Source organism: Streptomyces sparsogenes (assembly GCF_001704635.1).
Taxonomy (GTDB): Bacteria; Actinomycetota; Actinomycetes; order Streptomycetales; family Streptomycetaceae; genus Streptomyces; species Streptomyces sparsogenes.
This window is the reverse complement of the sequence record NZ_MAXF01000129.1, coordinates 1-56,115: the sequence shown is the minus strand read 5'-3', so window position 1 is coordinate 56,115 and position 56,115 is coordinate 1. Positions and strand designations below refer to the sequence as shown.

At 72.1% G+C, this 56,115-nt stretch carries 55 protein-coding genes, 4 tRNA genes and 1 pseudogene (1 of these 60 only partly in view); 12 read left to right on the top strand and 48 right to left on the bottom strand.

Annotated features, from left to right (window positions below; translation table 11 throughout):
- The 10 genes from aroB to rpsD form a co-directional block, all read right to left on the bottom strand.
- On the bottom strand, positions 1-485 hold the 5' end (the start) of the coding sequence (gene aroB / locus BBH68_RS26815; RefSeq protein WP_065966173.1) for a 3-dehydroquinate synthase. The gene continues 607 nt to the left of window position 1, outside the view; 485 of the gene's 1,092 nt are visible here — the first part of the coding sequence; its start codon is at positions 483-485; its stop codon lies off the left edge, out of view.
- Entirely contained in the window at positions 482-1,012 is a 531-nt protein-coding gene (locus tag BBH68_RS26810; protein WP_076970613.1) for a shikimate kinase, read from the bottom strand. The genes aroB and BBH68_RS26810 overlap by 4 nt, the downstream gene beginning before the upstream one ends.
- Positions 1,009-2,193 (bottom strand): chorismate synthase, encoded by a 1,185-nt coding sequence (gene aroC, locus BBH68_RS26805; protein WP_065966166.1) that lies wholly within the window; start codon positions 2,191-2,193, stop codon positions 1,009-1,011. Before aroC ends, BBH68_RS26810 begins: the two co-directional genes overlap by 4 nt.
- Before the next feature lie 137 nt (positions 2,194-2,330).
- A complete protein-coding gene (locus BBH68_RS26800; protein WP_065966164.1) occupies positions 2,331-3,179 on the bottom strand; it encodes a shikimate dehydrogenase in 849 nt (282 codons plus the stop codon).
- Between the two features lie 6 nt (positions 3,180-3,185).
- Positions 3,186-5,066, bottom strand: a complete 1,881-nt coding sequence (gene mltG / locus BBH68_RS26795) for an endolytic transglycosylase MltG (RefSeq protein WP_065966162.1) — start codon at positions 5,064-5,066, stop codon at positions 3,186-3,188.
- A gap of 96 nt (positions 5,067-5,162) precedes the next feature.
- Positions 5,163-5,636 (bottom strand): Holliday junction resolvase RuvX, encoded by a 474-nt coding sequence (ruvX, locus tag BBH68_RS26790; protein ID WP_076970615.1) that lies wholly within the window; start codon positions 5,634-5,636, stop codon positions 5,163-5,165.
- Positions 5,633-8,302, bottom strand: a complete 2,670-nt coding sequence (alaS, locus tag BBH68_RS26785) for an alanine--tRNA ligase (protein ID WP_065966154.1) — start codon at positions 8,300-8,302, stop codon at positions 5,633-5,635. Before alaS ends, ruvX begins: the two co-directional genes overlap by 4 nt.
- Positions 8,302-8,631 carry a DUF6167 family protein gene (locus BBH68_RS26780; RefSeq protein ID WP_065966152.1) on the bottom strand — a complete coding sequence of 110 codons (330 nt, stop codon included), beginning with the start codon at positions 8,629-8,631 and terminating at the stop codon, positions 8,302-8,304. The genes alaS and BBH68_RS26780 overlap by 1 nt, the downstream gene beginning before the upstream one ends.
- Before the next feature lie 9 nt (positions 8,632-8,640).
- Positions 8,641-9,072, bottom strand: coding sequence for a DUF948 domain-containing protein (locus tag BBH68_RS26775; protein WP_065966150.1), 432 nt, complete (start codon positions 9,070-9,072; stop codon positions 8,641-8,643).
- Positions 9,073-9,299: 227 nt separating this feature from the next.
- A complete protein-coding gene (gene rpsD / locus BBH68_RS26770; protein WP_065966148.1) occupies positions 9,300-9,911 on the bottom strand; it encodes a 30S ribosomal protein S4 in 612 nt (203 codons plus the stop codon).
- Positions 9,912-9,967: 56 nt separating this feature from the next.
- On the opposite strand from rpsD, the gene BBH68_RS26765 reads away from it, so the two are divergent.
- Complete coding sequence (locus BBH68_RS26765; RefSeq protein ID WP_065966146.1) at positions 9,968-10,840, top strand: DUF2470 domain-containing protein; 873 nt, start codon at positions 9,968-9,970, stop codon at positions 10,838-10,840.
- A gap of 18 nt (positions 10,841-10,858) precedes the next feature.
- On the opposite strand, the gene BBH68_RS26760 is transcribed toward BBH68_RS26765, so the two are convergent.
- The 4 genes from BBH68_RS26760 to BBH68_RS26745 form a co-directional block, all read right to left on the bottom strand.
- Positions 10,859-12,328, bottom strand: coding sequence for a replication-associated recombination protein A (locus BBH68_RS26760; RefSeq protein WP_245738327.1), 1,470 nt, complete (start codon positions 12,326-12,328; stop codon positions 10,859-10,861).
- 83 nt (positions 12,329-12,411) lie between these two features.
- Positions 12,412-13,071, bottom strand: coding sequence for a vitamin K epoxide reductase family protein (locus BBH68_RS26755; protein WP_065966144.1), 660 nt, complete (start codon positions 13,069-13,071; stop codon positions 12,412-12,414).
- A 333-nt stretch (positions 13,072-13,404) separates the two neighbouring features.
- Positions 13,405-14,667 carry a histidine--tRNA ligase gene (hisS, locus tag BBH68_RS26750; protein WP_065966143.1) on the bottom strand — a complete coding sequence of 421 codons (1,263 nt, stop codon included), beginning with the start codon at positions 14,665-14,667 and terminating at the stop codon, positions 13,405-13,407.
- A gap of 13 nt (positions 14,668-14,680) precedes the next feature.
- Positions 14,681-15,397 carry an MBL fold metallo-hydrolase gene (locus BBH68_RS26745; RefSeq protein ID WP_065966141.1) on the bottom strand — a complete coding sequence of 239 codons (717 nt, stop codon included), beginning with the start codon at positions 15,395-15,397 and terminating at the stop codon, positions 14,681-14,683.
- Between the two features lie 146 nt (positions 15,398-15,543).
- Here BBH68_RS26745 and BBH68_RS26740 point away from each other — a divergent pair, with 146 nt between their 5' ends.
- Together BBH68_RS26740 and BBH68_RS26735 are read left to right on the top strand one after the other, a co-directional pair.
- Positions 15,544-16,419 (top strand): peptidylprolyl isomerase, encoded by an 876-nt coding sequence (locus BBH68_RS26740; RefSeq protein WP_065966139.1) that lies wholly within the window; start codon positions 15,544-15,546, stop codon positions 16,417-16,419.
- Positions 16,420-16,630: 211 nt separating this feature from the next.
- Positions 16,631-17,860: a DUF349 domain-containing protein gene (locus BBH68_RS26735; RefSeq protein WP_065966135.1), complete on the top strand. Its 1,230-nt coding sequence runs from the start codon at positions 16,631-16,633 to the stop codon at positions 17,858-17,860.
- 158 nt (positions 17,861-18,018) lie between these two features.
- Here the strand turns inward: BBH68_RS26735 and BBH68_RS26730 are convergent, their stop codons facing one another.
- The 15 genes from BBH68_RS26730 to pgsA all read right to left on the bottom strand — a co-directional run bounded on the left by BBH68_RS26730 (position 18,019) and on the right by pgsA (position 33,468).
- Positions 18,019-20,523: a RelA/SpoT family protein gene (locus tag BBH68_RS26730; RefSeq protein WP_065966134.1), complete on the bottom strand. Its 2,505-nt coding sequence runs from the start codon at positions 20,521-20,523 to the stop codon at positions 18,019-18,021.
- Positions 20,524-20,723: 200 nt separating this feature from the next.
- A complete protein-coding gene (locus BBH68_RS26725) occupies positions 20,724-21,305 on the bottom strand; it encodes an adenine phosphoribosyltransferase (protein WP_065966133.1) in 582 nt (193 codons plus the stop codon).
- A complete protein-coding gene (secF, locus tag BBH68_RS26720; RefSeq protein ID WP_065966132.1) occupies positions 21,302-22,435 on the bottom strand; it encodes a protein translocase subunit SecF in 1,134 nt (377 codons plus the stop codon). Before secF ends, BBH68_RS26725 begins: the two co-directional genes overlap by 4 nt.
- A gap of 1 nt (position 22,436) precedes the next feature.
- Complete coding sequence (gene secD / locus BBH68_RS26715) at positions 22,437-24,257, bottom strand: protein translocase subunit SecD (protein WP_065966130.1); 1,821 nt, start codon at positions 24,255-24,257, stop codon at positions 22,437-22,439.
- Positions 24,258-24,405: 148 nt separating this feature from the next.
- A complete protein-coding gene (yajC, locus tag BBH68_RS26710; protein ID WP_065966128.1) occupies positions 24,406-24,861 on the bottom strand; it encodes a preprotein translocase subunit YajC in 456 nt (151 codons plus the stop codon).
- 197 nt (positions 24,862-25,058) lie between these two features.
- On the bottom strand, positions 25,059-26,138 hold the full coding sequence (ruvB, locus tag BBH68_RS26705) for a Holliday junction branch migration DNA helicase RuvB (RefSeq protein WP_065966126.1): 1,080 nt from the start codon (positions 26,136-26,138) through the stop codon (positions 25,059-25,061).
- 82 nt (positions 26,139-26,220) lie between these two features.
- Entirely contained in the window at positions 26,221-26,832 is a 612-nt protein-coding gene (gene ruvA, locus BBH68_RS26700; protein WP_065966124.1) for a Holliday junction branch migration protein RuvA, read from the bottom strand.
- Entirely contained in the window at positions 26,829-27,362 is a 534-nt protein-coding gene (gene ruvC, locus BBH68_RS26695) for a crossover junction endodeoxyribonuclease RuvC (RefSeq protein ID WP_065966123.1), read from the bottom strand. Before ruvC ends, ruvA begins: the two co-directional genes overlap by 4 nt.
- Positions 27,363-27,479: 117 nt before the next feature.
- Complete coding sequence (locus tag BBH68_RS26690; protein ID WP_065966121.1) at positions 27,480-28,232, bottom strand: YebC/PmpR family DNA-binding transcriptional regulator; 753 nt, start codon at positions 28,230-28,232, stop codon at positions 27,480-27,482.
- A 62-nt stretch (positions 28,233-28,294) separates the two neighbouring features.
- Positions 28,295-28,876: a pyridoxal 5'-phosphate synthase glutaminase subunit PdxT gene (gene pdxT, locus BBH68_RS26685; protein WP_065966119.1), complete on the bottom strand. Its 582-nt coding sequence runs from the start codon at positions 28,874-28,876 to the stop codon at positions 28,295-28,297.
- Positions 28,877-28,973: 97 nt separating this feature from the next.
- Positions 28,974-29,888: a pyridoxal 5'-phosphate synthase lyase subunit PdxS gene (gene pdxS / locus BBH68_RS26680; RefSeq protein ID WP_065966117.1), complete on the bottom strand. Its 915-nt coding sequence runs from the start codon at positions 29,886-29,888 to the stop codon at positions 28,974-28,976.
- A 125-nt stretch (positions 29,889-30,013) separates the two neighbouring features.
- Positions 30,014-30,553, bottom strand: coding sequence for a hypothetical protein (locus tag BBH68_RS26675; protein WP_065966115.1), 540 nt, complete (start codon positions 30,551-30,553; stop codon positions 30,014-30,016).
- Between the two features lie 142 nt (positions 30,554-30,695).
- On the bottom strand, positions 30,696-31,868 hold the full coding sequence (locus BBH68_RS26670; RefSeq protein WP_065966114.1) for a glycosyltransferase family 4 protein: 1,173 nt from the start codon (positions 31,866-31,868) through the stop codon (positions 30,696-30,698).
- Positions 31,865-32,803 (bottom strand): phosphatidylinositol mannoside acyltransferase, encoded by a 939-nt coding sequence (locus BBH68_RS26665; protein ID WP_065966112.1) that lies wholly within the window; start codon positions 32,801-32,803, stop codon positions 31,865-31,867. Before BBH68_RS26665 ends, BBH68_RS26670 begins: the two co-directional genes overlap by 4 nt.
- On the bottom strand, positions 32,800-33,468 hold the full coding sequence (pgsA, locus tag BBH68_RS26660) for a phosphatidylinositol phosphate synthase (RefSeq protein WP_065966110.1): 669 nt from the start codon (positions 33,466-33,468) through the stop codon (positions 32,800-32,802). The genes BBH68_RS26665 and pgsA overlap by 4 nt, the downstream gene beginning before the upstream one ends.
- A gap of 191 nt (positions 33,469-33,659) precedes the next feature.
- On the opposite strand from pgsA, the gene BBH68_RS26655 reads away from it, so the two are divergent.
- Both BBH68_RS26655 and BBH68_RS26650 read left to right on the top strand, forming a co-directional pair.
- The gene (locus BBH68_RS26655; protein WP_065966108.1) at positions 33,660-35,861 is read left to right on the top strand and encodes an elongation factor G-like protein EF-G2; all 2,202 of its coding nucleotides are present in this window, start codon (positions 33,660-33,662) and stop codon (positions 35,859-35,861) included.
- A 171-nt stretch (positions 35,862-36,032) separates the two neighbouring features.
- Positions 36,033-37,688 (top strand): hypothetical protein, encoded by a 1,656-nt coding sequence (locus tag BBH68_RS26650; protein WP_065966190.1) that lies wholly within the window; start codon positions 36,033-36,035, stop codon positions 37,686-37,688.
- Positions 37,689-37,761: 73 nt separating this feature from the next.
- On the opposite strand, the gene BBH68_RS26645 is transcribed toward BBH68_RS26650, so the two are convergent.
- From BBH68_RS26645 to BBH68_RS26630, 4 genes are all read right to left on the bottom strand, one after another.
- Complete coding sequence (locus BBH68_RS26645; protein WP_065966106.1) at positions 37,762-38,322, bottom strand: HIT family protein; 561 nt, start codon at positions 38,320-38,322, stop codon at positions 37,762-37,764.
- A gap of 145 nt (positions 38,323-38,467) precedes the next feature.
- Positions 38,468-40,447: a threonine--tRNA ligase gene (thrS, locus tag BBH68_RS26640; RefSeq protein ID WP_065966100.1), complete on the bottom strand. Its 1,980-nt coding sequence runs from the start codon at positions 40,445-40,447 to the stop codon at positions 38,468-38,470.
- Positions 40,448-40,638: 191 nt separating this feature from the next.
- A complete protein-coding gene (locus BBH68_RS26635; RefSeq protein WP_065966098.1) occupies positions 40,639-41,865 on the bottom strand; it encodes a hypothetical protein in 1,227 nt (408 codons plus the stop codon).
- Positions 41,865-42,443, bottom strand: a complete 579-nt coding sequence (locus tag BBH68_RS26630) for a DUF4365 domain-containing protein (protein WP_065966097.1) — start codon at positions 42,441-42,443, stop codon at positions 41,865-41,867. The genes BBH68_RS26635 and BBH68_RS26630 overlap by 1 nt, the downstream gene beginning before the upstream one ends.
- Before the next feature lie 161 nt (positions 42,444-42,604).
- On the opposite strand from BBH68_RS26630, the gene BBH68_RS26625 reads away from it, so the two are divergent.
- Both BBH68_RS26625 and BBH68_RS42130 read left to right on the top strand, forming a co-directional pair.
- Positions 42,605-43,330: a 3'-5' exonuclease gene (locus BBH68_RS26625; protein ID WP_065966093.1), complete on the top strand. Its 726-nt coding sequence runs from the start codon at positions 42,605-42,607 to the stop codon at positions 43,328-43,330.
- 130 nt (positions 43,331-43,460) lie between these two features.
- A complete protein-coding gene (locus BBH68_RS42130; protein WP_158080284.1) occupies positions 43,461-43,637 on the top strand; it encodes a hypothetical protein in 177 nt (58 codons plus the stop codon).
- A 36-nt stretch (positions 43,638-43,673) separates the two neighbouring features.
- Here the strand turns inward: BBH68_RS42130 and BBH68_RS26620 are convergent, their stop codons facing one another.
- From BBH68_RS26620 to BBH68_RS26575, 10 genes and pseudogenes are all read right to left on the bottom strand, one after another.
- Positions 43,674-44,051, bottom strand: coding sequence for a VOC family protein (locus tag BBH68_RS26620; RefSeq protein WP_065966091.1), 378 nt, complete (start codon positions 44,049-44,051; stop codon positions 43,674-43,676).
- Between the two features lie 157 nt (positions 44,052-44,208).
- Positions 44,209-44,275 (bottom strand) — tRNA-OTHER (locus BBH68_RS26615).
- 65 nt (positions 44,276-44,340) lie between these two features.
- Complete coding sequence (locus BBH68_RS26610; RefSeq protein WP_065966089.1) at positions 44,341-44,808, bottom strand: SRPBCC family protein; 468 nt, start codon at positions 44,806-44,808, stop codon at positions 44,341-44,343.
- Between the two features lie 157 nt (positions 44,809-44,965).
- Positions 44,966-45,304 (bottom strand): annotated as a pseudogene (locus BBH68_RS26605) (exo-rhamnogalacturonan lyase family protein); the annotation flags it as partial.
- A 104-nt stretch (positions 45,305-45,408) separates the two neighbouring features.
- A complete protein-coding gene (locus tag BBH68_RS26600) occupies positions 45,409-46,065 on the bottom strand; it encodes a hypothetical protein (RefSeq protein WP_065966085.1) in 657 nt (218 codons plus the stop codon).
- Between the two features lie 11 nt (positions 46,066-46,076).
- Positions 46,077-46,901, bottom strand: a complete 825-nt coding sequence (locus BBH68_RS26595) for a carbohydrate ABC transporter permease (RefSeq protein ID WP_425428852.1) — start codon at positions 46,899-46,901, stop codon at positions 46,077-46,079.
- A gap of 29 nt (positions 46,902-46,930) precedes the next feature.
- Positions 46,931-47,935, bottom strand: a complete 1,005-nt coding sequence (locus tag BBH68_RS26590) for a carbohydrate ABC transporter permease (protein ID WP_065966081.1) — start codon at positions 47,933-47,935, stop codon at positions 46,931-46,933.
- Positions 47,936-47,945: 10 nt separating this feature from the next.
- Positions 47,946-49,226 carry an ABC transporter substrate-binding protein gene (locus BBH68_RS26585; protein WP_065966079.1) on the bottom strand — a complete coding sequence of 427 codons (1,281 nt, stop codon included), beginning with the start codon at positions 49,224-49,226 and terminating at the stop codon, positions 47,946-47,948.
- 220 nt (positions 49,227-49,446) lie between these two features.
- A tRNA-Val gene (locus BBH68_RS26580) sits at positions 49,447-49,518 on the bottom strand.
- A gap of 77 nt (positions 49,519-49,595) precedes the next feature.
- Positions 49,596-50,051 (bottom strand): TIGR02611 family protein, encoded by a 456-nt coding sequence (locus BBH68_RS26575; RefSeq protein WP_065966078.1) that lies wholly within the window; start codon positions 50,049-50,051, stop codon positions 49,596-49,598.
- 191 nt (positions 50,052-50,242) lie between these two features.
- On the opposite strand from BBH68_RS26575, the gene BBH68_RS26570 reads away from it, so the two are divergent.
- Together BBH68_RS26570 and BBH68_RS26565 are read left to right on the top strand one after the other, a co-directional pair.
- Positions 50,243-50,656, top strand: coding sequence for an SsgA family sporulation/cell division regulator (locus tag BBH68_RS26570; protein ID WP_003959770.1), 414 nt, complete (start codon positions 50,243-50,245; stop codon positions 50,654-50,656).
- A gap of 283 nt (positions 50,657-50,939) precedes the next feature.
- Positions 50,940-51,497, top strand: a complete 558-nt coding sequence (locus BBH68_RS26565) for a CGNR zinc finger domain-containing protein (RefSeq protein ID WP_065966077.1) — start codon at positions 50,940-50,942, stop codon at positions 51,495-51,497.
- Positions 51,498-51,515: 18 nt separating this feature from the next.
- Here the strand turns inward: BBH68_RS26565 and BBH68_RS42125 are convergent, their stop codons facing one another.
- Both BBH68_RS42125 and BBH68_RS26555 read right to left on the bottom strand, forming a co-directional pair.
- On the bottom strand, positions 51,516-51,686 hold the full coding sequence (locus BBH68_RS42125; RefSeq protein ID WP_170066600.1) for a hypothetical protein: 171 nt from the start codon (positions 51,684-51,686) through the stop codon (positions 51,516-51,518).
- A gap of 68 nt (positions 51,687-51,754) precedes the next feature.
- The gene (locus BBH68_RS26555; RefSeq protein ID WP_065966188.1) at positions 51,755-52,189 is read right to left on the bottom strand and encodes a hypothetical protein; all 435 of its coding nucleotides are present in this window, start codon (positions 52,187-52,189) and stop codon (positions 51,755-51,757) included.
- Positions 52,190-52,404: 215 nt separating this feature from the next.
- Here BBH68_RS26555 and BBH68_RS26550 point away from each other — a divergent pair, with 215 nt between their 5' ends.
- A complete protein-coding gene (locus BBH68_RS26550) occupies positions 52,405-52,956 on the top strand; it encodes a DsbA family protein (RefSeq protein WP_065966075.1) in 552 nt (183 codons plus the stop codon).
- A 49-nt stretch (positions 52,957-53,005) separates the two neighbouring features.
- On the opposite strand, the gene BBH68_RS26545 is transcribed toward BBH68_RS26550, so the two are convergent.
- Genes BBH68_RS26545 through BBH68_RS26535 form a run of 3 tightly spaced genes read right to left on the bottom strand, consistent with a single transcriptional unit; the run spans position 53,006 to position 55,756 of the window.
- Entirely contained in the window at positions 53,006-53,836 is an 831-nt protein-coding gene (locus tag BBH68_RS26545; RefSeq protein ID WP_065966073.1) for a GNAT family N-acetyltransferase, read from the bottom strand.
- Positions 53,837-53,879: 43 nt separating this feature from the next.
- Positions 53,880-54,707 carry an aminotransferase class IV gene (locus BBH68_RS26540; protein ID WP_065966072.1) on the bottom strand — a complete coding sequence of 276 codons (828 nt, stop codon included), beginning with the start codon at positions 54,705-54,707 and terminating at the stop codon, positions 53,880-53,882.
- Positions 54,704-55,756 (bottom strand): chorismate-binding protein, encoded by a 1,053-nt coding sequence (locus BBH68_RS26535; RefSeq protein ID WP_065966069.1) that lies wholly within the window; start codon positions 55,754-55,756, stop codon positions 54,704-54,706. The genes BBH68_RS26540 and BBH68_RS26535 overlap by 4 nt, the downstream gene beginning before the upstream one ends.
- A gap of 182 nt (positions 55,757-55,938) precedes the next feature.
- Between BBH68_RS26535 and BBH68_RS26530 the strand changes: the two genes are divergently transcribed.
- Both BBH68_RS26530 and BBH68_RS26525 read left to right on the top strand, forming a co-directional pair.
- Positions 55,939-56,011: transfer RNA gene (locus BBH68_RS26530), tRNA-Gly, on the top strand.
- A 26-nt stretch (positions 56,012-56,037) separates the two neighbouring features.
- A tRNA-Cys gene (locus tag BBH68_RS26525) sits at positions 56,038-56,108 on the top strand.
- Positions 56,109-56,115 lie beyond the last annotated feature (7 nt).

Genomic DNA, 56,115 nt, shown 5'->3' with positions numbered 1-56,115 from the left:
TGGAAGGCGCCGACCAGGTTCTTGCCCTCGGCGGTGTTGATGCCGGTCTTGCCGCCGACCGCCGCGTCCACCATGCCCAGCACGGTGGTCGGGACGGCGATCCAGCGCACCCCGCGCAGCCAGGTCGCGGCCACGAAGCCGGCGAGGTCGGTGGAGGCGCCGCCGCCCACACCCACGATCACATCGCTGCGGGTGAAGCCGGTCTGGCCGAGCGCCTTCCAGCAGTACGCGGCGACCTCGGCGGTCTTGGCCTCCTCCGCGTTGGGCAGCTGGATCGCGATGGCCTCGTAGCCCTGGTCCAGGAGGTCCCGGCGCACGGCCTCCCCGGTCTCGGCCAGCGCCTCGGGGTGCAGCACGGCCACGCGCTTGGCCGGGCCGATGAGGCCGGGCAGCTCGCCCAGGAGCTGCCGGCCGACCAGGACCTCGTACGGCTCGCTGCCCGCGGTGCCGCCGACCTGGATACGGGTGGGGGTGTCCGTGCTCATGCGTCCTTCAGCTCCAGTGCGTCGAGGACCGCGTCGGCGACGTCCTCGGGGGTACGGCCCTCGGTCGACACGACCGCGCGGGCCACCTCGGTGTACAGCGGACGGCGCTGTTCCATCAGCTCCCGCCAGCGCTGCCGCGGGTTGACGGCGAGCAGCGGGCGCGGCGCGTCGAGACCGGTGCGCTTGACCGCCTCGGCGACGCCCATCTCCAGGAAGACGACCGGCAGGTCGGCCAGCAGGGCGCGGGTGCCCTCGTCCAGGATCGCGCCGCCGCCCAGGGCCAGCACGCCGCGGTGCTCGGCGACCGCGGCGCGCACGGCCCGCCGCTCCAGCTCGCGGAAGTGCGGCTCGCCCTCGTCGATGAAGATCTCGGAGATCGGCTTGCCCGCCGTCTCGACGATGTCGGTGTCGGTGTCCCGGAAGCCGGTGCCGAGCCGCTCGGCGAGCACCCGCCCGACGGTGGTCTTCCCCACGCCCATGGGTCCGACCAGCACGATCGCCGGCCCCCCGGCTGCTGGGCCGCTCACTTGACGGCCAGGTTGTCGAGGAAGCCCCGCACATTGCGGCGGGTCTCGGCGACCGAGTCGCCGCCGAACTTCTCCGCGACCGCGTCGGCGAGGACGAGCGCCACCATCGCCTCGGCGACGATGCCCGCGGCCGGGACCGCGCACACGTCCGAGCGCTGGTGGTGGGCCTGGGTCGGCTCGCCGGTCGTGACGTCGACCGTGGCCAGCGCCCGCGGCACGGTCGCGATCGGCTTCATCGCGGCCCGCACACGCAGCAGCTCGCCGGTGGTCAGCCCGCCCTCGGTGCCGCCGGAGCGGCCGGAGGTCCGCCTGATGCCGTCCTCGGTCGGCACGATCTCGTCGTGCGCCTTGGAGCCGGGCACCCGGGCCAGCTCGAAACCGTCGCCGACCTCGACGCCCTTGATGGCCTGGATGCCCATCAGGGCGGCCGCGAGCCGGGCGTCGAGCCGCCGGTCCCAGTGGACGTGCGAGCCGAGGCCCACCGGCACGCCGTACGCCAGCACCTCGACGACGCCGCCGAGCGTGTCGCCGTCCTTGTGGGCCTGGTCGATCTCGGCGACCATCGCCTTGCTGGTGTCGGCGTCCAGGCAGCGCACCGGGTCGGCGTCCAGCCGCTCCACGTCCGCGGGGGTCGGGTAGACGCCGTAGGGGGCCTTGGCCGCGGCCAGCTCCACGACATGGGAGACGATCTCGATGCCGGCCGTCTCCTTGAGGTACGAGCGGGCGACCGTGCCGAGCGCGACGCGCGCGGCGGTCTCACGGGCGCTGGCCCGCTCCAGGATCGGCCGGGCCTCGTCGAACCCGTACTTCTGCATGCCCGCCAGGTCCGCGTGGCCGGGGCGGGGCCGGGTCAGCGGCGCGTTACGGGCCAGCCCGGCCAGCTCCTCCGGGTCCACCGGGTCGGCCGCCATGACCTGCTCCCACTTGGGCCACTCGGTGTTCCCGACCATGATCGCCACGGGGGAGCCGAGGGTCAGCCCGTGCCGGACGCCGCCGAGGAAGGTGACCTCGTCGCGCTCGAACTTCATCCGGGCGCCGCGTCCGTAACCGAGCCGCCGGCGCGCGAGGGCGTCCGCCACCATGTCGGTGGTGATCGGCACACCGGCGGGCAGTCCCTCCAGCGTCGCCACGAGTGCGGGGCCGTGCGACTCCCCCGCGGTCAGCCAGCGCAACCTGCTCAACGGTGCTCCTCATGCTCGCGCCTCGACGTACGGCGGCGTGGCCCGGGAGAGCGCGGCCCCGGCCCGCCACCTCCGATCCTCCCACGTCCGCGGGCAGCCCCGAGTCCTGGTCCAGCTGGCGGACCGGTCTTTGAGACTCAGCCCGCCCGGGCTGCGAGGGCGGCTTCGCCCGCCTCGCGCATGGTGGCCAGGGGGGCGGGGGCGCGGCCGGTCATCAGCTCCACCTGGAGCACCGCCTGGTGCACCAGCAGGTCGAGGCCGCCGACGACCGCGCCGCCGCGCGCCGCCCAGGCGGCCGCGAGCCGGGTCGGCCACGGGTCGTACAGCACGTCGAAGAGCGCCCCGGGGCGGTCGGGCACCGCCGCGGCCAGCTCGTCCGTGGTGCCCGCGGGGGTGGTGGCGATCACCAGGGGGGCGCGGAACGCCTCCGCCGCGTCGGCCCAGTCCGCCGTGCGGACCGCCACCCCGAGCCGCTCGCCCCACTGCCGCATCTCCGCCGCCCGCGCCTCGCTGCGGACGTACGCGGTGACCTCGCCCTCGCAGACGCGGGACAGCGCGGCCAGGGCCGAGGAGGCCGTGGCCCCCGCGCCCAGCACGGCGGCGCCCGCCACCCGCTCGACGCCGCGCTCGCGCAGCGCCGCCACCATGCCCGGGATGTCGGTGTTGTCGCCGGTCCGGCGGCCGTCGTCGGTGAAGACGACGGTGTTGACCGCCTCCACGGACGCGGCCGTGTCGCTGATCTCGTCGAGCAGCGGAATGACGGCGCGCTTGAGCGGCATGGTCAGCGAGAGCCCCGCCCACGGGCGGTCACCGGCCGTGGCGCCCAGCCGCTCGAAGAAGCCGGGCAGCCCGGCCTCGTCGACCTCGTGGCGGTCGTAGGCCCATCCGGCCAGGCCCAGCTTCTCGTAGGCGGCCCGGTGGAGCACCGGGGACAGGGAGTGGGCGATCGGCGAGCCGAGCACCGCGGCCCTGCGGTTGTGCGACATCTTTCCTCAGCCGTTCTTGCGCTGCCGGTTGAACTTGTCGACCCACTTCTGGTGTTCCGCGTAGGTCTTGGAGAAGTACGTCTTTCCGTCGATGGCGACGAAGTAGTACCAGCCGCCGTCCGTGGGGTTCACGGAGGCCTTGAGCGCGTCCTCCCCCGGGTTGCCGATCGGGCCGGGCGGCAGCCCCTCGTAGAAGTACGTGTTGTAGGGGTTGTCGTAGTTCTTGATCTCCGCGATGGAGATGTCGAGCTTGCTCTGGTTCTTGATGTAGTTGTACGTCGAGTCGAATTCCAGCTTGCCGTTGGTCTCGGTGTTGCCGGGCTTGAGCCGGTTGTAGACCACCTCGGCCATCTTGCGGAAGTCGTCGTGGGTGAGGCCCTCCGCCTGGACCAGGCTGGCGACGGTGACGAGTTGGAGCGGCGACTTGAGGCCCAGTTCCTTGGCCTTGCCGTCGAGGTCGTAGCGGGCGTAGTTCTTCTTCGCCTGGGCGACCATCTGCCGCAGGACGTCCTCGGGCTTCGCGTCCTTGCCGACGCTGTAGCGGGACGGGTAGAGGAACCCTTCCAGCGGGTCCTTGATCTTGGGGTTGTCGTCGGCCCAGTCCGGCAGCCCGAGGTTCTTGGCCTCCTTGGCGGCGACGTTCTTGGTCGTGCCCGCCTTGAGGCCGATCTTCTTGTCGATCTCGGCGTAGATCCGCGCGTTGCGCCAGCCCTCGGCGATGATCAGGCCGTTGCTGCTCGCCGGGTCGATCATCAGCTTCACGGCCGCGGCGGCGGACATGTGCTTGCGCAGCGTGTAGGTGCCGGGCTGGACGAACTTGCCGCTGTCCTTGACGGCCTCGACGAAGGCGCCGCTGCTTTTGACGACGCCCTTGTCGACGAGGATGCTGCCCATCTCGGCGGTGCCGGTGCCCTCCGGGATCACGACCTGGGCCTGGCCGCTGCCCTCGCCCGAGTAGTCCGGCGCCGGGCCGAAGCGGCTCTGCCAGAACTGGTAGGCGAAGTAGCCGCCCCCGCCGACGACCCCGACCAGCACCACGGTCACGAAGAGGCAGGCGACACCGCTGCGGCGCTTGGGGGGCTTGTTCCGGCGCTCCCGGCCGCCGCGCGGCTCGTCGTCGTCCTCGTCGTCCTCTTCGTACTCGTCGTCGTCACGGCGGCCGCGGCGGGCGACGCCGGCGCCGTCGCCGTCACGGAAGAACGGGTGGTCGTCGTCCTGCTCTTCCTGCTCGGCGACGGGCTCCTGGGGCGCCTCGTGGCCGTCGTACGGGTCGGCGCCGTACGGCTGCTGCTGTTGCTGCTGATGCTGATGAGGCTGCTGCTGCTGCGGGTAGCCGCCGGTGTCGTGGCCGTCCCAGTGGGGCTGCTGTGACTGCTGCGGCTGTTGCTGGTGGTGGTGCTGCTGCGGCTGCTGGGGGTCCTGCGGGTAGCCCTGGGGGTACTGCTGGTGGGCGTACGGGTCCTGGGCGTAGTCCTGCCCGTAGCCCTCGTGCCCCTGCCCGTACCCCTCGTGGCCGTAGCCGCCCTGCGGGTACTGCTCCGGGTGGTGGCCGCCCTGCTCATGACCCCCCTGCCCGTGGCCCTCCTGCCCGTATGGGTCCTGCGCGTACGGGTCCTGACCGTTCGGGTGCTGCGCGTAGAGGTCCTGACCGTTCGGGTCCTGCGCGTAGGGGTCCTGACCGTAGGAGGGGTCCTGACCGTAGCCGCCCTGGCCGTAGGAGCCGTGCTGCGCGTACTGCTCCTGAGCGTAGGGATCCTGGGCGTAGGGCTCCTGCGCGTACGGATCGTGACCGGCCACCGTCTGGTGTCCGCCCCACCCCTGGTCCCCGTACAGCGGGTCCTCGGGATGCCACGGTTGGGAGCCGGTACCCCGGCCGTAGTCAGTCATCAATCCCCTAGCGACGCAAGACGGCAGCCGAGGGTGTGCGCGCCGGCGTCACAGGCGACGGCTGCCAGGGTCGCGCGGAACGTTACCGTATCGCGATCAGATGACCACTTCGACGGCCTCGCCCGGCGCCCGCCCGGAGGTCCGCTCGGTCTCCAGTGCGCTTTGCAGGATGACGACGGCTGCGGCCTGGTCAACGACCGAGCGGCCCTTCTTGGACGTCACCCCGGAGGCCCGCAGGCCCTGGGTCGCTGTGACGGTGGTCATACGCTCGTCGACCAGCCGGACCGGGAGCGGCGCGATGCGCCGCGCCAGCTCCCGCGCGAAGGCGCGGGCCTTGGCCGCGGCCGGCCCCTCCCGCCCGCTGAGCGAGCGGGGGAGGCCGACCACCACCTCGATCGGTTCGTACTCCTCGACGAGGGCCACCAGCCGCTTGTGGGCGGCCGGGACGTCCCGCCCCGGCACGGTCTCCACCGGGGTGGCGAGGATCCCGTCGGGGTCGCACGAAGCGACCCCGACGCGGGCGTCCCCGACGTCGATCGCGAGGCGCCTGCCGCGTCGCACGGCGCTCAGGCCGCTTCCGCGACGAGCCGCTCGACGGCGGCCGCGGCGTCCTCGACGGCCTCCGGGTTCTGGCCGCCGCCCTGGGCGACGTCCGGCTTGCCGCCGCCCCCGCCGCCGAGGGTCTTGGCGGCGGCGCGGACCAGGTCGCCGGCCTTGATGCCGCGCTCGCGGGCGGCCTCGTTGGTGGCGATGACGGTCAGCGGGCGGCCGTTCGCCACGGCGAACAGGGCGACGACGGCGGCGCGGTCGCCCTGGATGCGGCCGCGCACGTCCAGCACGAGCTTGCGCAGGTCGTCGGCGGAGGTGCCGTCCGGCACCCGGCCGGTGACCAGGGCGACGCCCCGCACGTCCTTGGCGCCCGCGGCCAGCCCGGCGGCGGCCTGCAGCACCTTCTCGGCGCGGAACCGCTCGATCTCCTTCTCGGCCTCCTTGAGCTTGGCCAGCATCCCGGAGATCTTCTCCGGCAGCTCCTCCGGCCGGCCCTTGACCAGGTCGGTGAGCTGGGAGACGACGGTGTGCTCACGGGCGAGGAAGTTGTACGCGTCCACGCCGACCAGGGCCTCGACGCGGCGCACGCCGGAACCGATCGAGGACTCGCCGAGCAGCTTCACCAGGCCCAGCTGGGCGGTGTTGTGCACATGCGTACCACCGCACAGCTCCTTGGAGAAGTCGCCGATGGTCACCACGCGCACCCGGTCGCCGTACTTCTCGCCGAACTCGGCGATGGCGCCCTGCTTCTTGGCCTCCTCCATGCTCATCACCTCGGCGGTGACGTCGAGCTCGCGGGAGAGGACCTCGTTGATCTTCTGCTCGACGTCGGTGAGCACCGCGCCGGGCACGGCGGCCGGCGAGCCGAAGTCGAAGCGGAAGCGGCCGGGCGAGTTCTCCGAACCGGCCTGGGCGGCGGTCGGGCCCAGGGCGTCGCGCAGCGCCTGGTGGGTGAGGTGGGTGGCGCTGTGGGCGCGGGCGATGGCGCGCCGGCGCTTCACGTCGATCTGGGCGTACGCGCCGGCGCCGAGGGTCACCTCGCCGACCTGGACGGTGCCCTTGTGCACGCTGACGCCGGGCACGGGCTGCTGGACGTCCCGCACCTCGACCACGGCGCCCGAGTCCAGCCGGATCCGGCCGGTGTCGGCGAGCTGGCCGCCGCCCTCGGCGTAGAACGGGGTGCGGTCGAGGACGACCTCGACGTCGTCGCCCTCGGTCGCGGCGGGCGAGGGCAGGCCGTCGACCAGCAGGCCGACGACGGTGGACTCGCCCTCGGTGTGGGTGTAGCCGGTGAAGACGGTGGAGCCGGCGGTGTCGGCGACCTCGCGGTAGGCGGACAGGTCGGCGTGGCCGGTCTTCTTAGCCTTGGCGTCGGCCTTGGCCCGCTCCCGCTGCTCCCGCATCAGGCGGCGGAAGCCCTCCTCGTCCACGCTCAGGCCCTGCTCGGCGGCCATCTCGAGGGTGAGGTCGATCGGGAAGCCCCAGGTGTCGTGGAGCAGGAACGCCTTGTCGCCGGCGAGCACCGTGCCACCGGCGGCCTTGGTGTCGGTGACGGCGGTGTCCAGGATGTTGGTGCCGGCCTTCAGCGTCTTGAGGAAGGCGGCCTCCTCGGCGAGGGCGACGGTCTCGATGCGCTTGCGGTCGGTCAGCAGCTCCGGGTACTGCTGGCCCATCGTCTTCAGGACGACGTCCACGAGTTCGCCGACGACCGGCTCGGTGGCGCCCAGGATGCGCATGTTGCGGATGGCGCGGCGCATGATGCGGCGCAGCACATAGCCGCGGCCCTCGTTGCCGGGGGTGACGCCGTCGCCGATGAGCATGGCGGAGGTGCGCATGTGGTCGGCGACCACGCGCAGCGAGACGTCGCTGTCGTGGTGGGCGCCGTAGGCGACGCCGGTGAGCTCGGTGGCCTTGTCGATGACGACACGCAGGGTGTCCGTCTCGTACATGTTCTGCACGCCCTGCAGGATCATCGCGAGGCGCTCTAGGCCGAGGCCGGTGTCGATGTTCTTGTTGGGCAGCTCGCCGAGGATCGGGAAGTCCTCCTTGCCCTCGCCCGGGCCCCGCTCGTACTGCATGAAGACCAGGTTCCAGATCTCCACGTACCGCTCGTCGTTGACGGCGGGACCGCCCTCGACGCCGAACTCGGGGCCGCGGTCGTAGTTGATCTCGGAGCAGGGGCCGCAGGGGCCGGGGACGCCCATGGACCAGAAGTTCGGGCCCATGCCCAGGCGCTGGATGCGCTCGGCGGGGACGCCGACGACGTCGCGCCAGATGCGCTCGGCCTCGTCGTCCTCCTTGTAGACGGTGATCCAGAGCTTCTCGGGCTCCAGCCCGTAGCCGCCCTCCTCGACGGAGGTGGTCAGCAGCTCCCAGGCGAACTTGATGGCGCCTTCTTTGAAGTACTCGCCGAAGGAGAAGTTGCCGCACATCTGGAAGAAGGTGCCGTGGCGGGTGGTCTTGCCCACCTCTTCGATGTCGGGCGTGCGCACGCACTTCTGCACGCTCACGGCGCGCTTGTAGGGCGGCTGGACCTCGCCGAGGAAGTAGGGCTTGAAGGGCACCATGCCGGCGTTGACCAGCAGCAGGGTCGGGTCGTCCGCGATGAGCGACGCCGAAGGCACGACGGTGTGCCCGCGCTCTTCGAAGAAGCGCAGCCAGCGGCGGCGGATTTCAGCCGACTCCATTAGTGGTCCTCATTTCCGGCGTTCGGGTGGTTGTACGAGTAATTCTGCGGGAGCTGGCCGCGGGAGCGCTGGGCGGGCAGCTGCCTCCGGTCGTCCGCGGGCGGCGCGCTCAGACCGAGGGCGTCCTTGAGCGCCGCCTCCCGGTCGGCCATGCCGTCGCGCACATCGAGCGCGAAGACCTTGATCCGCCGCCCGGCGAGCACCGCCCGGTCGGCGGCCTGCGCCGCCAGGCTCTCCGGGGTCAGCTTGTTCAGCTTGCGGTTGACCTTGGTGGTGGCCCACACACCGGCTGCGACACCGGTGGTGAACCAGAACGTGCGGCGGAACATTCCGGTCTCTCAGCCCTTCGATCCACGGTTGCGGCGGCCGCCCCGGCGGGCGGACGGCAGGGTCTTGCCGACGACGACGGTGCGCGCGGACCCGTCCTCCGGGTGCGGCTGCCCCTTGCGGCCGATCGCGCGCCGCACGCCGTAGCCGAAGGCGGCGACCTTCACCAGCGGCCCGCCGAAGGCCGAGGAGACGGTCGAGGAGAGCGCGGAGGCGTTCGAGGTGACCTCCTGCACATCCGCCGCGATCGAGTCGACGCGGGCGAGCTGGGTGTTGGCGGAGCGCACCGTCGCGGACGCCTCGCTGAGCAGCGGCACGGCCTGCTCGGTGACCTCGGCCACCAGCTTGGTGGCCGCCTTCAGCGTCTGCGCGAGCCTCACCAGGGCGAGGGCGAGGAAGGACACCAGGATCGCCCAGAAGACGGCCACGAGGATCCCGGCCACCTCTCCACCGGACACGTTGCACGCTCCCTGCTGCTGCTCGTGGTGGGTGTCAGTCGTCCGTCGGCCGCCGTCTCGGGCGGGTGGGTCATCCGGGACGGGCGGCAGGTATCGACCTTATCGCGCCGGACAGCCCCGCCCGAACCGTGTTTCGGTCGGCCGGAAAACGCATCGCGGGCCCCCCGTCGACCCATGTCGAGGGGAACCCGCGCGATGCGTGGACAACGGCCTCAGCGGGCGTAGTACTCCACGACCAGCTGCTCGTCGCAGATCACCGGGATCTCCTTGCGGTTCGGGTCCCGGTCCAGGCGGAAGGCCAGGGCCTGAAGGTTGACCTGGAGGTAGCGCGGGGTCTCGCCGTCGAGGGCGTAGCCGCCCTCGCGCGCGACCTGGAAGGGGTGCTTGTCGCGGCTGCGCTCGCGGACCATCACCACGTCGTCCGGGCGGACCCGGAAGGACGGCTTGTCGACCTTCCGGCCGTTGACCTCGATGTGGCCGTGGCTCACCATCTGGCGGGCCTGGTAGATGGTGCGGGCCAGACCGGACCGCAGGACGAGCGCGTCCAGACGGCGCTCGAGCTCGACGACCAGGGCCTCACCGGTCTTGCCCTCGGCCTTGCGCGCCCGGTCGTAGGCGCGGGCCATCTGGCGCTCGCTGATGTCGTACTGCGCCCGCAGGCGCTGCTTCTCCAGCAGTCGGACCTTGTAGTCACTGTTCTGCTTGCGGCCACGGCCGTGCTCGCCCGGCGGGTAGGGGCGGGCCTCGAAGTACTTGACAGCCTTCGGGGTCAGGGCGATGCCGAGCGCTCGCGACTTCTTGACCTTAGGACGCGACTGGTTCACGGGGAACGAACCTCCGATATAAGTTAGGTGAGCCTTACCTTAGCCGAGGAGGACGCATGTTTCGACCTGGGATCCCCCTGCCCAGCGCTGCTCAGAGCACCGAGGAGGGTCAGCCGCGTCCCGGGGAAGACGCTCCACGGCCATCGGCGGCGGAGCGGGTACGTACTCTCGTCGAGTCCAAGGCTACGGCGTCGCTCTCCATTCCCGGAATCGAGGCCGCGGCCGCCACCGACGAGCCCGCCGCCGACCTCCCCGCCGCGCGCGCCGTCACCCCCGACGGCGATCTGCTCCTGCTCCTCCCCGGCGCCGGGGCCGCCGCCCGCGCCGCGACGTACGCCCAGGACGACGAGCTGACCTGCGTGATGGAGATCACAGACGTCGCTCCGGTGGCCGTCCCCCACCGGATCCGCGGGCGCGCCTGGGTCGGCGGGTGGCTCACGCCCGTACGCGACCGGGACCGCGCGGCGAGCGCTGCGCTGCTGGCCCGGCGGCACCCGGTCGGGAAGCTGCTCGGCCTGCGCGAGGCGCTGGCCGGGGACGGCGGCGGATGGGCGCTGCTGCGGCTGGAGGTCGGCGAGGCGTGGGTGGACGACCTGTGGGGCGCGGAGCCGGTCGAGCCCGAGGACTTCGCGACCGCCGCGCCCGACCCGCTCGCCCCGCACGAGGCCGAGCTCCTCCAGCATCTGCACGCCGCCCACGACGACCGGATGCGCGGCCTGTGCGCCCTGCTCGGCGACCACCCGGACCGCGCGTGCGGTGCGCGCGGACGCGCGGTCCCGGTCGCCCTGGACCGCTTCGGCCTCCGCGTCCGCTTCCCCGACGCGCCCGGCGCGCCCTTCGACGCGCGCTTCGACTTCCCCGAGCCGGTACGGAACATTTCCGAGCTCCGCCGGGCGATGCACGCGCTCTTCGAGGCGGCGACGGAGTAGGGCCCTGCCCAGCGGCCCCTAGGACTCCGCGGCGGCCGGGCCGTCGGAGGGCGGCGCCTCGGACGAGGGGCCCGACTCACCCGACTCACCCGAGGCGCCCGGACCGGCGGGCTGGGGCGGGCGCGGGGGCTGGGGCGGGGCTTCGCCGCGGAGGCGGGCCCGGACGCGCTCGACGACGTCCGCGTAGCGGGCCTCCGCGCCGTAGCGCGTCGGCTCGTAGTACCGCTTGCCGTGGATCTTGTCCGGCGCGTACTGCTGCGCCGCGATCCCGCCCGGCAGGTCGTGCGGGTAGAGATAGCCCTGCGCGTGCCCCAGTTTCTCGGCGCCCTTGTAGTGGCCGTCGCGCAGGTGCGGCGGGACCGGGCCGGCGAGCCCCGCGCGGACGTCGGCGAGGGCGTCGCCGATCGCGCGGGTGACCGCGTTGGACTTGGGGGCCAGCGCCAGCGCCACCGTGGCGTGGCCGAGGGTCAGTGCCGCCTCGGGGAAGCCGATCAGCGCGACCGCCTGGGCGGCGGCCACGGCCGTCTGCAGAGCGGTCGGGTCGGCGAGCCCGATGTCCTCGCTCGCGGAGATCATCAGCCGCCGCGCGATGAACCGCGGGTCCTCCCCCGCCTCGATCATCCGGGCCAGGTAGTGCAGCGCCGCGTCCACATCCGAGCCGCGGATGGACTTGATCAGGGCGCTGGCCACGTCGTAGTGCTGGTCGCCGGCGCGGTCGTACTTCACCGCGGCGCGGTCGACCGCCTCCTCCAGCGTCGTGAGGGTGATCGTCGGCTCGCCCTTGGCCAGCGCCGCCCCGGCGCCCGCCTCCAGCGCGGTCAGCGCGCGCCGCGCGTCGCCGCCCGCGATCCGCAGCAGATGGCCCTCGGCGTCCTCGGGGAGCGTGACCGCGCCGCCGAGGCCGCGCTCGTCGGTCAGGGCGCGGCGCAGCAGCCCGCGCAGGTCGTCGTCGGTCAGCGGCTCCAGGGTGAGCAGCAGCGAGCGCGACAGCAGCGGGGAGATGACGGAGAAGTAGGGATTCTCCGTGGTGGCCGCGATGAGCGTGACCCAGCGGTTCTCGACGGCGGGCAGCAGTGAGTCCTGCTGGGCCTTGCTGAAGCGGTGGATCTCGTCGAGGAAGAGCACGGTGTCCCGCCCGTACGCCCCGGAGGAGCGGCGCGCGCCGTCGATGACGGCCCGCACCTCCTTCACGCCCGCCGTGATCGCCGACAGCTCGACGAAGCGCTTCTGGGTGGCCTGGCTGACGACGTACGCCAGGGTCGTCTTGCCGATGCCGGGCGGGCCCCACAGGATGACCGAGGACGGCCCGGCGGGGCCGCCGCCGCCCTCGCCGACGAGCCGCCGCAGCGGGGAACCGGGCCGCAGCAGATGCTGCTGGCCCACGACCTCGTCGAGCGTGCGCGGGCGCATGCGCACGGCCAGCGGGGTGCTGGCCGGGTCCTTCTCCTGGCGTTCCTCTGCGGCGGCGGTGAACAGGTCTGGCTCCACGCGGGAAGCCTATGCCACCCCACCGACAGCGCCGCCGGGCAGCGCGACGGGCCGGCGCGACCGACCGGTCCGAGCGCGGCGGGTCAGGCCTGGCCGCCGGTCCAGAAGTTCCACCACCGGGTCAGGATCAGCATGCCGATGACGCCGACCCACAGCACCGGCACCACCCAGTGGAACTCCAGCAGCCCGCGCCGGAGCCCGGCGGGCACGGGCAGGAACCCGTGCTTGATGTTCTTGCCGGTGACGTAGCAGAACAGGACGATGGTGGCGACCCAGGCCAGGCAGCACCACAGGCACAGCGAGCCGATGACGTACAGCGACTGGTACTGCAGCCAGGCGCAGAATCCGACGCCGCATAGGGCGCCGGCGTTGAAGGTCAGCCAGTACCAGCGGGGGAAGCGGGCCCCGGCCAGCAGGGACATCCCCACGCAGATGACGATCCCGTAGGCGACCAGCCCGAGCATCGGGTTGGGGAAGCCGAACGCCTGCGCCTGGTCGCTCTCCATGATGTTGCCGCAGGACACGATCGGGTTGAGGCTGCAGCCGGGCGTGAAGTGCGTGCCGTTGGCCTTGGCTTCAAGGATCTTGTTCTTGTCGATCGTGATGACCCATGCGGCCAGCAGTCCGAGCGCGCCGGTGATCACGAGCAGCAGGGCGAATGCCCGGCCGCCCCCGACCGCGACCCGCGCGCCGTCCTGCCGCGCCTGGTCGGAGTGCACCTCGTCCACCGCTGTCGTCGCCATATCGCCGTTCCGTCGTCCCGCCGTGTCCGCCATGTCCAGCCCCCGTCGAGCACGGACATTCTGCCGCATCGGGGACGGCCGCAGCGTCTCTTCGGGAGAATCAGGGCCGTCCGGCCCATCCTGCTCCGGCACCCGTCGGGTGGGCGTAAAGCCGCGCTGACCGGGCCGGACCGGGCCTCGGCGGGGTGGTCACGGCGGTCCCGGATCGCCGGAGTGAATCCGCCCCCGCCGGATTGACGGCGGGGGCGGATAGGGGACTGCGCGGGCGGGGGTCAGCCGCGGCGGACGCGGACCCGGGCGGGGGCGCCGAGGCGGACGCGGACCCGGGCGGGGTCAGCCGAGGCGGGCGCGGACCGCTTCGACGACGCCGTCCAGCGGGACCGGCGTCTGCTCCCCGGACTCCAGGTCCTTCAGCTGGACCACGCCCTCCTCGAGGTCCCGCTCCCCCGCGATGACCGCGAGCCGCGCACCGCTCCGGTTCGCGGCCTTCATCGCCGCCTTCACACCCTTGCCGCCGTACGCGAAGTCGGTGGCGACGCCCGCCCGGCGCAGCGCGGCGACCGTGCCGAACAGCACCTTGCGCGCCTCCTCGCCGAGCGGCACGGCGAACACGCTGGTGGCGGGGGGCAGGTCCAGCTCGATGCCCTCGGCCTCCAGGGCCAGCACCGTGCGGTCCACGCCGAGCGCCCAGCCCACCGAGGGCAGCGCCGGCCCGCCGATCATCTCGGAGAGGCCGTCGTAGCGGCCGCCGCCGCCGACCGCGGACTGCGAGCCGAGCCCGTCGTGGACGAACTCGAAGGTGGTGCGGGTGTAGTAGTCGAGGCCGCGCACCAGCTTGGGGTCGTCCTCGAAGGCCACGCCCTCGGCGGTCAGCAGCTCCCGCACCTGCTCGTGGTACCGCTTGCACTCCTCGCACAGGTGGTCGCCGAGCACCGGCGCGCCGACGAGCTGCTTCTGCACCGCCTCGCGCTTGTCGTCGAGGACCCGCAGCGGGTTGATCTCGATCCGGCGCCGGGTGTCCTCGTCGAGGTCGAGCGCGCGCAGGAAGTCCTGGAGGGCGGCCCGGTAGGCGGGGCGGCAGGCGGCGTCGCCCAGCGAGTTCAGCAGGATCCGGAAGTTCCGCAGCCCCAGCGAGCGGTACGCGTCGTGGGCCAGGATGATCAGCTCGGCATCGAGCGCCGGGTCCTCGGCGCCGATCGCCTCCGCGCCGACCTGCGAGAAGTGGCGGTAGCGGCCCTTCTGGGGGCGCTCGTAGCGGTAGTACGAGCCGGAGTACCAGAGCTTGACCGGCAGGTTCCCGGCCTTGTGGAGGTTGGCCTCCAGCGCCGCGCGCAGTACGGAGGCGGTGCCCTCGGGGCGCAGCGCGAGCTGGTCGCCGCCCTTGGTGGTGAGGGTGTACATCTCCTTGGTGACGATGTCGGTGGACTCGCCGACACCGCGCGCGAACAGCTCGACGTTCTCGAAGCCGGGCGTCTCGACGTAGCCGTAGCCGGACCGCTTGAGCGGGGCGGCGATGGCGTCGCGCACCGCGAGGTAGGCCGCGGAGGCCGGCGGGATCAGGTCATAGGTGCCCCGGGGGGCCTTGAAGGTGCTCACGGAAGGTCTCTCGTCACATTCCTCGTCGCGGAGCCGGCGCCGGGGCGCCGTCTCCGAGGCCGTCGGCCACCTGCCGCAGGAACGGGTTGGTGGCGCGCTCGCGGCCGATGCTGGTCTGGGGGCCGTGGCCGGACAGCACCACGGTCGAGTCGTCGAGCGGCAGGACCACACGGGCCAGGGACTCGAGGATCTCGGCGTGGTCGCCGCCGGGCAGATCGGTGCGTCCGATGGAGCCGGCGAAGAGCAGGTCGCCCGAGAAGAAGACGGACGGGATGTCCGCCCGCTCGGGCAGCCGGAAGGTCACCGACCCCTTGGTATGGCCCGGGGCGTGCGCGACGGAGAACTCGAGACCGGCCAGCTCCAGCCGCGCGCCGTCGGTCAGCTCCTTGAGGTCGTCCGGCTCGCCCACGGTCAGCTCGCCCAGGAGCGGCAGCCCGATGGAGCGCCCGAAGGCCTTCGCCGGGTCGCTCATCATGTAGCGGTCGGCCGGGTGGATCCAGGCCGGTACGTCATGGGCGCCGCAGACCGGGACCACCGAGGCGACGTGGTCGAGGTGGCCGTGGGTGAGGACGACGGCGACGGGCTTGAGCCGATGCTTGGCGAGTGTCTCCTCGACTCCCTGGGCCGCCTGGTGGCCCGGGTCGATGATCACGCACTCCTCACCGGCGGCGGGGGCGACCAGGTAGCAGTTGGTCCCCCAGGCCCCGGCGGGGAACCCGGCAATGAGCACGATCGTCCTTAAGAGTCGCTGGCAGAAGTTTGGAAGTTTGGCCGTTCAGAGCCTACCGGCGGCGCTCCCGCCATAGCGAACCCGTATACGGTACGGCCGAGTCATCACACACGACAGCGACGGCCCACGATGAGGGAGACGACCCGGTGGTCAGTAACGAGCAGCGGCGGCGGCAGCTCGCACGGGAGAAGTACCTTCGGCAGCAGCAGCGCCGGGAGACCGCCCGGCACAAGCGCCGCCGCCGCAATGTGGTGATCGCCTCCACGCTGGCCGTGGTCCTGGCGGCGGGCGGGGTGGTGACCGCCGTGAGCGCCCTGTCCGGCGGCGACGGCAAGAAGGAGTCCGACAAGGCCGCCGAGCCCACGATGCCCACGCCCTCCCCCACCCCCACCACCAAGGCGCCGGACCCCTGCGCCAAGGGGGCCAAGGCGGCCGGGAAGCAGAAGCCGAAGACCATGTCGTGGAAGAAGGAGCCGGACGTCACCATCGACAAGTCGGCCACCTACGCCATGAAGCTGGAGACCACCTGCGGTGACATGACCGTCACCATGGACGCGGCCAAGGCCCCGCACACCGTGAACTCCTTCGCGTTCCTGGCCGGAAAGGGCTACTTCGACCACACCAAGTGCCACCGGCTGACGAACCAGGGGATCTTCGTGCTGCAGTGCGGCGACCCGAAGGCCACCGGCATGGGCGGCCCCGGCTACACCATCCCGGACGAGAACCTGAAGGACTCCAGGATCAAGGGCAACACGTACCCGGCCGGCACGGTCGCGATGGCCAACCAGTTCGACCCGCAGACCAACAAGGGCAAGAACAGCGGCGGCAGCCAGTTCTTCCTGGTCTACAAGGACAGCCAGCTCCCGCCGTACTACACGCCCTTCGGCATTCTCGACAAGGACAGCATGAAGGTCCTGACGAAGATCGGGAACGCGGGCGCGACGGCGCCGGACCCGCAGACCGGGAACACCGCTCCGAACGCCACCGTGCTGATCAACAAGGCCACGGTCACCAAGTCCTGACGGCTCCGGCGCGCGTACTGCGAAATTTCGGTCGCGCAGGATACGGACAGCCGGGCCGCCGGTCGCCTATGTTGGCGTTGTACAGGGTGCTTGCCTCCGTCGGCGCACCCTGCCGCGAGACCGGTCAGGGTGGCTCCCGGCCGGCCGTAAGAAACTGTGGACGATGCCCGCGGGCCGCGCGCCCGCCCCGGCATCATGTGGAGGAGGCGCTGTGAGCAGCGAGCCTTGGGGCCGCGTCGACGAGACGGGGACCGTGTACGTGCGTACGGCCGACGGCGAGCAGGTCGTCGGATCGTGGCAGGCGGGATCTCCTGAAGAGGCCCTCGCCTACTTCGAGCGCAAGTACGAGGGCCTGGTCGTCGAGATCGGCCTCCTCGAGCGCCGGGTCCGGACCACGGACCTGTCGGCCAAGGACGCGACGGCTGCCATCGAGCACATCCGCCGGCAGGTCGACGAGCACCATGTGGTCGGTGACCTGGAGGCGCTCAGGAAGCGGCTCGACAAGCTCGCCGGCGATGTCGAGGCGCGCCGGGAGGAGCGCCGCGCGGCCAAGGCGGTGCAGGCCGACGAGGCCCGGCGGGCCAAGGAGGCGCTGGTCGCCGAGGCCGAGGAGCTGGCCGCCAGCGAGCAGTGGCGAGCGGCCGGGGAGCGGCTGCGCGCGCTGGTCGACACCTGGAAGGGCCTGCCGCGCCTGGACCGCCGGACCGACGACGAGCTGTGGCACCGCTTCTCGCACGCCCGCTCGGCGTTCTCCAAGCGGCGCAAGGCGCACTTCGCGGCGCTGGACGCGCAGCGCGAGACTGCCCGGCAGGCCAAGGAGAAGCTGGTCGCCGAGGCCGAGTCGCTGTCCGACTCCACCGACTGGGGTCCGACCGCCGCGCGCTACCGGGAGCTGATGGCCGAGTGGAAGGCGGCCGGGCGCGCCCAGCGCGAGGCCGAGGACGACCTGTGGAACCGCTTCCGCGGCGCTCAGGATGTCTTCTTCCAGGCCCGCAGCGCGGTGTTCGCGGAGCGCGACGCGGAGCAGCGGGAGAATCTGACCCGCAAGGAGGAGCTGGTCGCCGAGGCGGAGAAGCTGCTTCCGATCTCCGATCTGAAGGCGGCGCGGGCGGCCTTCCGCTCGGTCAACGAGCGCTGGGAGGCCATCGGCCATGTGCCGCGGGACGCCCGGCCGCGGATCGAGGGCCGGCTGCACGCGGTGGAGCGCGCCATCCAGGAGGCCGAGGAGGCCGAGTGGCGGCGTACGAACCCCGAGGCGCGGGCCCGCGCCCAGGGGCTGACCGGTCAGCTCCAGGACGCCGTGGACAAGCTCCGCGGGCAGATCGACGCGGCGCGCGCGGCCGGCAACAACGCCAAGGCCGACAAGCTCGCCAAGGAGCTGGAGGGCCGGCAGGCGCTGCTGGACCAGGCGCTCAAGGGCCTGGAGGAGTTCGGCGGCTGAGGCACCTCTTTGCGGCTAAGCCGCCGCCGCTCTCGCGGAGGTGGTTACTCGCCGTCGGGGTTCCTCAATTGATGGCTGATGAACCACACACGGCAGCGGCCCCCGGCGCATCGATCGCGCCGGGGGCCGTGCCATGCGGCTGTGTGTCTCAGCGTGGCTCAGCGCTGGCGGGCCGAGGTCACCCGGTACACGTCGTAGACGCCCTCGACGCCCCGTACGGCCTTCAGGACGTGGCCCAGGTGCTTGGGGTCGCCCATTTCGAAGGTGAAGCGCGAGGTGGCCACCCGGTCGCGGGAGGTCTGCACGGCGGCGGACAGGATGTTGACGTGCTGGTCGGACAGCACGCGGGTGACATCGGACAGCAGCCGGGACCGGTCCAGGGCCTCGACCTGGATGGCGACCAGGAAGACGGAGGACTGGGTGGGCGCCCACTCGACGTCGAGCATCCGCTCCGGCTGCTGGGAGAGCGAGTCGACGTTGACGCAGTCCGCGCGGTGCACGGAGACGCCGTTGCCGCGGGTGACGAAGCCGATGATGGGGTCCCCGGGCACGGGCGTACAGCAGCGGGCCAGCTTGACCCACACGTCGTCGACGCCCTTGACGACGACGCCCGGGTCGGCGCTGGAGCGGCGCTTGCGGCGGTCCCGGATCGGCGGCGCGGTCTCGGCGATGTCCTCGTTGGCGGCCTCCTCGCCGCCGAGGGCCTGCACCAGCTTGCCGACGACGTTCTGCGCGGAGACATGGCCCTCGCCGATGGCCGCGTACAGCGAGGAGATGTCGGGGTAGCGCATCTCGTGGGCGAGGGTGACCAGCGAGTCGCCCGTGAGGATCCGCTGGATCGGCAGGTTCTGCTTGCGCATGGCCCGCACGATGGCGTCCTTGCCCTGCTCGATGGCCTCGTCGCGGCGCTCCTTGGAGAACCAGGCGCGGATCTTGTTGCGGGCGCGCGGGGACTTGACGAAGCCCAGCCAGTCCCGGGACGGGCCGGCGCCGGTCGCCTTGGAGGTGAAGACCTCCACCAGGTCGCCGTTGTCGAGGGTGGACTCCAGCGGCACCAGCCGCCCGTTGACCCGGGCCCCTATGGTGCGGTGGCCGACCTCGGTGTGCACGGCGTACGCGAAGTCCACCGGGGTGGCCCCGGCCGGCAGCGCTATGACGTCGCCCTTGGGCGTGAAGACGAAGACCTCGTTGCGCGACAGGTCGAAGCGCAGCGACTCCAGGAACTCGCTGGGGTCCTCGGTCTCCTTCTGCCAGTCCAGCAGCTGCCGCAGCCACGCCATGTCGTTGATGGCGTCGTCCTTGCCGGCCTTGCGGGGGACGTCGGTGCGCACCTTGGAGGCGCCCGCGACGGCCTCCTGCTTGTACTTCCAGTGCGCGGCGATGCCGTACTCGGCGCGGCGGTGCATGTCGAAGGTGCGGATCTGCAGCTCGACCGGCTTGCCGCTGGGCCCGATGACCGTCGTGTGCAGCGACTGGTACATGTTGAACTTGGGCATCGCGATGTAGTCCTTGAACCGCCCGGGCACCGGGTTCCACCGCGCGTGGATGGTCCCGAGCGCCGCGTAGCAGTCGCGGACGGTGTCGACGAGCACCCGGATGCCCACCAGGTCGTAGATCTCGGCGAAGTCGCGGCCGCGCACGATCATCTTCTGGTAGACCGAGTAGTAGTGCTTCGGGCGGCCGGTGACGGTCGCCTTGATGCGGGCCGCGCGCAGATCGCCCTGGACCTGGTCGGTGACGACGGCGAGGTACTCGTCGCGCTTGGGGGCCCGCTCGGCGACCAGGCGCACGATTTCGTCGTACATCTTGGGGTAGAGGATCGCGAAGGCCAGGTCCTCCAGCTCCCACTTGATGGTGTTCATGCCCAGGCGGTGGGCGAGCGGGGCGTAGATCTCCAGCGTCTCGCGGGCCTTCTTCTCCTGCTTCTCCCGCTTCAGGTAGCGCATGGTGCGCATGTTGTGCAGGCGGTCGGCGAGCTTGATGACCAGGACGCGGGGGTCCTTGGCCATGGCGACGACCATCTTGCGCACGGTCTCGGCCTGGGCCGCCTCGCCGAACTTGACCTTGTCCAGCTTGGTGACGCCGTCCACGAGGAGGGCCACCTGGTCGCCGAAGTCACGCCGCAGGGTGTCCAGGCCGTACTCGGTGTCCTCGACGGTGTCGTGCAGCAGGCCGGCCATCAAGGTGGCCGGATCCATACCCAGCTCGGCCAGGATGGTGGTCACGGCGAGCGGGTGGGTGATGTACGGATCGCCGCTCTTGCGCTTCTGGCCGCGGTGCCAGCGCTCGGCGACCTGGTACGCGCGCTCGATCTGGCGCAGCGTCGAGGCGTCGGCCTTGGGGTCGTTGCCGCGCACGATGCGCAGCAGCGGCTCCAGGACCGGGTTGTACGGGCTGGAGCGCTGCACGCCGAGGCGGGCGAGGCGGGCGCGGACCCGGTTGGAGGAGCCGCCCCGGGGGGCGGGGTTCTGCAGGGGGCGGGGGGCCGGCGCGGCGGACCGTGTGCCGCTGCCGCGCTCCGCCGGTGGCCGGGCCGCGGAGGGCTCCGGCCGGGGGCCCGCCTCACGGCTGTTCTTGGGCACCTCGGGGGCCGCCGTGGTCTCGGCGACGGCGGTCGGCTCTGCCGGTTGCGCGGCGGAGAGCGGCTGGGCCTCGTCTGGCAAGAGCACTCCTCAGGCGGTCCGGGCCTCAAAGAGGTCGGGGTGCCATGGTATCGATCCCGCCACTCCACTTGCCTCCCGACCGCTCGCGGCCCCTGTCACGCCCGAGGGCGGGAGCCGGATCGTTCCGGCTCCCGCCCTCGGGATGATCGGCTCACACCATGATCCGGCTCAGACCGTGATCGGGTCGGAGCCGGATTCGCTCAGACCGTGATCAGGGCCTCCAGCGGGGCGCTGTCGAGCGTGGGGAGGAGGCGGCCGCGGCCTTCGAGGAAGCCGAGCTCCAGCAGCACCGCGACCCCGGCGACCTCGGCCCCCGCGCGGCGGATGAGCCGCAGCGACGCCTCGGCGGTGCCGCCGGTGGCGAGCACGTCGTCGATGACCAGGACCCGGTCGCCGGGCTCCAGCGCGTCGGCGTGGATCTCGATCTCCGCGGTGCCGTACTCCAGCTCGTACGCCTGGCCCAGGGTCGCCCCGGGGAGCTTGCCCGCCTTGCGCACGGGGACGAAGCCGATCCCGGCGCGCACGGCGGCCGGGGCGGCCAGGATGAAGCCGCGCGCCTCCAGGCCCACCACCTTGGTGGCGCGGTGCTTGACGCACAGCTCGGCGAGCGCGTGGGTGAGCGCGCCGAAGGCGGCGGCGTCGGCGAGCAGCGGGGTGATGTCCTTGAACGTCACCCCCGGCTTCGGATAGTCCGGCACGTCCAGGATCCGGCTGAGCAGCAGCCCGCGCAGTTCCTCGCCGTCGAGCCCGCCGATCCCCGCGGTCGTCGTCGCGGCGCTCATCGGCGCTTCCCCGACGGTCGGCCGCGGCCCCGGCCGCGGGAGGCGGGCTGGCGGCGCTGGCCGGCGCCCGCGGCCGCGGGGGTGGGCTGGTCGCCGTCCTCGGCGGCCGACGGGTCGGGGTCCTCCGACGCCTGTCCGGTGCCGGCGTCGGCCTTGGCGGCCTCGGCGGCGCGCTTGGCGCGCACCCGCTTGGCCAGGGCCTTCATCTGCGGGTCGCGCTCCTTGAGGTCGGCCACCAGCGGGGTGGCGATGAAGATCGAGGAGTACGCGCCGGCGGCGAGGCCGACGAACAGCGCCAGCGAGATGTCGTTGAGCATGCCCGCGCCCAGCGCACCGCCGCCGATGAACAGCAGCGCGCCGACCGGCAGCAGCGCCACGACCGTGGTGTTGATGGAGCGCACCAGGGTCGAGTTGAGGCTGCGGTTGGCGATCTCGCTGTAGGTGAAGCGGGTCTGCTTGGTGAGGTCCTTCGACGCTTCCTTGAGACCGTCGAAGACGACGACGGTGTCGTAGAGCGAGTAACCGAGGATGGTCAGCAGACCGATCACGGTGCCGGGGGTGACCTCGAAGCCGACCAGCGCGTAGACCCCGACCGTGATGGTGAGGTCATGGATCAGCGCGATCAGGGCGGCCGCGGCCATGCGCCACTCGAAGGCGATGGCGAGATAGATCACCACCAGGACCATGAAGATCGCCAGGCCTTGCCAGGCCTTGCTGGCGATCTCCTCACCCCAGCTCGGGCCGACCAGCTGGGTGTCGATCTTGCTGGTCTGGACATCCAGCTCCTTGGCGAGCTTCTCCTGGACCGGCAGCGCCTCCTTGGTGCCCAGCTCGCTGATCTGGATCCGCAGGCCACCACGGCCGAGCTCCTGGACGACCGCGGTGTGGCCACCGGACGCCGACTCCGCCACATGGCGCGCCTCGGAGGCCGACACGCTGGTCTTGGGGGTGGTGAAGACCGCGCCGCCGGAGAACTCGATGCCCATGTTGAGCCCGCGCACCGCCAGGCCCACGATGGCCGTGATGGTGATCAGTATCGAGATGCCGTACCAGATCTTCCGCTTGCCGACGAAGTCGTAGCCGACCTCGCCTCGGTACAGCCTGGCGCCGAGAGTGCCGAGTCGCGACATCTCACGCCTCCTTCGGGTCGGCGGGGGCGGGCGGGGTGGTGCGGCGGCCGCGGCGCAGCGGCGGCTTGGCGCCCAGGCGCCTCGGGTCCAGGCCGGACCACGGGTGACCGCTCGCGAAGAACTTGCGCCGGGCGAGGATCGTCATCAGCGGCTTGGTGAACAGGAACACCACCACGATGTCCAGCAGCGTGGTGAGGCCCAGGGTGAAGGCGAAGCCCTGCACCTTGCCGACCGTGACGATGTAGAGCACCGCGGCCGCGAGGAAGGACACGAAGTCGGACACCAGGATGGTGCGCCGGGCCCGGGGCCAGCCGCGCTCCACGGCCGGGCGCAGCGAGCGGCCCTCGCGGATCTCGTCCCTTATGCGCTCGAAGTACACGATGAAGGAGTCGGCCGTGATGCCGATCGCGACGATCGCGCCACAGACGGCCGGCAGGTTCAGCGCGAAGCCGATGCCCGGGCCGAGCAGCACCATGATCGTGTACGTCAGGACGGCGGAGACCCCGAGGCTCGCGATGGCGACCAGCGCCAGACCCCGGTAGTACACCACCAGGTAGAGGACCACGAGCGCCAGGCCGATGGCGCCGGCGACGAGGCCGGCCTGCAGCTGCTCGCCGCCGAGCGCGGCGGAGACGGTGGTCTCGTCCGCGATGTCGAACGACAGCGGCAGCGCGCCGTAGGACAGCACGTTGGCCAGGTCGGCGGTGTTCTTCTGGTCGAAGTCAGGGCCGGAGATCTGGGCCCGGCCGCCGACGATGGACTCGTCGACCCGCGGGTCGGAGTAGACCTCGCCGTCCAGGACGATCGCGAACTGGTTCTGCGGCGGCTGCTGCGTGGCCAGCTCGCCGGTCACCTTGGCCCACTTCTTGCCACCCGAGCCGGTGAAGTTGAGCTGGACGATCCAGCCCCCGCCGCCCTGGCTGTCGTAGACGGAGGCGGCGTCCTTGACGTCGGTGCCCTCCACCTCGGACGGGCCGAGGATGAACTTCCGCGAGCCGTCGCGGTCACAGGCCACGATGGAGTCGCTGGGCTTGGCGGCGGCGGCCTTCTCCCGCGCCTTGGCGCGGTCCGCGGGGGTGGTGCACACCAGGTCCGCGAGCTGCTTGTTCAGATCGTCGGCCTTGGAGGAGTCGCTCTTCGGGGTCTTGGGCGCCTTGGGGCTCTGCGAGGCGCTCGGGCTCTGCGTGGCGCTGGGGCTCTGCGTGGCGGTCGGCGTCTTGTCGGCCTTCAGGCCCTCGGAGACGGCCCGCCCCTGGCTGCTGCCGGACGCGCTCGGGCTGCTCGACCCGCTGGGGGTCGAGGAGGCGGTCGGGGTGCCCGACGCCTTGCCCTTCTCGTCGCCCTTGCCCTTGTCGTTCTTGCCCTTGCCGCTCTCGGTCGCCGAGGGCGTGGGGGTGGGCTCGGTCTTCTTGCCGTCCGTGTAGGTCACCACGGGGCGGAAGTAGAGCTGGGCGGTGGTGCCGACCTGCTGACGGGCCTGTTTCGCGTTCATCCCCTTGGGGATGTTCACGATGATGTGCTTGTCGCCCTGCGTCTGGACTTCGGCCTCGGTCACACCCAGACCGTTGACCCGCCGCTCGATGATGTTGACGGCGGTGTTCATGTTGTCCGAGTTGATCGCGTTGGGCTTACCCGGTTGGTTCTTGGCCTCCAGCGTGAAGCTGGTGCCGCCTGCCAGGTCGATGCCCAGCCGTGGCTTGGTGTGACCGGAGATGAACATCCCCGCGGTGAGCGCCACGATGGCGACCAGGATCGCGACCAGGGCGCGCCCGGGCCTGCCCTGTGACCCGGAGGACCTGCGGCCCTTCTTCGGTGCTGCCACCTTCTCGTAATCTCCCTGTCCAACCGCCCCGCATCGGGTGTGCGCCGGGCGGCCACGAAGTCTTGTGGGACGAGCCCCCGCCGGAGCCTAACCGCCCGGGAACCGCGGCGCGCCGAGCGGTGGCGCGCCGCGGTTCCCGGCACGGGTGCTACTTGGCGTCGGCGTCGCCGTCCCGCTTGTCCTCCTTCGGCGCGTCGGCCGCGGCCGCCGGCTTGGTGAGGTCGGTCTTCTTGTCCTCGTCCGCCGCCTCGGCGTCGGCCGTCTCGCCCTCGGCCCCGGTGAGCGAGGAGGCGTCGTCGGGGACGACAGGGGTGTCGTCGGCGTCGGGGTCGATGCCGTGCACGATCCGGTTGTACTCGGCGTCCTCGAGGACGGCTCCCACCGCGTTCTTCGCGTAGAAGGCGTGGACGCCGGGAGCGACCTCCAGGAGGACCGTGTCCTCGTGGACCTCCTTGACCGTGGCGTACATACCGCCGATGGTCCGCACGCCGGTGCCGGGCCCCATCTGGTCACGCATCTGCGCGGCCTGGCGCTGCTTGTTCTTGGCCGATCGGGTCATCAGGAACATGGCCCCGATGAGCACGATGAACGGCAGGAGAGTCATATACACGGGACGGAAATTCCTTCACATGACCGCGGGGAGGCGGCCTGGACTATGGGGTGGTCATGCCGCACCGGACCCGGACACGGCATACGGACGGCATCGGCGGAGTCTAAGCGAGCCCGCGCCTATGGAACAACGCCCGGCACGGCCCGGGGGTTCCTGACCCGACCATTATCGGCTATCGGCCGCCTTCCGCCTCAGCCCTCGAAGAGTCCCCGCTGGGCCCCGGCCCCGCCCTGCTGCGGCGGGGTCAGCCCCAGATGGGTCCAGGCCGCGGGGGTGGCCACCCGGCCCCGGGGGGTGCGGGCCAGCAGTCCTTCCCGTACCAGGAAGGGCTCGGCGACCTCCTCCACCGTCTCACGCTCCTCCCCCACCGCGACGGCCAGGGTGGACAGGCCCACCGGGCCCCCGCCGAACAGCTTGAGCAGGGCGGTCAGCACCGCGCGGTCCAGCCGGTCCAGGCCGCGGCCGTCCACGTCGTACACGTCCAGGGCGCGGGCCGCGATCTCTCGGGTGATCACGCCGTCCGCCTTGACCTGGGCGTAGTCGCGCACCCGGCGCAGCAGGCGGTTGGCGATGCGCGGGGTGCCCCGGGAGCGGCCGGCGATCTCGCCCGCGCCCTCCGGCTCGATGAACACGTCCAGCAGCCCGGCGGAGCGGTGGATGACGCGCTCCAGTTCGGCCGGGGCGTAGAACTCCATGTGGCCGGTGAAGCCGAAGCGGTCGCGCAGCGGGGGCGGCAGCAATCCGGCCCGGGTGGTGGCGCCCACCAGGGTGAACGGCGGCAGCTCCAGGGGGATGGCGGTGGCGCCGGGGCCCTTGCCGACGATCACATCGACGCGGAAGTCCTCCATCGCCATGTAGAGCATCTCCTCGGCGGGCCGCGACATGCGGTGGATCTCGTCGAGGAAGAGCACCTCGCCCTCGGTGAGCGAGGACAGGATCGCGGCGAGGTCGCCCGCGTGCTGGATGGCGGGGCCCGAGGTGATCCGGATGGGGGCACCCATCTCGGCCGCGATGATCATCGACAGGGTGGTCTTGCCGAGGCCGGGCGCGCCGGACAGCAGTACGTGGTCGGCCGTGCCGCCGCGCTGCCGGGCAGCCTTGAGGACCAGGTCGAGCTGGACGCGGACGCGCTCCTGGCCGACGAACTCCCCCAGGTCCTTGGGGCGCAGCGCGGCCTCGACCGCCTGGTCCTCGCCGTCGGCGTCGGCGCCCACCAGCCGCCCGGAGCGGGCGTCGTCGGCGGTGGCCGGTGCGGTCTCGTCCCAGTTCACGGAAAGTCTCGCCTCGCGATGTCGTATCGGGCAGTGCGGCCGGGCGCGCGGGGAGGTCGCCGGCCCGGGTCGGGGCCGGCGGTCAGCGGGCCCGGTTCAGGGTCTGGAGTGCGGCCCGCAGCAGCTGCGGCACCTGGGGGCTGCCGCCGTCGGCCAGGGCGGCCTCGGCCTGCGGGGCGACGGCCGCGACCGCGTCCTCGGCCTCCCGGGGCGCGTAGCCGAGGCCGACGAGGGCCGCGTGCAGCTGGTCGCTCCAGCCGGGGGCGGCGGCGGCCGCGGCGGGGCGGCCCACCGGCTCGCCGAGCCGGTCCTTGAGCTCGAGCAGCAGCCGCTGGGCGCCCTTCTTGCCGATGCCCGGGACCGTGGTCAGCGCCTTCTCGTCGCCGGTGGCGACGGCCAGCCGCAGCGCGTCGGGCGAGTGGACGGCCAGCATGGCCTGGGCGAGGCGGGGGCCGACGCCGCTGGCGGTCTGGAGCAGCTCGAAGACCTGGCGCTCGTCGTCGTCCGCGAAGCCGTAGAGGGTGAGCGAGTCCTCGCGGACCACGAGGGAGGTGGCGAGCCGGGCCGGCTGGCCGACGCGCAGTCCGGACAGCGTGGTCGGAGTGCACTGCACGGCCATGCCGACGCCGCCGACCTCGACGACGGCGGTGTCCGGGCCGACGGCCGCGACCGGGCCGGAGACGAACGCGATCATGAGATACGGCCTTTCGTGGTGCGGTGGGCGGCGACGGCCTGCTGGAGCCGGTTCATCGCGGGCGCCCGCCAGATGTGGCAGATGGCGAGCGCCAGCGCGTCGGCGGCGTCGGCCGGTTTCGGTGGGGCGTCCAGCCGCAGCAGCCGGGTGACCATCGAGCCGACCTGCACCTTGTCCGCGCGGCCGGTCCCGGTCACGGCCGCCTTGACCTCGCTGGGCGTGTGGAGGGCGACCGGCAGCCCGCGGCGGGCGGCACAGAGCATCGCGACCGCGCTCGCCTGCGCGGTGCCCATGACCGTCCGCACGTTGTGCTGGCTGAACACCCGCTCCACCGCCACGAATTCGGGCCGGTGGGTCTCCAGCCACTCCTCCAGGCCGCGCTCGATGAGGACGAGCCGGTCACCGATCGGGGCGTCCGCCGGAGTCCGTACGACCCCGACCCCCAGCATGCGCAGCGGCCGGCCCGCGACCCCCTCGACCACGCCGACGCCGCACCGGGTCAGCCCCGGATCCACGCCCAGCACCCGCACCGCGCCCTCCCCATCGCCGCATTCGATCACCTGCCCGGCAGCGTATCCGGCGCCACTGACAGCGACGGGCCGGTGGGGTTGTGTGTCCCCGCCGGCCCGTGTGCCGCTGTCCCTGCCTCAGGCGTCCACCTTGGCCATGACCTCGTCGGAGACGTCGAAGTTGGCGAAGACGTTCTGCACGTCGTCGCTGTCCTCCAGCGCGTCGATCAGCTTGAAGATCTTCCGCGCCGCCTCCTCCTCCAGCTGGACCTGCATGGTGGGAACGAAGTTCGCCTCGGCCGAGTCGTAGTCGATGCCCTCCTTCTGGAGCGCGGTGCGCACCGCGACCAAGTCGGTGGCCTCGCTGATCACCTCGAAGGACTCGCCCAGGTCGTTGACCTCCTCGGCGCCCGCGTCCAGGACCGCGGCCAGCACGTCGTCCTCGGTCAGCTCACCCTTGGGGACGATCACCACGCCCTTGCGGTTGAAGAGGTACGAGACGGAACCCGGGTCCGCCATGGACCCGCCGTTGCGCGTCATGGCGACGCGCACGTCGGAGGCGGCGCGGTTGCGGTTGTCGGTCAGGCACTCGATGAGCACCGCGACGCCGTTCGGCCCGTAGCCCTCGTACATGATCGTCTCGTAGTCGGCGCCACCCGCCTCGAGCCCCGCGCCGCGCTTGACCGCGCTGTCGATGTTCTTGTTCGGCACGGACTGCTTCTTCGCCTTCTGGATGGCGTCGAAGAGGGTGGGGTTGCCGTCGGGGTCCGCGCCGCCTGTGCGGGCGGCGACCTCGATGTTCTTGATGAGCTTGGCGAAGAGCTTGCCGCGCTTGGCGTCGATCACGGCCTTCTTGTGCTTCGTCGTAGCCCATTTAGAGTGGCCGGACATCCGCCTGTCTCCTTCGCGTAACCCATTGCTGCACGAACGCCTGAGATCCTACCGGGACCGCGTCAGCCCGCGGCCCGTACCAGGTCGACAAACAGCGCGTGTACCCGGTGGTCGCCGGTCAGTTCGGGGTGGAACGAGGTCGCGAGGACATTTCCCTGCCGCACGGCCACGGCGTGGTCCCCGTACGTCGCGAGCACCTCGACGCCCGCGCCCACGGACTCGACCCACGGCGCCCGGATGAAGACGCCCTCCACCGGGCCGCCCTCGACGCCCGCGACGTCGACCGCGGCCTCGAAGGACTCGTTCTGGCGGCCGAAGGCGTTACGGCGCACGGTCATGTCGATGCCGCCGAGGGTCTCCTGGTCGTCCCGGCCGTCGAGGATCTTGTCCGCGACCATGATCATGCCCGCGCAGGTGCCGTACACCGGCATCCCGGTGCGCACCCGCTCCCGCAGCGGCTCCAGCATCCCGAAGACGACGGCGAGCTTGGACATGGTGGTGGACTCCCCGCCGGGGATCACCAGGCCGTGCACCTCGGCGAGTTCCTCGGCGCGGCGGACCGGCCGGGCCTCGGCACCGGCCGCGGCGAGCGCGGCGAGGTGTTCGCGGACATCGCCCTGGAGGGCGAGTACTCCGATGGACATAGGACCTCTCGGGACAGAACGGGAAACGGGTGGACGGCCCGAGTGGACCGTCCACCGGGGAGGCGGCTTGCCGACGGGCCGGGGACCGGCCCGGCCGTCACCAGCCGCGGTTGGCGTAGCGCTCGCCCTCGGGCAGGGTGTCGCAGTTGATGCCGACCATGGCCTCGCCCAGGTTGCGGGAGACATCCGCGATGACCTTGGGGTCGTCGTAGAAGGTGGTGGCCTTCACGATCGCGGCGGCGCGCTTGGCCGGGTCGCCGGACTTGAAGATGCCGGAGCCCACGAAGACGCCCTCGGCGCCGAGCTGGCGCATCAGCGCGGCGTCGGCCGGGGTGGCCACGCCACCGGCGGAGAACAGCACGACCGGCAGCTTGCCGAGCTCGGCGACCTCCTTGACCAGCTCGTACGGGGCGCGCAGCTCCTTGGCCGCGGCGTACAGCTCGTGGTTGTCCAGGCCCCTGAGCCGGGCGATCTCGCCCTTGATCTGGCGCAGGTGGCGCACCGCCTCGACGACGTTGCCGGTGCCGGCCTCGCCCTTGGAGCGGATCATCGCCGCGCCCTCGGCGATGCGGCGCAGGGCCTCGCCCAGGTTGGTGGCGCCACACACGAACGGGGTGGTGAAGGACCACTTGTCGCTGTGGTTGACCTCGTCGGCGGGGGTGAGGACCTCGGACTCGTCGATGTAGTCGACGCCGAGGGCCTGCAGCACCTGGGCCTCGACGAAGTGGCCGATCCGGGACTTGGCCATGACCGGGATGGAGACCGCGTTGATGATCCCCTCGATCATGTCCGGGTCGGACATGCGGGCCACGCCACCGTCCTTGCGGATGTCGGCGGGAACGCGCTCGAGGGCCATGACCGCGACGGCGCCCGCGTCCTCGGCGATCTTCGCTTCCTCCGGCGTGACGACGTCCATGATCACGCCGCCCTTGAGCTGCTCGGCCATGCCGCGCTTGACGCGCGCGGTGCCGGTCTCCGGGGTCTGGGGCGTGCTGGCGGGCGTGATGGACACGGTTTGACCTCACTCGATGATGAAAAGTGCGATGAGCCCATCGTAGGGCCGTTCGATACACAAAAGCCGTCCGGGTCCTCACCCGACAAGGGCCAATCGAGGTCCGGTGGCTCCAGACGGGCCTCTCAGACCGTCCGGGCCGCGAGCGCCGCCGGGGGCTCGTCGTCCATCTCGAAGGCCATCGGGAACGGCGCGTGGCCCGCGAGCCGGAACCAGCGCACCGTGCGGTGCCGGCGCAGCGCCCGCGCCGCCCGCACCGCGTCGTTGTGGAACCGCCGGGCCATCGGCACCCGCCGCACGGCCTCCGTCAGCTCGCCCAGCGCCGCCTCACCCCCCGGCGCCTCCTGGACCGCCTCGACCTGGGCGCTCTCCGCGAACACCGCGCGCAGCGCCTGGCTCAGCTCGCTCTCGGCGACCTCGCGCTGCTCCTCCTCCGCCTGCCGCGCCGCGTGCGCGGCCTGGTACAGCACGATGGAGGCCGCCGGATCGAGCACCCCGGCGGTGGCCAGCTCCTGGGCGACCGAGGCCCGGCGCAGCAGCTGCGCGTCGAGCGCCGCCCGCGCCGCGTCCAGCCGGCTGTGCAGCCGGTCCAGCCGCCCGGCGGTCCAGCTCAGGTAGACGGCGATGAGGACCAGGGCGGCCGCGATCCAGATCAAAGTGGTCACGCCGCGCCACGCTACCGCCTACGCCCGCCGCCCCCGCCCCATCCGGCACCGGCCGGGGCCCGGCTCCGGGCCTGGTCCGGGCCCGGCCCCGGACCTGGTCGCGGGCCCGGCCCCGGACCTAGTCGCGGGCCCGACCCCGTACCTAGTCGCGGGCCTGGTCGCGGGCCAGGCCCAGCCGGGCCCACAGGCCGGCGCGCTCGTCGGCGGCCACCGAGGCCGCCCCGTCCGTCACCGTCTCGTACACCGCGAGGATGTCCGCCCCGACCGTCTCCCAGTCGAAGCGCCGCACATGCCGGCTGCCCCGCTCCCGCAGCTCCGCGCGCCGCCCGGGGTCGCCCAGCAGCCGGATCGCGGCCCCCGCCAGCGCCTCCGCGTCCTCATTGGCGAACAGCTCTCCGGCCGCTCCCCCGTCGAGCACCTGCGCGAACGCGTCCAGGTCGCTGGCCAGCACGGCGGCGCCCGCCGACAGGGCCTCGACGAGGATGATGCCGAAGCTCTCCCCGCCCGTGTTCGGCGCGACGTACACATCCACGCTGCGCAGCAGCCGCGCCTTGTCCTCGTCGCTCACCATGCCGAGGAACTCCACCCGGCCGCGCAGCTCCTCGGGCAGCGTGGCCACAGCCTCCTTCTCGTCGCCGCGCCCGGCGACCAGCAGCCGGGCCCCGGGCCGGGCCGCGAAGATCTCCGGCAGGGCCCGCATCAGCACCGGCAGGCCCTTACGGGGCTCGTCGATGCGGCCGATGAAGCCGAGGGTCTCCCCCTCCCACTCCGGCTTGGGCCGGGCGTCGGCGAAGAAGCGCACATCGACGCCGTTGGGGATGACGACCGCGTCCCCGCCCAGGTGCTCGACCAGCGTCCGCCTCGCGTACTCGCTCACCGCGATCCGGGCGCTGATCTTCTCCAGCGCGGGTTGCAGGATCGGATACGCGGCGATCATCGCCCGGGAACGGGGGTTCGAGGTGTGAAAGGTCGCGACGATGGGACCCTGCGCCGCCCAGCAGGCGAGCAGGCCGAGCGAGGGCGAGGCGGGCTCATGGATGTGGATCACGTCGAACCCGCCCTCGTGCAGCCAGCGCCGCACGCGCGCCGCCGAGAGGAAGCCGAAGTTGAGCCGCGCCACCGAGCCGTTGTAGGGCACCGGCACGGCGCGCCCCGCGGAGACGACGTACGGCGGCAGCGGCGTCTCGTCGTCCGCCGGAGCCAGCACGGAGACGCCGTGTCCGAGCCGGATGAGGTGCTCGGCCAGGTCGCGGATGTGGAACTGGACGCCCCCGGGGACATCCCACGAGTACGGGCAGACGATCCCGATCCTCACCGTTTCTCCGTTCCGGAGCTGTCGTCGGCGTCCGCGGCACCGCCGGGACGTGGTTCGAGATCCGCCAGCCAGAGCCGCTGCAGCATGTGCCAGTCCTGCGGGTGCTCGGCGATCCCCGCGGCGAACACGTCGGCGAGCTCCTGCGTCATGGCCGCGGCCTGCTCCGCGCGGGTACCGGCCGTGGGGACCTCGATCGGCGGGTGCACCCGGCCCCGCATCACCGGGGACGCGTCGTACCAGAGGGTGACCGGCAGCAGCAGCGCCCCCGTCCTCGCCGCCAGTATGGCGGGCCCGGCGGGCATCTTGGCCGCCTCTCCGAAGAACTTCACCTCGACGCCCGACGCCGACAGGTCCCGGTCCGCGACCAGGCACACCAGCCCGCCCTCCCGCAGCCGGCGCGCCAGCGTCCCGAAGGCGCTTCCGCCGGTGTGCGGCAGCACCTCCATGCCCAGGCCCTCCCGGTAGGCCACGAAGCGGTCGTACAGCGACTCGGGCTTGAGCCGCTCCGCGACCGTGGTGAACGGCACCCCGAGCTCGGTGGTGACCCAGGCGCCGGCCAGGTCCCAGTTGGCCATGTGGGGCAGCGCCAGCACGACCCCGCGGCCACTGGCCAGACCGTCGGTGAGGTGGTGCAGGCCCTCGGGGGCGAAGCCGCCGCGGACCCGCTGCTCGCTCCACGCCGGCAGCCGGAAGGACTCCATCCAGTAGCGCAGATACGAGCGCATCCCGGCCCGGGACAGCTCGGCCAGGCGCCGCGCGGAGGCGTCCGGGACGACGCGGGCGTAATTGGACTCCAGGCGCAGCACCCCCTTGCCGCGCCGCTTCCACGCCACATCGGCGATGCGCCGGCCGAGCGCCGTGGCGACGGGTTCGGGGAGCTTCTTGACCGTGCTCCAGCCGACCCCGTACAGCGCGTCGGCCAGCTTCTCGCTCACCGCCCCTCGCCCCCCTGGACCACCGCCCGGTCGGCGGCGTCGGCCTCGGCCGCCTCACGCCGCACGGTCACCACGCGCTGCACCAGGGTCACCGCGCTGCCGAGGGCCACGATCCACAGGGCGATCGGCAGCAGGACCTCGATGTGCGGCACGCCGAACTTGTGCAGCCCGGAGAAGCCGCAGGCGACCAGCGAGATCACCAGCCGCTCGGCGCGCTCGACCAGCCCGTTGACATTGACCGGCAGCCCGATGCTCTCGCCCCTGGCCTTGGTGTACGACACGACCTGGCCGCTGGCCAGGCAGAAGATCGTCACCGCGCACAGCGCGTTGTCGTCGCCGCGCCCCGCGTACCACAGCGCGAGACCACCGAAGATCGCGCCGTCGGCGACCCGGTCCAGCGTGGAGTCCAGGAACGCGCCCCAGCGGCTCGAGCGCCCGAGCTGCCGCGCCATGTTGCCGTCGACCAGGTCGGAGAAGACGAAGAGGGTGATGACGACGGTGCCCCAGAAGAACTCGCCCCGCGGATAGAAGACCAGTGCGCCCGCGACCACACCGCCGGTCCCGGCGAGGGTCACCGCGTCTGGGCTGACCCCCAGGCGGATGAGCAGGGCGGCGAACGGGGTGAGAACACGCGTGAAGAATGCACGCGCGTACTTGTTCAGCATGGCCTTCCCGGGGGGTCGAAACGGGCCGGGTGGTCAACAGGCCACCGGCTGGCCCATCGTAGCCACGCCCCGGGAGCGGCGGCGCGCGCCTCGGACCAATGCGGGCAGACACCCGGATGTGCGACGTATGGACGCACCATGACCTCGGTGGAAAGCTCGAAGTATCGCAGGTGTCGACCTGGAGGCGAGACATGGGCGACAAGACGAGCACGCAATCAGGGGCCGCCGGCAGGGCAGCGACGGCCGACCGGCCCAGCTCCGTGCGGAACGTGGTGCTGGTCGGCCACAGCGGGTCCGGAAAGACGACGCTGGTGGAGGCCCTCGCGCTGGCGACCGGAGCGATCAACCGGCCGGGCCGGGTCGAGGACGGGGGCTGTCTGTCCGACTACGACGAGATCGAGCACCGGCAGCAGCGCTCGGTCCAGCTGTCCCTCGTCCCCGTCGCATGGGGCGGGGTGAAGATCAACCTACTGGACACCCCGGGGTACGCCGACTTCGTCGGGGAGCTGAGGGCCGGTCTGCGGGCGGCGGACGCGGCCCTCTTCGTCGTCTCGGCGTCCCAGGACGCCGTGGGCATCGCCGGCGCGACCCGCATGGTGTGGGACGAGTGCGCGGCGGTCGGGATGCCGCGCGCCCTGGTCATCACGCACCTGGAGGCGGCGCGCGCCTCCTTCGAGGAGATGACGGAGCTGTGCCGGGAGACCTTCGGCGGCGAGGACCCCGACGCGGTGCTGCCGCTCTACCTGCCGCTGCGCGGTGAGCCCACCCCGGACGGCCACGCTCCCGTGACCGGCCTGATCGGCCTGCTCTCGCAGCGGGTGTACGACTACGCCTCGGGCGTACGGACCGAGGCGGCGCCCTCGCCCGACCAACTGCCGCTGATCGAGGAGGCCCGCAACCGGCTGATCGAGGGGATCATCTCCGAGAGCGAGGACGAGACCCTCATGGACCGCTACCTCGGCGGCGAGGAGATCGACCTCAAGACGCTCATCGGGGACCTGGAGAAGGCCGTGGCACGCGGCTCCTTCCACCCGGTGCTGGCGGCGGCGCCCGCCGCCGAGGGCTCCAAGCAGGGCTTGGGCACCACCGAGCTGCTCGAGCTGATCACCGGCGGCTTCCCGACCCCCCTGGAACGGGAGGCGCCCACCGTCACCACCCCGGAGGGCAAGCCCTGCCCGCGGCTGACCTGCGACCCCGAGGGCCCGCTGGCCGCCGAGGTCGTCAAGACCTCCTCGGACCCGTATGTCGGCCGGATCTCGCTGGTGCGGGTCTTCTCCGGAACGCTGCGCCCGGACGAGACCGTGCATGTGTCCGGGCACGGGCTGGAGGACCGCGGCCACGAGGACCACGACGTGGACGAGCGGGTGGGCGCCCTGACCACGCCCTTCGGCAAGGCGCAGCACATGCTGAACCAGGCCATCGCGGGCGATCTGGCGTGCGTGGCCAAGCTGAGCCGTGCCGAGACCGGGGACACCCTCTCGGCCAGGGACCGGCCGCTGCTCATGGAGCCCTGGGAGATGCCCGATCCGCTGCTGCCCGTCGCGATCCGGGCGCACAGCAAGGCGGACGAGGACAAGCTGTCGCAGGGGCTCGGGCGGCTGGTCGCCGAGGACCCGACGATGCGCCTGGAGCAGAACCAGGACACCCACCAGGTGGTGCTGTGGTGCCTGGGCGAGGCCCATATGGACGTCGCGCTGGAGCGGCTGCGCTCCCGGTACGGCGTGCAGGTGGACGCGGAGCCGTACCGGGTGTCGCTGCGCGAGACGTTCGGCGCCAGGTCGGCCGGGCGCGGGCGGCACGTCAAGCAGTCGGGCGGGCACGGACAGTACGCGATCTGCGAGATCGAGGTGGAGCCGCTGCCCGAGGGCTCCGGCATCGAGTTCGTGGACAAGGTCGTCGGCGGGGCGGTGCCCCGGCAGTTCATCCCGTCGGTGGAGAAGGGCGTGCGCGCGCAGGCGGCGCGGGGGGTGGCCGCGGGCTATCCCCTGGTCGATGTGCGGGTGACCCTGCTGGACGGCAAGGCGCACTCGGTGGACTCCTCCGACGCCGCCTTCCAGACGGCGGGCGCGCTGGCGCTGCGGGAGGCGGCCGCCGACACCCGGATCCACCTGCTGGAGCCGGTGGTCGAGGTGTCGGTGCTGGTGGCCGACGAGTACGTCGGGGCGGTGATGAGTGATCTGTCGGGGCGGCGCGGCCGGGTCGTGGGCACCGAGCAGTCGGGCGGCGGCCAGACCCTGATCCGGGCCGAGGTGCCGGAGATCGAGATCGGCCGGTACGCGGTCGACCTGCGGTCGCTGTCGCACGGCACCGGGCGGTTCAGCCGCTCGTACGCCCGGCACGAGCCGATGCCCGCACAGCTGGCCGACCGGATCCGGGAACAGGCCGAGGCCTGAGCCCCGTTCGCCGGGCGCCCGCCCCAACTCGCGTGGGGCGGGCGGCCGTCACCGGGGCGCGGCGCCCGGTGTGAGGGTTTTCCACAGGGAGCGACGCCCTGGCGACAGGGACGGCACACCCCCGATACGCTGAGGTCGCAGCTCAAGCGGCATGCGGTATTGGGGGCGTTGGTGACGGCGGACGGATTCGACTTCAGCCCGGGGGCGCAGGTCCCGCTCTCCGGCGCGGCAGGGCAGACCGAGGTGACGCAGGCGCTCGCCTCGGCCGCCTACCGCGACAGCCCGGTGGCCAAGCTGCTCGACGCCAACTCGGAGTGGACGGTCTCCGAGGTCAAGCCACCGAAGATCTCCCTGTTCGAGCCCAACCTGGGCGAGGCCTTCTCGCGCGCGGTGCAGCTGCGGATGCTGGGCGGCGGCCGGGGCCAGGTGATCCAGTCCTTCGGCATGGAGCCGCAGACGGTGGTCGAGCACTGCCTCGCGGCCAACCGCATCCGCAAGACGAGGGACGCCCGGCTCACCGCCGTCATGGTGATCTTCGGGCTGCTCTTCCTCCCCGGGGTGCTGCTGTGGCTCGGCGCCTTCCAGCTGCGGCGCACCATCGCCGGGGCCCAGGACAAGCGGATGGGGGCGCTGGGCACCGTCTTCCTGGTGGGGCTCGCCGTGCTGACCGCCATCTTCCTGATCAAGCTCCCCTTCCACGGCTTCTGGGGGATCTATCTGCGCGGCGTGGTCGTCGCCCCCATCGTCGGGTGGTACGTGGCCAAGCAGATCAGCGAGCGCACGGCCAAGCATCTGCGGGAGTGCTGGGAAGGCCTCCTCACGGGCGGCGGGATCGGCGCCAAGGTGCCCGAGACGGTGCCGAACCACCCCGGCCAGAAGTCGGCCGAGGACCTGCGCAAGGCGCTGCACAAGCTCACCGCCGAGCAGTACAGCAATGTCGTCTTCTACGCCGGCCCCAAGGGCATACTCGGCATGGGCACCCGCTGGGGCAGCTGGCAGCTCGCCGAGGACCTGGTGTCGGCCGACCCGGGCAAGGAGATCGACCCCTTCCGCAGCTGGGACGTGATACGCGCGATCCACGACCAGCTTCGGCTGCTGGAGCGCACCCCGCTGCACACCGGCGGCTTCCCCACCCCCTCGGTGCGCCACTGGGTGGTCTCGCCGATCGCGGAGGGCGCCAAGTCGGTGGCGCGCGGCGGCACTTCGGAGGAGGAAGGCTTCCAGATAAAGGGCGTCGAGCTGCAGAGGATCTGCGACGAGAACCATTTCGGCCCCGGCGACCGGCACTACCTGGGCGTGCAGTTCGTCCTCTGGGACGGCCAGTTGGTGATCACGCTGCTGGTCACGGTGACCCTGCTGCACAAGACGCTGCGGATCGAGGTCACCGGCCACGCGCTCGGCCCGGTGCACCCCCTGTTCACCACCAAGCCCTCCAAGCCCTCCAAGACGGTCAGCAAGACCTTCAAGTTCTGGGAGACCAAGTCGGTCCCGCTGCCGCTCGTGGACGCGAAGGAAGTGGTGCGGCTGGCCGTCCGCGCCCCCTTCACCTGGTACCCGCCGCTGCTGGACCACCTGGGCGGGAAGCTGGTCCTGCCCGAGCCGTTCGGCCTGCGCCACGCCTGGGCGGACAAGCCGTGGCGGCACCGCTTCATGGCGGACGACGCGCTGCGCGCCGCCACCCCCGTGCTGCGCGTGGTCCACGAGGCGGCGATCGGCGTGCTCAAGCACCACGGCGTGGACACCGAGCGCTTCGGCAGCCGCTCGCTGGCGCTCAGCGGCCAGGTGCAGGACGTGGCCCCGAAGAAGGCCGACCTCTACGACGCGTGAGCGGCGCCGGTCCCGGCCGGGCGGCCGGGACCTCGGTCGGCCGCGCGGGGCTGCCCCGAGGGGCGGGCCCCGGTTACGGCCGCGGCCAGGCGTCGGCGATCATCCGGCGGGTGTCGGCCAGCAGTTGGGGCAGCACCTTGGTGTGACCGACGACGGGCATGAAGTTGGTGTCCCCGCCCCAGCGGGGCACCACGTGCTGGTGGAGGTGGGCGGCGATTCCGGCGCCCGCGGTGGCGCCCTGGTTCATGCCGATGTTGAAGCCGTGCGCACCCGACGCGGTACGCAGCGCGACCATGGCGGCCTTGGTGAACTCCGCCAGCTCGACCGTCTCGTCGGCGTCCAGCTCGGTGTAGTCGGCGACGTGCCGGAAGGGGACCACCATGAGGTGTCCGCCGTTGTACGGGTACAGGTTGAGCACGGCGTAGACGTGCCGGCCCCGGGCCAGGATCAGCCCGTCCTCGTCGGACTTCTCCGGGATGGAGCAGAAGGGGCAGCCGTCCCCGGCACCCGGGCCGGTGGGCTTGTTCTCGCCTTGGATGTACGCCATCCGGTGGGGGGTCCACAGGCGCTGGAACGCGTCGGGCGTCCCCACTCCGATCTGCTGCTCCGGCTCACTCGTCATGCGGGCCAGCATATTCGTCCGAGGCGGCGGAGGATGCGGTGAGGGGCGACCCCGTGCGGGACCGCCCCTCGAAACCCCACAGAGGTGGAGAGCACGTGGTCAGCAGGTGCGGGCCACGGCAAAGGTCCGGATCACCCCCGCATCAGCGGGGATCACATCACACCTGGATCCGGCGCTCCACGGCGTCGACGATCTCAGCGATGGCCTCGTCGATGGGGATGCCGTTCTTCTGCGAGCCGTCCCGGTAGCGGAAGCTGACCGCTCCGGCCGCCATGTCGTCGTCACCGGCGATGACCATGAACGGAGTCTTGGCGCGCTGAGCGTTGCGGATCTTCTTCTGCATCCGGTCCGAGGACGAGTCCACCTCGACCCGCAGCCCCTTCGCCTTGGCCTTGGCGGCGAACTCCGCCAGGTACGGCACATGGCTGTCGCCGATCGGGATGCCGACCGCCTGGACCGGCGCGAGCCAGACCGGGAAGGCGCCCGCGTAGTGCTCCAGCAGCACCGCGAAGAAGCGCTCGATGCTGCCGAACAGAGCGCGGTGGATCATGATCGGCTGCTGCCGCGAGCCGTCCGCCGCGGTGTACTCCAGCTCGAACCGGGCGGGCTGGTTGAAGTCCACCTGGATGGTCGACATCTGCCAGGTCCGGCCGATCGCGTCCTTCGCCTGGACCGAGATCTTGGGCCCGTAGTAGGCCGCGCCGCCCGGGTCCATGACCAGCTCCAGGCCCTGCTTCTGGGCGGCCTGCCGCAGCATCTCAGTGGCCTCGGCCCACTGCTCGTCGGACCCGATGAACTTGTCGCTGTCGTCCCGGGTGGACAGCTCCAGGTAGAAGTCGCTCAGGCCGTAGTCGCGGAGCAGGTCCAGCACAAAGGTGAGCAGCGAGTCCAGCTCGTCGGGCGCCTGCTCCCGGGTGCAGTAGATGTGCGAGTCATCCTGGGTGAAGCCGCGGGCCCGGGTGAGGCCGTGGACGACGCCGGACTTCTCGTACCGGTAGACCGTGCCGAACTCGAACAGCCGCAGCGGCAGCTCACGGTAGGAACGCCCGCGCGCCTTGAAGATCAGGTTGTGCATCGGGCAGTTCATGGCCTTGAGGTAGTAGTCCTGCCCCTCGAACTCCATGGGGGGGAACATGCCCTCCATGTAGTGCGGCAGGTGCCCCGAGGTCTCGAAGAGCTTGGCCTTGGTGATGTGCGGGGTGTTGACGAACTCGTAGTCGGCGTCCTCGTGGCGCTTGCGCGAGTACGCCTCCATCTCCCGGCGGATGATCCCGCCCTTGGGGTGGAACACCGCCAGGCCCGAGCCCAGCTCATCGGGGAAGGAGAACAGGTCCAGCTCGGCGCCCAGCTTGCGGTGGTCGCGCTTCTCGGCCTCGACCAGGAAGTCCAGATACGCCTTGAGCTCGTCCTTGGTCGGCCAGGCGGTGCCGTAGATCCGCTGGAGCTGCGGGTTGCGCTCACTGCCCCGCCAGTACGCGGCGGCGCTGCGCATCAGCTTGAACGCCGGGATGTTCCGGGTGGTCGGCAGGTGCGGCCCCCGGCACAGGTCGCGCCAGCACAGCTCGCCGCTCTTCGCGTCGAGGTTGTCGTAGATGGTCAGCTCACCGGCGCCGACCTCGGCGGACGCGCCCTCGGCGGCATCCGCGGCCGACCCCTTGAGCCCGATCAGCTCCAGCTTGTACGGCTCCGCCGCCAGCTCCTCACGCGCGGCCTCGTCCGTGACGGGGCGGCGGGAGAACTTCTGGCCCCGCTTGATGATCTCCTGCATCTTCTTCTCGATGCGCTTGAGATCGTCCGGGTGGAAGGGGGTCTCGACGTCGAAGTCGTAGTAGAACCCGTCCTTGATCGGCGGGCCGATGCCGAGCTTGGCCTCCGGGAAGAGCTCCTGCACGGCCTGCGCCATGACATGCGCGGTGGAGTGGCGCAGGATGTCCAGGCCGTCCTGGCTGGTGATCTCGACCGGCTCGACCTCGTCGCCCTCGGCGACCTCGTACGCCAGGTCCTTCAGCTGCCCGGCGACGCGGGCGGCGACGATCGAGCGGTCGCCGTCGAAGAGGTCCGCCGCCGTGGTGCCCGTGGTCACCACGCGCTCTTCCCGCTCGGAATCGCGTTGGATGATCACACGGACGTCTGACACCGGTCTCTCCTGACTGATGGGGTCACTCGGGCAGCGATTGCTGCGCAGCGTGAATCGTACCGAGCCGGAGGGCCGGACCGCGAAACGGTTAAGGAGGGCGATCACCGCCGTGGGTGAGCCCGGCGGCCGGGGTCAGGGCCAGGGGGCGTCTTGTGGATCACGCCGGGCATCCGTCGCCGTGCTCCTCCTGGCTAGGGCCCGCCGCACGGCTCCTCGAAGCAGTCCGCGCCGTCCAGGTGCTCCCGCAGCGACTTCAGCAGCCGGTCCCGGTCCGCCTCGTCGACCCGCACCGGCGTGACGTCCCTGGCCCCGGTGATCCGGCGGAATCCGCCCCGGCTCTCCAGCCTGCCGCTCACCCGGATCGGCAGCCCCACCAGGTGGGCGTGGACGGCGATCCGGTAGTCGTCCTCCCCCAGCGCGACCCGCACCTGCGCCACATCGGCGCCGGTGAGCACCCGCAGTCGGACCGTCCCGGGGCCGCCCGGGCCGGTGCGCCGCAGCCGTACCACCGCGCCGGTGACCCGCACCGGCACAGCCGGCTCGGAGCGTACGTAACGGACCCCGGCCTCCCGCAGGGCCGGCAGGTCGCCGGGGCTGAAGTCCACGGGCTCGGGCCGGGCCGCGACGCCGGGTGGCGGGCCGGCCCCGGGCGACCACTCCAGCGCCACCCGGGCCCCCTCCGTCCCCTCGACGAGGGACACCACCGCCTCGGTCAGCTCGCGGCTCACCCCCGCCTCCACGGCGGTGTCGAAGGCCTCCTGCCCGCCGGTGGTCCGCTGGTAGTCCACGGCGTCGCGCAGCGCGTGCAGCGCGCGCAGCAGCGTCCCGGTGACGGCCCGCCCGTGCTCCACCGGCACGAAGACGGTCAGCTCGCGCCCGCCCGGGCCGGGCGGTCCGACCAGGATGTGCTCCAGGGACGCCTCGGCCTCGCGGCGGTGCCGTGCCCCGTAGTAGCCCGCCCGCCCCCGGGCGGCCAGCGCGCCGGCCAGCAGCGTGGCGCGGGCGGCAGCGCTCAGCCGCTCCTGCGCGCTCCAGGCGGCGGCGCCCGACCGGGGCTCGGGCACCTCGCGCCGCCAGCGGATCTCGTCGCTGGGCACGGCCAGGCCGATCAGCACCTCGCGGGCGGACGGGGCGGCGCTGCGGGCCAGCGCGGTCACCGCCTCGCCGAGCAGGTCGCCGCTGTCGGGGAACTCCCGGCTCTCGGGCACCAGCAGGCTCGTGCCGCCGCTCCTGCCGCCGCCCGTGCCGCCGCCCGGGTCGCCCGGCGGTGTCCAGCGCGCGTACCGCCCCGCCGCTCCCCCGCGCCGCCGCCAGCCGTGGCGGGCCAGCAGGGCGCCGAGCACGACGGGGTCCACCTCGTCCGGGGAGGGGACGGGCGGGGCGGGGGCGGGCTCGTCGGTCGGGCGGTACCGGTCCATCAGGGTCTCCCTCCCGCCCCGACCCGGGTCATGATCTCGCAGAGCGCGCGGTCGTCGAAGATCCGCGAGGTCGGGATCCGCACGGTGGTCCGGCGGCTGCCCGTGACGGGATGGCCGGCCAGATTGATCCAGTAGCAGCAGTGGCGCAGCGCGAGGCGGTCGTGGCCGGCCCGCAGCCAGTCGTCCCGGGCGCGCGGCACGATCATCACGACGAGGATCTTGTGGACCGAGACCGGGCTGCGGGCCAGCTTGACCAGGTGGTCGTTGTCGAGGGTGAAGGAGAAGGTCGGCCCGGGCGGGTGGGGGGCGATCTGGTAGGTGGCCTTGAGCTGCACCTTGATCGTCACTTCGTCGTCGACGGCGTGTCCGCGCGCGCTGTGGCTCACGTGCCAGTCGATGCCGTGGTCGGGGAAGGGCTGCGCCAGGGAGCAGCCGGCCGCCGCCGCGACCGCGTGCAGATAGCCGACCTGCAGGGTCTCCATGCAGGCGGTGGTGGCGAGGGAGCCTCGCGGCGGTGCGATCCGCTCGGGCAGCAGACTGCTCGCCGGCGTGGCCGGGTCGGGCTGCGCGAGCGCCATGTCGTCGAGCGCCTTCCGGGTATTGCCGGTTACTTCACAGATGTTGTCTCCGCGTCAGGACCCCGGCAAACGGCGGCGGTTCGAGCCACTCTTCCCGGGTATCACCAGGTGGGGCGGGGTCGTAGGAGCCATTCGGTGAGCGAGCACGAGGAGTTGAGGCCATGCCGTCCTGGTTCGAGGGGCCTCTCGCCGCATTCGACACGGAGACCACGGGGATCGACGTCGAGCGGGACCGGATCGTGTCGGCGGCGCTGGTGGTCCAGCGCGGGGCCGGAAGCCTTCCGGAGGTCAGGCGCTGGCTGGTGAGCCCGGGGATACCGGTGCCGGAGGCGGCCACCGCGATACACGGGCTGACCGACGCGCATCTCCAGCGGCACGGCAGGTGGCCCGCCCCGGTGATGGACGAGGTGGCGCGGGCGCTCGCCGAGCAGGCGGCGCGGGGCACCCCGGTGGTGGTGATGAACGCGCCGTTCGATCTGACCCTGTTGGACCGGGAGTTGCGGCGGCACCGCAATTCGAGCCTGTCCTCGTACGTCTCGCTGCGCTCGCTGTTCGTCCTGGACCCCCGGGTGCTGGACAAGCACCTCGACCGCTACCGCAAGGGCCGCCGCACGCTCACCGACCTGTGCGCCCACTACGGCGTGGAGTTGACGGGGGCCCATGACGCGGCGGCGGACGCCACGGCCGCCCTGGAAGTGGTGCGGGCGGTCGGCCGCCGTTTCACCTCCCGTCTGGGGACCATGACGCCCGCGGAGCTCCACGACCGGCAGACGGCGTGGTACGCGGCGCAGGCCCGCGGGCTGCAGGCGTGGTTCGCGCTCAACGGCTCGCAGGAGACCTGCGACCCGGCCTGGCCGCTGCGGCCGGAGCTGCCCGCGGCGGCGTAGGGGGGCGGCGCCGTGTCGTGCGCCTCCCGCGGCCTGGTGTTTGGCCGCGGCGCGCCGGGATACCCGCCGCGGCGTTCGTATCTCCCCCGGGGCCCGGCCGGGCCCCGGCCGACGCGGAAGAGGAGCCGGCATGGGCGAGCACCGCCACAAGGCCGACACGGCGGCCGAGGAGCTGACGGAGGAGGCCGAGGAGGCGCAGACGGCGACCGAGGACGAGCGCGGGAACCAGGCGGCCGGCGGCAAGGGCGGCGACCCGATGACGCCGAGTGCCGACGCGAACGAGGACGCCGTCGAGCGGTCGCGCTGACGTTCGCACCGCCGGGCAGCGCGGGGGTCCGCGCCGTCAGGCGCAGCGCAGCGAGAAGGGGTGGCCCGCCGGGTCCGAGTAGAGGCGGACGTCGCGCGGGCCGCCGTTGTGCTTGGTGTCGAGCGGCCGCGCCCCCAGGTCGATGACCTGCCGCTCGGCGGCGTCCATGTCGCCCTGGGCCACGATCAGTTCGAGGTGGGCCTGTTGCGAGTCGTCCGGGCGGGGCCAGCTCGGCGGGGCGAAGCCGTGGTCGCGGAGGAAGGCCATCCGTGCCCCGCTCTTCGCGACGATTTCGATCCGGTCCGCGTTGGTCATCGCCTGGATCTCCGCGCCGAGCAGGGTCGCGTAGAACTCCGCGAGCGCTTCGGGCTCGGCGCAGTCCAGGGCCAGGACGGTGGTTTCCACGGCGGCCATGAGTTCCCTCCCGTTCGCGTATCCGGCGATATCTCCGGCTACCCGCCTTCGGGGACGGCACGCATGCTTTCCTCGGCCCAGGGCGCTCCGGGCCCCGGGCGCCCCGCCGGTACGCGTCGAGGCCGGGCCGCCTGCTGGCGGCCCGGCCTCGAGGGGGTGGGCGATACTGGGTTCGAACCAGTGACCTCTTCGGTGTGAACGCTCTCCCACTGAGCTAATCGCCCCGGGGTCCCGGTGGGGTGCTCCCCGGTGGAACGACGTGAACAATACAGGTCGCGAGGGGTCTCGTTCAAACCGGATACGCGCCGGACGGCGGCGTGGCCAGGTGCGCCCGCAGGCCCCGCAGCCCGCTCCGCATCATCAGCGCGTGGTTGAGGCGGAAGAGGGGGCGGCCGGGGAGCGCGAACCGGCGCAGAAGCGGCTTGCGGACCACCACCTCCTGGTCGAAGACGGCGCGCGCGCCGGTGCCGCGCGCCGTCACGGTCCAGCGCGCCCACCCCTCCAGGTCGCCGGACATGGCCAGCTCCAGCACCCCGGCCGCCGGGTCCTGGCGCGCCTCGCGGACGGTGATGACCAGGTCGTACGGGATCAGGGAGCGGAAGCGGGCGGTGCCGGTCCGCTCGTCGGACCGGACCGCCTCGCGGACCTGTGGCCACCACAGCGGATAGTCGTCTCCCGCCGCGAGCAGCCGGTAGACGGCGGCGGGCGGGGCGTCGAGGTCCCAGTGGCTGTGGAAGCGGTAGCGGCACCAGTCCATCCCTCCAGTCTGCGACGGCCCCGCCCCCGACGGGCCGCCACCCTGCGGACAGGCCGCCACCGCCCGGACGGCCCGCCCGCGCCGCCCGCCATCGCCCCGACGACGGCCCGCCGGGGCGCGGCGGGGGCCGGGGCGCGGCGGGCCGCCCGGGTGCCGGTCAGCCCGGCAGCTTGTCGCCGATCAGCGCGAGGTTCTGGATCGCGGCCAGCCCGTACTGGGCGGTGGAGTTGGTGGACACCCAGGCGGCCTCGACACCGGGCTCCAGCACGTCGGGCCCCGCCAGCTCGACCGTCTTCCAGCTCGTCGTGGCGTCGGGGTAGCCGTCGCCCTCGGAGAACTTCCGCCACGCCCGCTTGATGAGCGCCTCGTCCTTCAGCCGCGCCCCCGCGTACGCGTCGAGCCGCGAGTGGCCCTGGAAGAGCAGCAGGGAGCCGAAGTCCGTTCCGTAGCGGGCCTTCTGCTCGGCCTTGGTGGCGTTGAAGTAGCGGCAGTAGTCGGAGACATGCCCGAACCTACCAACGGGGGTCAGGTTCATGACATGGAGCTGGGCGAGGGATCGCGGGGGTGGGCCCGGACCCGTCTACGGCCGCCGGGCCGCCGTCAGCCGCGGGCGGGCCGCGGCTCCGCTTCGCTCGCCGCCGCGGGCCCGCGGCGGCGGTCGACCGCGACGGCGCAGGCCGCCAGGGCTCCCACGGCGGGCGCGACCAGCGGCAGCAGTTGCCAGGCGGCGACGGTGACCACCGCGAGCCCGCCGGCGAGCAGCAGCGAACCGCCCAGGTCGGCGCCGAGGCCGCGGCGGGCGGCGGCCCGGGCCACGGCGGACCAGCCGAGGCCCGGCCGCCACTGGGCGGCCGTGCGCAGCCCGAGCACGATCACCGTGAGCGTCCCCGCCACGCTCACGGCGATCAGCGCGGGCCCGCCGGGCAGCGCCCCGGAGCGGGCCACCCGCAGATCGAAGGCGAGCAGGGCGAGCGCCGCCCACCACAGGAGCGAGAACCGCCAGCCGGCGCGCGTGGCCTCCCGCAGTCCGGCGAGGAAGTCCCGCCAGGTGGCGCGCTCCCCGTCCAGGTGGCGGCGCAGATGCGCGCACCCGGCCGCGAAGGCGGGCAGCAGGGTGACCGCGGGCAGGGCGGCGAGCACCACCCACACCCCGGTCAGCAGGGACTCCGCGAACGCGGAGAACAGGAACAGCCGTGACTCCCGCCGCGCCGCCCGCCGCCCGGCCCGCGGCCGTGCGCTCGCCTCCCGTACGTCCATGGCGCCGCCCCTCAGCCCTTGAGCCCGGAGGTCGCCGCGCCCTCGACCAGATAGCGCTGGAAGGCGAGGAAGAACAGCAGCACCGGCGCCAGCGCCACCAGCGACATGGCGACCATGCCGCCGTAGTCGGCGACGGTGTCCTGGTCGATGAACATCTTCAGGCCGAGCGAGACCGTGTACTTGTCCGGGGTGTTCAGATACAGCAGCGGTCCGATGAAGTCGTTCCAGGACCAGATGAAGCTGAAGATCGCGCTGGTGATCAGGGCCGGACGGCACAGCGGGAGCACGATGTTCCAGTAGATGCGCAGATGGCCGCAGCCGTCGATGCGGGCCGCCTCGTCCAGCTCCTTGGGGAGATTGCGCATGAACTGCATCATCAGGAAGACGAAGAAGGCGTCCACGGCCAGGTACTTGCCGAGCAGCAGCGGCACGAAGGTGTTGATCAGTTCCAGCTTCTGAAACAGCACGTACTGCGGAATGATCAGCACCTGGAAGGGCAGCAGCAGCGTCGCGATCATGGCCGAGAACAGCAGGTTGCGCCCCGCGAAGCGGATCCTGGCGAACGCGTAGGCCGCCAGGGAGCAGGAGAACAGCACTCCGATCACCGAACCCACCGAGATGAACAGCGAGTTGTAGAAGAAGCTGGAGATCGGGATGTCGGCGATGCCCTCCGACAGCCGCCGGTAGTTGTCGGTGATGGGGTCGGTGGGCAACAGCTGCAGACTGCCGACGATCTTGTCGCCGGGCTTGAACGAGGCGCCGATCACCCACACCACGGGGTAGAGGATCACGGCCAGCAGCGCGAGCGCCCCCACGTGCCACCCCACGGACCGCACCCTGCGCCGAGCCGTACTCGTCAGCGCCGTCACCGGGCATCCTCCTCGTAGTGCACCCAGCCGCGCTGGGTCTTGAACAGCACCACCGTCACCAGGCCGATGCCCAGCATCAGCATCCACGCCATCGCGGAGGCGTAGCCCATGCGCAGGTTGCGGAAGCCCTGCTCGTACAGGTACCAGGTGTAGACCAGCAGCGAGTCGGCCGGACCGCCCGCGCCGGAGCCTCCGGTGCCGCCGATGACCACCGCCGAGGTGAAGACCTGGAACGAGTGGATGAGTTCCAGCAGCAGATTGAAGAACAGCACCGGGGAAATCATCGGCAGGGTGATGGAACGGAACCGCCGCCACCGCCCCGCGCCGTCCATCTCCGCGGCCTCGTACAGCTCGCGCGGGACCTGCTTCAGTCCGGCGAGGAAGATCACCATCGGGGCGCCGAACTGCCAGACGGTGAGGGTCACGAGGGTGGGCAGCATCCAGTCCGGGTCGCCGATCCAGCCGCCGACGTCCCAGCCGAAGAGACTCATCGACTTGTCGACGATCGCGTCGTCCTGGAAGACCGACCGCCACACGATGCCAATGCTGACGCTGGCGCCGATCAGGGACGGGGCGTAGAAGGCCGAGCGGTAGAAGCCCTGCCCCTTGCGCGGCTTGACCAGCAGCAGCGCCACGCCGAGGGCGACCAGCAGCTTCAGCGGGGTGCCGATCAGGACGTACTTCAGCGTCACGTCGACCGAGGTCCACCACCGGTCGTCCTGGAACATCTCCCGGAAGTTCTTCAGGCCCACCCACGTGGGCGAGTCGAAGAGGTTGTAGTCGGTGAACGCCAGGTAGAGCGAGACGAGCATCGGGCCGAGGGTGAGCAGCAGGATCCCGACGCACCACGGCGTCAGGAACAGATAGCCGGCCAGCGTCTCCCGGCGCCCCCGCCGCCGCGCGAGGGCGGCGGCGGGGGCGGCTTTCGGGGCCCTGGCCTCCCGCGGTGCGGGATCCTTGCGTCCGAGATCGTCCGCCGCGGAGGTCTTGGTAGGGGTCACGGAGCTCTCCTCAGGAGCCGAGCGCGGTCTTCGCCTCGCTGAAGAACTGGTCGACGGCGTCGTCCACCGAGGTCTTGCCCTGCGCGACCTGGCCGTAGATGCGCAGGAAGGCGGCCTCCGCGACATCCGCGCCGGCCGGGTGCGGAGTGATCGGTTCCAGCTTGTCGGTGACGCTCTCCTCGTACTTGGCGATCTTGGCGTTCACTCCGGTGGGCTTGAACGCCTCGTACTGCGCGTTGGTGGGCAGCACCCCGCGGTTGTAGCCCATGATCTTGCCGACCTCGGGGTCGTGGGTCATGAAGTCGATGAACTTCGCGACTTCCTTGGGGTGCTGGGTGCGGGCGGAGCCGCTCAGCATCAGGGAGGAGAGGTACTGCCCGGTCTTCTTCCCGTCCAGGGTCGGGATCGGGCCGAGGTCGAGATCGGTCTTGGTCTCGGCCGCGAAGCGGACCAGGAAGTTGTCCCAGGTGAACTCGGCGGCGGCGAGGTCGGCGCTGATCGTGGCCTTGGGCTTGACCTGCTCGGCCTTCTTGGCCGGGACCAGTACGCCGTCCTTGTTCCTGCCGTACCAGTCGCCCCACCATTTCTTGAGGTCGTCCTCGGTGAAGCCGAGCTTCTTGTCCTCGGTGAAGAAGGCCTTGCCCTCCTGGCGCAGATACAGGTCGTAGAGGTACATCACCCCGGCGTTGTCGCCGGCGCCGTAGAGGCCGTCCCCGTTCTTGCTGACCTTCTGGGCGGCGGAGAAGAACTCGTCCCAGGTCCAGCCGTCCTTGGGGGTCACCCCGGCCTTCTTGAACTCGGTGGGGTCGTAGAACAGCGCGAAGGTGTTGGCGCCGACGGGCACGCCGTAGAGCTTGCCGTCCACCTCGCCGGCCTTCTCCAGCCCGGCCCGGAAGTCCTTCATGCTGAGGTTTCCGGCCTTCACCTGCTGGTTCAGGTCGAGCAGGATGTTCTTCTCGCCGTACTTGCGCAGGAACGCGACCGAGTTCTGGAACACGTCGGGCGGGTTGCCGCCCGCCGCCTGGGTGTTGAACTTGCTCCAGAAGTCGGCGTACTCGGCGAAGTCCGTCTTCACCTTGATGTTCGGGTACTTCTTCTCGAACAGCTCGACCGTCTTCTGGATCATCTCGGCGCGGTCCTTCGCCCCCCACCAGGAGTAGCGGATGGTCACCGTGCCGTCGCCGGAGCCACCGCTGCCGCCCCCGCATCCCGAGGCCAGCAGCCCCAGCGCGAGCAGGCCCACCGCGGCCGCCCGCAGTCTTCCGCTCCTCCGCACCCATCGAGCACTCATGAGACGCCCCTCCCGGGCAGGTCGTCCGACTGCCCAACGAGCCTTGAAACGTTTTAGGAAAGCGCTTGCCGGGCTAAGTTATGAACGTCTCCCCCGGACGTCAACGGTTCGGGCAGAATCAATTCGAAGCGCTTCACCAAAAGCGCCCCGTCCGGTCAGGACGGGGCGCGAAAACACCGAGGGCCCGGAGGCATGAAGCCTCCGGGCCCTCGGTCCAGGGTGGGCGATACTGGGTTCGAACCAGTGACCTCTTCGGTGTGAACGAAGCGCTCTCCCACTGAGCTAATCGCCCTGGCGCACGCCCAACATTAGCGCATGCCGAACCATGCCCCCGACCACGGCCGGCTCAGGGCCGGCCACCCCCGGCCGTCACTCCTTGATCTTCCACGGCATGACGAGGCCGAACTTCACCACGTACACCGCCACCGCCGCGGCGCAGATCACCGCGGCGATCGTGGTCAGGATGAGGTTGCGCTTGCGCACCCGGGGGTCGAGGGCGCGCTGCGCCGCCTCGGTGACCTTGCGCTTGGTCCAGCGCAGCACCAGCTGGGCCCAGACGAACTCGGTCGCCCAGATCGCCATGCCGGCGAAGATCACCAGCCACCCGGGGCCGGGCAGCGGCAGCATGATGATGCCGACGACCACCACCGCGAGCCCGACGATGAACACCCCGACCTGCCAGCTCAGGTGGAGCGCCCGGGACCTCTGGATGAACTGCGGCGCCCGCGAGCCGAGCGCCGGCTCCTCGGCAGCGCCCTCCCCCGCCGCGGGCCCCGGGGCCGCCGGCTCGGTGACCCCCTGCCGCTCGTCACTCTCCGCGTTCATGTGACCCAACCTACCTGATCGAAAACCGTTCACCGGAATGGCGGTACCGACCACCCGGAGACTGCGCTGCTAGAGCTACTGGAAGGACCACAAAACGGGCAGAGGGGTTTACAACGGCACCGTAGGTGGCATGTCGATTTCGCCGACGTGCGAATCCCCGAGCGCACACTGAGCGAAAGGCCCTGGCGCTTATGAACACCACGGTCAGCTGCGAGCTGCACCTGCGCCTCGTTGTGTCGAGCGAGTCCTCACTGCCTGTACCCGCGGGCCTGCGGTACGACACGGCCGATCCCTACGCCGTGCACGCCACCTTCCACACCGGAGCCGAAGAGACGGTCGAATGGGTCTTCGCCCGCGACCTGCTCGCCGAGGGCCTGCACCGGCCCACGGGCACCGGCGACGTCCGCGTGTGGCCGTCCCGCAGCCATGGGCAGGGCGTCGTCTGCATCGCCCTGAGCTCCCCGGAGGGAGAGGCTCTGCTCGAAGCCCCGGCGCGGGCCCTGGAGTCGTTCCTGAAGCGGACCGACGCCGCGGTGCCACCCGGCACCGAACACCGTCATTTCGACCTCGACACGGAGCTCTCCCACATCCTGGCGGAGAGCTGAGACCCGGAGAGAGCTGAGCGCGCGGCCGTCCGACTCGGGGAGACGGCGCGAGCCCGGCCGCGGCATGAAGGCAGTGACATACCGACAACGTCATAGGCAGGCGACGGTGCCGTCGCCGCGGAGCCGTCCGCGGCGGCGGCACCGCCGTGTCGGGAACGCGGCGGCGGCACCGCCGTGTGGGGAACGCGGTGTCGGGAACGCCGTGTCGGGAACGCCGCTAGAGTCGGTCAGATCGAAGGGCAGGCGAGTGCAGCCTCCGATCCGGCCGGCCAGGGAGCCAACCGTGCTGATCAACCACGACACCCGGTGCGCGCTCGACGCGGTCGTCGCCCTGGTGAACACCACCCCCGAGGGCGACGGCCCGGACGGCCTGACAGACGTCGACGCGCTGCGCCGCTTCGTGGCGCACCACGCCATCAGCGACGTCGGCACGCTCGAGGAGCGGGACCTGGTGGCCGTGCGGGCGGTGCGCGCCCGGTTCGCCGAGGTCTTCGCCGCGCCCGACACCCGGCGCGCCGCCGAGCTGCTCAACGCGATGGTCGCCGCGGCGGGCACCACGCCCCGGCTCACCGACCACGACGGCTACGACTGGCATGTGCACTACTTCGCTCCTGGGGCGTCGCTGGCCGACCACCTCGCCGCCGACGGCGGCATGGCGCTGGTGTTCCTCCTGGAGGCGGGCGAGCGGGGGCGGCTGCGCCGCTGCGAGGCGCCGGACTGCGGGTACGCCTTCGTCGACCTCTCGCGCAACCGCTCGCGCCGCTACTGCGACAGCCGCACCTGCGGCAATCGTCTGCATGTGGCCGCCTACCGCGCCCGGCGCCGGGAGGCCGCCGGCTGAGCGCCCGGCGATGGGCGCTCACCACCGGTGGAGGTCGTGGAGGGCGGTGACGAACAGCAGGGTGCCCACGAACGCGAGGAAGAGCATCAGCGGGGGCTGGGAGAGGGCGAAGAGACAGCCACGCGGCTCCTCGCTCGGCGGTGCGGGGGGTGTTTCGATAGGGGATCGCTCCCCGGGTGTGTGCGGCATCTCGCGGAAGATCATGGCGCAGGGGAACCATGCCCGCGGCCGGGGAGCCGTAATTGACCGGTTGAGCGTCAGATTCCGTGCTTTTTGAGAATGGCCTCGATATCCGAGAAGTCGTCCGTGCCCGAGCTGGCTCCGGACTTGGTCGCTCCCCTGGTCCGCCCGGGCCCGCGGGTACCGCCGCCGGCGCCCAGCGCGGGGGCCCCGCCCCGCTCCGCCGCCGCGCGCCGCTCCTCGCGGGTGCCGCCGCCCCGGCGGCGCTCCACCGCGCGGCTCACCGCGAGCAGCAGCCAGGACAGGCCGAGCACCCCGAAGCCCAGCCAGACGGCCGGCTTGAAGACCAGGTCGGCGACCCAGTCCAGGACGCCCGTCATCGCCAGGCCCACCGGCAGCAGGGCGTAGCCGGCGATACGGGTCGCGGCCAGGAAACGCCTGCGGTACGCCGTCACGAAGGCGACAGCGAGGCCCGCCGCGGATGCCGCGGCGCAGACCGTGTCAGTCAGCAGCATCGGGTCCTCCTGCCGATCGGGTGCCGAGTTCCCATCGTGCACCCTCGCGACGGCATGAGGGCCGTGCCGGGGAGAAGGATCAGGGACATCTCCGGGCAGCGCTCCTCCCCGGGGGCGAGGCCGCCGGGGAGGAGCCCGCGAGGCGAGGCCGCCGGGGCCCGATGTCGCGGTCCGGATTCGGAGGACCCGGCTCCGGCTGGAAGACTGGCCCCATGAGCGACCCCCAGCCCTCTCCGTCCCCCGGCCCCGGTGAAGGGGCCGGCCCCGGCCGCCCCCAGCCCGTCGTGCTGGATGTGTGGTGCGAGCTCCAGTGCCCCGACTGCCGTACCGCGCAGACCGACCTGGACGCGCTGCGCGCCCGCTACGGCGACGCCCTGGAGATCCGGATACGGCACTTCCCGCTGGAGCGCCACCAGCACGCCCACGCCGCCGCCCAGGCCCTCGAGGAGGCCATCGTGCAGGGCCGGGGCTGGCCGTACGCCGAGGCCGTCCTGGCCCGGGCCGAGGAGCTGGCCTCGCGCGGCGAGGTGGTGCTGGTGGAGGTCGCCCGGGAGCTGGGCCTGGACGCCGAGGAGATGGACACCGCGCTGATCGACGGCCGGCACATCCTGATCGTGGACGCGGACCAGGCCGAGGGCAAGGCGATCGGGGTGACCGGCACCCCGACGTATGTGATCGGCGGGGAGCGGCTCGACGGCGGGAAGAGCCAGGAGGGGCTGCGCGAACGCGTCGAGGAGATCGCCGACCGGCTGCTCGCCGGCTGAGCCGGGGCCCGGGGGCCGGAGCAGCCGCGCGGTCAGCGCGGCCGCGGCGTCAGAGCAGCCGCTTGTAGAGGTGGTACTGGGTCGACCGGTAGCCGAGCGACTCGTACAGCCGCAGGGCCGGGGTGTTGCCGCCGAAGACGTGCAGCCCGATCGCGCGGGCCCCCGCCTCCAGGGCGTCTCGCTCGGCGGCCAGCATGAGGGTGCGGCCGTGGCCGTGGCCGCGGTACTCCTCGGCGACCAGCACCGAGAAGACGTACGCCTCCGGGGACTCCCCCGGGCGCAGCGAGACCCATATGGTGCCCACGTCCGTGCCACGATGGGCGAGGACGCGCAGCAGGGCGCCCGGCGTCGCGGGGCCGTCCGGCAGGAGGGTGGGGTACTCGGCGTCGGCCTTGGCCCGGGCCGCCTCCTCGGACACCCCGCGCTCCAGCCAGTCGCGGATGTAGTCCGCCCGCTCGTGCTCGAGCCAGGCCGGGTACTCCGCCTCCCCCATGGGCCGTACCTCGCTGCCCGGCGGCAGCTCGGGAGCCTCGGTCAGCTCCTTGACCATGTTGCGGCTGCGCTCGCCGAAGCCGAGCGCCCCCGCGAGCCCGAGCCCGGCCGTGGCCTCTGCCGGGATGCTCACCGCCACCTGCGTGCAGCCCCAGCCGCGCAGCACCTCCTCGGCGGCCAGCGCGGCGACCGTGCCGCGGCCGCGGTGCCGGTCCGGCGCGTCGATGTCCAGCCGCTCTATCCGCCCGACATCCGCGCCCAGCCGCTCGTCGGTGGCGAGCTGGAGGGAGCCGATGGGGCGGCCGTTGACGGTCACCTCGTACGAGCGGGCCCGCCCGCCGTTCTCGGTGCGCTGTTCCGGCCCGGTGGGCCGCAGGGTAGTGGTCACGATGGTGTTCTACCTGCCCTGCGGGCGGTCGTCACCAGGTTTTTCAGGGGTCGAGGTCGTCGGCCGCCCGCTCGGCGAAGATCCGCATCGCCCGCGCGGTGACGGGGCCGGGCGCGCCGGGCAGCGGCCGCTCGTCCAGCCGGTGGAGCGCCTGGACGTCCCGGGTGGTGGAGGTCAGGAAGATCTCCTCCGCCCGTTCCAGCACGTCGAACGGCAGATCCGTCTCCTTGGCGCCCACCCAGTCGAGCACGAGCTGCCGGGTGATGCCGGCGAGGCAGCCGGAGGCGAGCGGCGGGGTGTGCAGCTCCCCGTCGAGGACCACGAAGACGTTGGACCCCGTGCCCTCGCACAGCCGCCCGAGGGTGTTGGCGAACAGCGCCTCGCTCGCGCCGCGCTCCCGCGCGCGGGCGAGCGCCACGACGTTCTCGCCGTACGAGGTGGTCTTCAGCCCGGCCAGCGCCCCGCGCTCGTTGCGGGTCCACGGGACGGTGATCACCGCGGTCGTATCGGGCCGCCGCTCGGTCTCGACGAGCGCGACGACCAGCGTCGGTCCCGCCGTGCCCCGGTCGGAGCCGAGCGGTGAGACCCCTCCCGTGTAGGTGATCCGCAGCCGGCCGAGCGGCACCGGGCCGGCCTCCAGCACCGCCGCGCAGGCGCGCCGCACCTCGTCCAGGTCCGGTTCCGGCAGCCCCAGGCCGCGGGCCGAGCCGGCCAGCCGGTGCAGATGGCGGGTGAGCGCGAAGGCCTGTCCGTCGACTGCCTTGACCGTCTCGAAGACCCCGTCGCCGACCGTCAGCCCATGGTCGAGGACGGACACCCGCGCGCTGTCCGCCTCCCTCAGCGAACCGTCGAGCCAGATGGCGAGTGTCATCGTGCGGTGCCTCCCGTCGGCTGGGGCGCGCCCGACGCCACGGAGAGCAGTCGGGCGGCCTTGAGTTCGGTTTCGTCCCATTCGCGCTCCGGGTCGGAGCCCCAGGTGATGCCCGCTCCGGTACCGAAGCGCAGCACGGGGCCGCCGGCGGCCGCGCGGTCGATCCAGAAGGTGCGTATCCCGACCGCCAGCTCGCCGGTGCCCCGGTCCGCGTCCACCCAGCCGACGCCGCCGCAGTACGGGCCGCGGGGCGCCGTCTCGAGCTCCTCGATGACGCGCAGCGCGCTGGACTTGGGCGCTCCGGTGACGGAGCCGGGCGGAAAGGCGGCCGCGAACAGCTCGGGCCAGCCCGCGCCGGCCGCCAGTTCGCCGCGCACGGTGGACACGAGGTGGACCAGTCCGGGGTGCTCTTCGATCGCGCACAGGGCGGGCACGGTCACCGAGCCGGTGGCGCAGACCCGCCCCAGGTCGTTGCGGACCAGGTCCACGATCATCACGTTCTCGGCGTGGTCCTTCTCCAGCAGGTCCGCCGCCTCGCGCCCGGTGCCCTTGATCGGCCCGGACTCGACGGTCCGCCCGGCGCGCCGCAGGAAGAGCTCGGGCGAGGCCGTGGCGACCTCGACGCCGTGGTCCGGCAGGCGGACGGTGCCGGCGTACGGGGCGGGGTTGCCCAGGGCCAGCAGCGCGCTCAGCTGGTCCACGTCGGCGCGGTCGGGGTCGGGCAGCGGCGCGGTCAGCACCCGGCACAGGTTCGCCTGGTACACCTCCCCCGCCGCGATGCGCCGCCGGATGCGCCGTACGCCCTCGGTGTAGGCGGCGCGGTCCAGCGACGAGGTCCAGTCCTCGGGGGCGGGGCCGCGCCAGCGGCCGGGCGCCGGGACGGGCTCGGGTCGTACGTCCTCGAAGCGGGCACAGACCAGGCCGCCCTCGAAGTCGGCGACCACCGCCCAGAAGCCCTCGGAGTCCAGGGCCGCGGGGTCGCTGGTCACCTCGCGGAGACCGGTGGCGACGAGGCCGCCGAAGCGAGCCAGAGGGGGCAGGTCGTACACGGTTGCGAGTCTAGGGCGGTGGTCCCGGGGACGCGGCGGGAGGGGCTTCCGGCCGCGGGCAGGGCGGCACGCTGCGGAAACGGAAGGAGCACCCTGCGCAAACGGAATTTGAGCTGGCTGCGGAATCCGCTAGAGTTCAACACGTCGCCGGGACGCGGAAGCGCCCCGGAGAAACGACACCTGCGGACGTGGCTCAGTTGGTAGAGCATCACCTTGCCAAGGTGAGGGTCGCGAGTTCGAATCTCGTCGTCCGCTCGGAGTGGGGGTTCCGGCCCCTGCGTGGTGGAGTGGCCGAGAGGCGAGGCAACGGCCTGCAAAGCCGTCTACACGGGTTCAAATCCCGTCTCCACCTCATTAGC

Excerpts from the sequence above, each read along its gene's own strand:
- BBH68_RS26800 (WP_065966164.1), bottom strand. The coding sequence starts at position 3,179 with ATGTCGCACAACCGCAGGGCCGCGGTGCTCGGCTCGCCGATCGCCCAC.
- mltG (WP_065966162.1), bottom strand. The coding sequence starts at position 5,066 with ATGACTGACTACGGCCGGGGTACCGGCTCCCAACCGTGGCATCCCGAG.
- alaS (WP_065966154.1), bottom strand. The coding sequence starts at position 8,302 with ATGGAGTCGGCTGAAATCCGCCGCCGCTGGCTGCGCTTCTTCGAAGAG.
- BBH68_RS26780 (WP_065966152.1), bottom strand. The coding sequence starts at position 8,631 with ATGTTCCGCCGCACGTTCTGGTTCACCACCGGTGTCGCAGCCGGTGTG.
- BBH68_RS26765 (WP_065966146.1), top strand. The coding sequence starts at position 9,968 with ATGTTTCGACCTGGGATCCCCCTGCCCAGCGCTGCTCAGAGCACCGAG.
- BBH68_RS26755 (WP_065966144.1), bottom strand. The coding sequence starts at position 13,071 with ATGGCGACGACAGCGGTGGACGAGGTGCACTCCGACCAGGCGCGGCAG.
- BBH68_RS26725 (WP_065966133.1), bottom strand. The coding sequence starts at position 21,305 with ATGAGCGCCGCGACGACGACCGCGGGGATCGGCGGGCTCGACGGCGAG.
- secF (WP_065966132.1), bottom strand. The coding sequence starts at position 22,435 with ATGTCGCGACTCGGCACTCTCGGCGCCAGGCTGTACCGAGGCGAGGTC.
- yajC (WP_065966128.1), bottom strand. The coding sequence starts at position 24,861 with ATGACTCTCCTGCCGTTCATCGTGCTCATCGGGGCCATGTTCCTGATG.
- ruvA (WP_065966124.1), bottom strand. The coding sequence starts at position 26,832 with ATGATCGCGTTCGTCTCCGGCCCGGTCGCGGCCGTCGGCCCGGACACC.
- BBH68_RS26690 (WP_065966121.1), bottom strand. The coding sequence starts at position 28,232 with ATGTCCGGCCACTCTAAATGGGCTACGACGAAGCACAAGAAGGCCGTG.
- pdxT (WP_065966119.1), bottom strand. The coding sequence starts at position 28,876 with ATGTCCATCGGAGTACTCGCCCTCCAGGGCGATGTCCGCGAACACCTC.
- pgsA (WP_065966110.1), bottom strand. The coding sequence starts at position 33,468 with ATGCTGAACAAGTACGCGCGTGCATTCTTCACGCGTGTTCTCACCCCG.
- BBH68_RS26655 (WP_065966108.1), top strand. The coding sequence starts at position 33,660 with ATGGGCGACAAGACGAGCACGCAATCAGGGGCCGCCGGCAGGGCAGCG.
- BBH68_RS26645 (WP_065966106.1), bottom strand. The coding sequence starts at position 38,322 with ATGCTGGCCCGCATGACGAGTGAGCCGGAGCAGCAGATCGGAGTGGGG.
- BBH68_RS26635 (WP_065966098.1), bottom strand. The coding sequence starts at position 41,865 with ATGGACCGGTACCGCCCGACCGACGAGCCCGCCCCCGCCCCGCCCGTC.
- BBH68_RS26630 (WP_065966097.1), bottom strand. The coding sequence starts at position 42,443 with ATGGCGCTCGCGCAGCCCGACCCGGCCACGCCGGCGAGCAGTCTGCTG.
- BBH68_RS26625 (WP_065966093.1), top strand. The coding sequence starts at position 42,605 with ATGCCGTCCTGGTTCGAGGGGCCTCTCGCCGCATTCGACACGGAGACC.
- BBH68_RS42130 (WP_158080284.1), top strand. The coding sequence starts at position 43,461 with ATGGGCGAGCACCGCCACAAGGCCGACACGGCGGCCGAGGAGCTGACG.
- BBH68_RS26620 (WP_065966091.1), bottom strand. The coding sequence starts at position 44,051 with ATGGCCGCCGTGGAAACCACCGTCCTGGCCCTGGACTGCGCCGAGCCC.
- BBH68_RS26610 (WP_065966089.1), bottom strand. The coding sequence starts at position 44,808 with ATGGACTGGTGCCGCTACCGCTTCCACAGCCACTGGGACCTCGACGCC.
- BBH68_RS26600 (WP_065966085.1), bottom strand. The coding sequence starts at position 46,065 with ATGGACGTACGGGAGGCGAGCGCACGGCCGCGGGCCGGGCGGCGGGCG.
- BBH68_RS26585 (WP_065966079.1), bottom strand. The coding sequence starts at position 49,226 with ATGAGTGCTCGATGGGTGCGGAGGAGCGGAAGACTGCGGGCGGCCGCG.
- BBH68_RS26575 (WP_065966078.1), bottom strand. The coding sequence starts at position 50,051 with ATGAACGCGGAGAGTGACGAGCGGCAGGGGGTCACCGAGCCGGCGGCC.
- BBH68_RS26570 (WP_003959770.1), top strand. The coding sequence starts at position 50,243 with ATGAACACCACGGTCAGCTGCGAGCTGCACCTGCGCCTCGTTGTGTCG.
- BBH68_RS42125 (WP_170066600.1), bottom strand. The coding sequence starts at position 51,686 with ATGCCGCACACACCCGGGGAGCGATCCCCTATCGAAACACCCCCCGCA.
- BBH68_RS26550 (WP_065966075.1), top strand. The coding sequence starts at position 52,405 with ATGAGCGACCCCCAGCCCTCTCCGTCCCCCGGCCCCGGTGAAGGGGCC.
- BBH68_RS26540 (WP_065966072.1), bottom strand. The coding sequence starts at position 54,707 with ATGACACTCGCCATCTGGCTCGACGGTTCGCTGAGGGAGGCGGACAGC.